The 57671-nt window shown below is 69.7% G+C and carries 46 protein-coding genes and 1 pseudogene (1 of these 47 running past the window's edge); 22 read left to right on the top strand and 25 right to left on the bottom strand.

Annotated elements, in window-relative coordinates; all coding sequences use genetic code 11:
• Nucleotides 1-235: 235 nt before the first annotated feature.
• Nucleotides 236-949: a winged helix-turn-helix domain-containing protein gene (locus ABZ911_RS32990; RefSeq protein ID WP_358064904.1), complete on the bottom strand. Its 714-nt coding sequence runs from the start codon at nt 947-949 to the stop codon at nt 236-238.
• 110 nt (nt 950-1059) lie between these two features.
• Between ABZ911_RS32990 and ABZ911_RS32995 the strand changes: the two genes are divergently transcribed.
• Complete coding sequence (locus ABZ911_RS32995; protein WP_358064907.1) at nt 1060-1674, top strand: GNAT family N-acetyltransferase; 615 nt, start codon at nt 1060-1062, stop codon at nt 1672-1674.
• Here ABZ911_RS32995 and ABZ911_RS33000 read toward each other — a convergent pair.
• Entirely contained in the window at nt 1611-2054 is a 444-nt protein-coding gene (locus ABZ911_RS33000) for a hypothetical protein (protein WP_358064910.1), read from the bottom strand. The two genes, ABZ911_RS32995 and ABZ911_RS33000, sit on opposite strands and share 64 nt — an antisense overlap.
• Nucleotides 2055-2208: 154 nt before the next feature.
• On the opposite strand from ABZ911_RS33000, the gene ABZ911_RS33005 reads away from it, so the two are divergent.
• From ABZ911_RS33005 to ABZ911_RS33015, 3 genes are all read left to right on the top strand, one after another.
• A complete protein-coding gene (locus ABZ911_RS33005) occupies nt 2209-2838 on the top strand; it encodes a DUF998 domain-containing protein (protein ID WP_358064913.1) in 630 nt (209 codons plus the stop codon).
• A 43-nt stretch (nt 2839-2881) separates the two neighbouring features.
• Complete coding sequence (locus ABZ911_RS33010; RefSeq protein ID WP_358064915.1) at nt 2882-3253, top strand: YciI family protein; 372 nt, start codon at nt 2882-2884, stop codon at nt 3251-3253.
• Nucleotides 3254-3320: 67 nt separating this feature from the next.
• A complete protein-coding gene (locus tag ABZ911_RS33015) occupies nt 3321-4559 on the top strand; it encodes a sigma-70 family RNA polymerase sigma factor (protein ID WP_358064918.1) in 1239 nt (412 codons plus the stop codon).
• Nucleotides 4560-4715: 156 nt separating this feature from the next.
• Here ABZ911_RS33015 and ABZ911_RS33020 read toward each other — a convergent pair whose 3' ends face one another.
• From ABZ911_RS33020 to ABZ911_RS33040, 5 genes are all read right to left on the bottom strand, one after another.
• Nucleotides 4716-5768 (bottom strand): iron chelate uptake ABC transporter family permease subunit, encoded by a 1053-nt coding sequence (locus ABZ911_RS33020; RefSeq protein WP_358064921.1) that lies wholly within the window; start codon nt 5766-5768, stop codon nt 4716-4718.
• Nucleotides 5765-6832 (bottom strand): iron chelate uptake ABC transporter family permease subunit, encoded by a 1068-nt coding sequence (locus tag ABZ911_RS33025; RefSeq protein WP_358064924.1) that lies wholly within the window; start codon nt 6830-6832, stop codon nt 5765-5767. Before ABZ911_RS33025 ends, ABZ911_RS33020 begins: the two co-directional genes overlap by 4 nt.
• Nucleotides 6829-7710, bottom strand: coding sequence for a siderophore-interacting protein (locus tag ABZ911_RS33030; RefSeq protein WP_358064927.1), 882 nt, complete (start codon nt 7708-7710; stop codon nt 6829-6831). The genes ABZ911_RS33025 and ABZ911_RS33030 overlap by 4 nt, the downstream gene beginning before the upstream one ends.
• The gene (locus ABZ911_RS33035) at nt 7710-8666 is read right to left on the bottom strand and encodes an ABC transporter substrate-binding protein (RefSeq protein ID WP_358065129.1); all 957 of its coding nucleotides are present in this window, start codon (nt 8664-8666) and stop codon (nt 7710-7712) included. Before ABZ911_RS33035 ends, ABZ911_RS33030 begins: the two co-directional genes overlap by 1 nt.
• A 90-nt stretch (nt 8667-8756) precedes the next feature.
• A complete protein-coding gene (locus ABZ911_RS33040) occupies nt 8757-9596 on the bottom strand; it encodes an AraC family transcriptional regulator (protein WP_358064930.1) in 840 nt (279 codons plus the stop codon).
• A gap of 79 nt (nt 9597-9675) precedes the next feature.
• Between ABZ911_RS33040 and ABZ911_RS33045 the strand changes: the two genes are divergently transcribed.
• Both ABZ911_RS33045 and ABZ911_RS33050 read left to right on the top strand, forming a co-directional pair.
• Complete coding sequence (locus ABZ911_RS33045; protein ID WP_358064933.1) at nt 9676-11259, top strand: ABC transporter ATP-binding protein; 1584 nt, start codon at nt 9676-9678, stop codon at nt 11257-11259.
• The gene (locus tag ABZ911_RS33050; protein WP_358064936.1) at nt 11256-12998 is read left to right on the top strand and encodes an ABC transporter ATP-binding protein; all 1743 of its coding nucleotides are present in this window, start codon (nt 11256-11258) and stop codon (nt 12996-12998) included. The genes ABZ911_RS33045 and ABZ911_RS33050 overlap by 4 nt, the downstream gene beginning before the upstream one ends.
• Before the next feature lie 57 nt (nt 12999-13055).
• On the opposite strand, the gene ABZ911_RS33055 is transcribed toward ABZ911_RS33050, so the two are convergent.
• The 4 genes from ABZ911_RS33055 to ABZ911_RS33070 form a co-directional block, all read right to left on the bottom strand.
• Nucleotides 13056-13496, bottom strand: a complete 441-nt coding sequence (locus tag ABZ911_RS33055) for a carboxymuconolactone decarboxylase family protein (protein ID WP_358064939.1) — start codon at nt 13494-13496, stop codon at nt 13056-13058.
• A 330-nt stretch (nt 13497-13826) separates the two neighbouring features.
• Nucleotides 13827-21182: a LamG domain-containing protein gene (locus ABZ911_RS33060; protein ID WP_358064942.1), complete on the bottom strand. Its 7356-nt coding sequence runs from the start codon at nt 21180-21182 to the stop codon at nt 13827-13829.
• Between the two features lie 148 nt (nt 21183-21330).
• Nucleotides 21331-22182: an SDR family NAD(P)-dependent oxidoreductase gene (locus ABZ911_RS33065; RefSeq protein ID WP_358064945.1), complete on the bottom strand. Its 852-nt coding sequence runs from the start codon at nt 22180-22182 to the stop codon at nt 21331-21333.
• Nucleotides 22183-22291: 109 nt separating this feature from the next.
• Nucleotides 22292-23179 carry an SDR family NAD(P)-dependent oxidoreductase gene (locus tag ABZ911_RS33070; protein WP_358064948.1) on the bottom strand — a complete coding sequence of 296 codons (888 nt, stop codon included), beginning with the start codon at nt 23177-23179 and terminating at the stop codon, nt 22292-22294.
• 65 nt (nt 23180-23244) lie between these two features.
• On the opposite strand from ABZ911_RS33070, the gene ABZ911_RS33075 reads away from it, so the two are divergent.
• Nucleotides 23245-23838 (top strand): TetR family transcriptional regulator, encoded by a 594-nt coding sequence (locus ABZ911_RS33075; RefSeq protein ID WP_358064951.1) that lies wholly within the window; start codon nt 23245-23247, stop codon nt 23836-23838.
• Between the two features lie 17 nt (nt 23839-23855).
• Here the strand turns inward: ABZ911_RS33075 and ABZ911_RS33080 are convergent, their stop codons facing one another.
• Nucleotides 23856-24824: an alpha/beta hydrolase gene (locus ABZ911_RS33080; protein WP_358064954.1), complete on the bottom strand. Its 969-nt coding sequence runs from the start codon at nt 24822-24824 to the stop codon at nt 23856-23858.
• Between the two features lie 22 nt (nt 24825-24846).
• On the bottom strand, nt 24847-25626 hold the full coding sequence (locus ABZ911_RS33085) for a siderophore-interacting protein (protein ID WP_358064957.1): 780 nt from the start codon (nt 25624-25626) through the stop codon (nt 24847-24849).
• A gap of 361 nt (nt 25627-25987) precedes the next feature.
• Here ABZ911_RS33085 and ABZ911_RS33090 point away from each other — a divergent pair.
• Nucleotides 25988-26869: pseudogene (locus ABZ911_RS33090) on the top strand (MFS transporter); the annotation flags it as partial.
• A gap of 34 nt (nt 26870-26903) precedes the next feature.
• Here ABZ911_RS33090 and speB read toward each other — a convergent pair.
• From speB to ABZ911_RS33120, 6 genes are all read right to left on the bottom strand, one after another.
• Nucleotides 26904-27869 carry an agmatinase gene (speB, locus tag ABZ911_RS33095; RefSeq protein ID WP_358064960.1) on the bottom strand — a complete coding sequence of 322 codons (966 nt, stop codon included), beginning with the start codon at nt 27867-27869 and terminating at the stop codon, nt 26904-26906.
• A gap of 85 nt (nt 27870-27954) precedes the next feature.
• Nucleotides 27955-28860, bottom strand: coding sequence for a DUF1028 domain-containing protein (locus ABZ911_RS33100; RefSeq protein WP_358064963.1), 906 nt, complete (start codon nt 28858-28860; stop codon nt 27955-27957).
• The gene (locus ABZ911_RS33105; protein WP_358064966.1) at nt 28857-29867 is read right to left on the bottom strand and encodes an LLM class flavin-dependent oxidoreductase; all 1011 of its coding nucleotides are present in this window, start codon (nt 29865-29867) and stop codon (nt 28857-28859) included. Before ABZ911_RS33105 ends, ABZ911_RS33100 begins: the two co-directional genes overlap by 4 nt.
• Nucleotides 29868-30419 (bottom strand): nuclear transport factor 2 family protein, encoded by a 552-nt coding sequence (locus ABZ911_RS33110; protein ID WP_358064969.1) that lies wholly within the window; start codon nt 30417-30419, stop codon nt 29868-29870.
• 14 nt (nt 30420-30433) lie between these two features.
• Nucleotides 30434-31666 carry an amidohydrolase family protein gene (locus tag ABZ911_RS33115; protein ID WP_358064972.1) on the bottom strand — a complete coding sequence of 411 codons (1233 nt, stop codon included), beginning with the start codon at nt 31664-31666 and terminating at the stop codon, nt 30434-30436.
• Nucleotides 31663-33894 (bottom strand): alpha/beta fold hydrolase, encoded by a 2232-nt coding sequence (locus ABZ911_RS33120; protein ID WP_358064974.1) that lies wholly within the window; start codon nt 33892-33894, stop codon nt 31663-31665. Before ABZ911_RS33120 ends, ABZ911_RS33115 begins: the two co-directional genes overlap by 4 nt.
• Before the next feature lie 104 nt (nt 33895-33998).
• Between ABZ911_RS33120 and ABZ911_RS33125 the strand changes: the two genes are divergently transcribed.
• On the top strand, nt 33999-34853 hold the full coding sequence (locus tag ABZ911_RS33125) for a MerR family transcriptional regulator (RefSeq protein WP_358064977.1): 855 nt from the start codon (nt 33999-34001) through the stop codon (nt 34851-34853).
• Between the two features lie 113 nt (nt 34854-34966).
• Nucleotides 34967-35998 carry a hypothetical protein gene (locus tag ABZ911_RS33130; RefSeq protein ID WP_358064980.1) on the top strand — a complete coding sequence of 344 codons (1032 nt, stop codon included), beginning with the start codon at nt 34967-34969 and terminating at the stop codon, nt 35996-35998.
• Nucleotides 35999-36066: 68 nt separating this feature from the next.
• Here the strand turns inward: ABZ911_RS33130 and ABZ911_RS33135 are convergent, their stop codons facing one another.
• On the bottom strand, nt 36067-36201 hold the full coding sequence (locus tag ABZ911_RS33135; protein ID WP_358064983.1) for a hypothetical protein: 135 nt from the start codon (nt 36199-36201) through the stop codon (nt 36067-36069).
• 171 nt (nt 36202-36372) lie between these two features.
• On the opposite strand from ABZ911_RS33135, the gene ABZ911_RS33140 reads away from it, so the two are divergent.
• The 11 genes from ABZ911_RS33140 (at nt 36373) to ABZ911_RS33190 (ending at nt 52216) form a co-directional block, all read left to right on the top strand.
• Complete coding sequence (locus ABZ911_RS33140; protein ID WP_358064986.1) at nt 36373-37527, top strand: aminotransferase class V-fold PLP-dependent enzyme; 1155 nt, start codon at nt 36373-36375, stop codon at nt 37525-37527.
• Nucleotides 37524-38831: a sugar ABC transporter substrate-binding protein gene (locus tag ABZ911_RS33145; RefSeq protein WP_358064989.1), complete on the top strand. Its 1308-nt coding sequence runs from the start codon at nt 37524-37526 to the stop codon at nt 38829-38831. The genes ABZ911_RS33140 and ABZ911_RS33145 overlap by 4 nt, the downstream gene beginning before the upstream one ends.
• Nucleotides 38828-39751 (top strand): sugar ABC transporter permease, encoded by a 924-nt coding sequence (locus ABZ911_RS33150; RefSeq protein ID WP_358064992.1) that lies wholly within the window; start codon nt 38828-38830, stop codon nt 39749-39751. The genes ABZ911_RS33145 and ABZ911_RS33150 overlap by 4 nt, the downstream gene beginning before the upstream one ends.
• Complete coding sequence (locus ABZ911_RS33155) at nt 39748-40557, top strand: carbohydrate ABC transporter permease (RefSeq protein ID WP_358064995.1); 810 nt, start codon at nt 39748-39750, stop codon at nt 40555-40557. Before ABZ911_RS33150 ends, ABZ911_RS33155 begins: the two co-directional genes overlap by 4 nt.
• A 2-nt stretch (nt 40558-40559) precedes the next feature.
• Complete coding sequence (locus ABZ911_RS33160) at nt 40560-42266, top strand: glycoside hydrolase family 36 protein (RefSeq protein WP_358064998.1); 1707 nt, start codon at nt 40560-40562, stop codon at nt 42264-42266.
• Nucleotides 42267-43295: a LacI family DNA-binding transcriptional regulator gene (locus ABZ911_RS33165; protein WP_358065001.1), complete on the top strand. Its 1029-nt coding sequence runs from the start codon at nt 42267-42269 to the stop codon at nt 43293-43295.
• Nucleotides 43296-43316: 21 nt separating this feature from the next.
• Complete coding sequence (locus ABZ911_RS33170; protein WP_358065004.1) at nt 43317-44660, top strand: hypothetical protein; 1344 nt, start codon at nt 43317-43319, stop codon at nt 44658-44660.
• 74 nt (nt 44661-44734) lie between these two features.
• Nucleotides 44735-45325 (top strand): hypothetical protein, encoded by a 591-nt coding sequence (locus ABZ911_RS33175; RefSeq protein WP_358065007.1) that lies wholly within the window; start codon nt 44735-44737, stop codon nt 45323-45325.
• Between the two features lie 130 nt (nt 45326-45455).
• Entirely contained in the window at nt 45456-47423 is a 1968-nt protein-coding gene (locus ABZ911_RS33180; protein WP_358065010.1) for an FAD-dependent oxidoreductase, read from the top strand.
• A 602-nt stretch (nt 47424-48025) separates the two neighbouring features.
• A complete protein-coding gene (locus ABZ911_RS33185; RefSeq protein WP_358065013.1) occupies nt 48026-49462 on the top strand; it encodes an alpha/beta fold hydrolase in 1437 nt (478 codons plus the stop codon).
• A gap of 357 nt (nt 49463-49819) precedes the next feature.
• Nucleotides 49820-52216, top strand: a complete 2397-nt coding sequence (locus ABZ911_RS33190; protein ID WP_358065016.1) for an excinuclease ABC subunit UvrA — start codon at nt 49820-49822, stop codon at nt 52214-52216.
• Nucleotides 52217-52388: 172 nt separating this feature from the next.
• On the opposite strand, the gene ABZ911_RS33195 is transcribed toward ABZ911_RS33190, so the two are convergent.
• The 3 genes from ABZ911_RS33195 to ABZ911_RS33205 form a co-directional block, all read right to left on the bottom strand.
• Nucleotides 52389-53324: a tetratricopeptide repeat protein gene (locus ABZ911_RS33195; protein ID WP_358065019.1), complete on the bottom strand. Its 936-nt coding sequence runs from the start codon at nt 53322-53324 to the stop codon at nt 52389-52391.
• The gene (locus ABZ911_RS33200; RefSeq protein WP_358065021.1) at nt 53317-53445 is read right to left on the bottom strand and encodes a hypothetical protein; all 129 of its coding nucleotides are present in this window, start codon (nt 53443-53445) and stop codon (nt 53317-53319) included. Before ABZ911_RS33200 ends, ABZ911_RS33195 begins: the two co-directional genes overlap by 8 nt.
• Before the next feature lie 117 nt (nt 53446-53562).
• Nucleotides 53563-53808, bottom strand: a complete 246-nt coding sequence (locus tag ABZ911_RS33205) for a hypothetical protein (protein WP_358065024.1) — start codon at nt 53806-53808, stop codon at nt 53563-53565.
• Nucleotides 53809-54015: 207 nt separating this feature from the next.
• Between ABZ911_RS33205 and ABZ911_RS33210 the strand changes: the two genes are divergently transcribed.
• Nucleotides 54016-54837: an NAD(P)H-binding protein gene (locus tag ABZ911_RS33210; RefSeq protein ID WP_358065027.1), complete on the top strand. Its 822-nt coding sequence runs from the start codon at nt 54016-54018 to the stop codon at nt 54835-54837.
• A gap of 63 nt (nt 54838-54900) precedes the next feature.
• Here the strand turns inward: ABZ911_RS33210 and ABZ911_RS33215 are convergent, their stop codons facing one another.
• A complete protein-coding gene (locus tag ABZ911_RS33215; protein ID WP_358065030.1) occupies nt 54901-57099 on the bottom strand; it encodes a glycoside hydrolase family 3 C-terminal domain-containing protein in 2199 nt (732 codons plus the stop codon).
• Nucleotides 57096-57671: the 3' portion of a TetR/AcrR family transcriptional regulator gene (locus tag ABZ911_RS33220; protein WP_358065033.1), read on the bottom strand. Its footprint extends 18 nt past the window's final position; 576 of the gene's 594 nt are visible here — the last part of the coding sequence; its start codon lies off the right edge, out of view — the gene reads right to left on this strand; the stop codon is at nt 57096-57098. Before ABZ911_RS33220 ends, ABZ911_RS33215 begins: the two co-directional genes overlap by 4 nt.

The raw sequence follows: 57671 nt of genomic DNA on the forward strand, positions 1-57671 counted from the left end.
CCTGTCGCCATCGAGAGTGACCGATCAACCCGCCACCGCGCACCCCGGATCGGTGTCTCACCCGACCCGGTGAACGTTCGTGGTCATCCCACTAGCGACCTTCAGCGTCGGGACGGCCCCCGCCTTGAGCGTCTCCGAGGCTCTTGGATGCGGAATCTCGGGTGACGGGCACGCGCTGTTGCGGGTCTGGGTGTCGTGTCCACCAGTGTCCGCGTTGTCGACGGCTGCCCAAGGGTCAGAGATCGGCCGGCGGCAGGGCGAGGTGGTCGTGTAGTGCGCGGCGGCCGGTGGCGGTCACGGCGAGCGCGCGTGTCGTGCCAATCCGCGTGATCCAGCCGGCAGTGAGTGCGTGGCCGCACAGCGCGGCACCCACGGCGCCGGCCAGGTGGGGGCGGCGTTCGGTCCAGTCCAGGCACGTACGCACCAGCGGCCGACGCGAGCCGCTCGGCACCGTGATACCGACCTCGGCCAGCCAGGCCGTACCCCCATCGGTCAGACCCGGCTCGGTTCCCCACTCCAGCAGCCCGCGCCCGACCATCGCGTCGGTGATCGCCAGCGCCACGGCTCCGGCCAGGTGGTCGTAACACAGCCGAGCACGGGCGAGTGCCTGCTGACGGCCGGAGGCCGACAGCGAACGTGGCCGGGCGGCTTGCTGCGGGGCCAGCGCGGCGAGGCTCTCGATCAGCTCGACCACCCTGCGGTCGGCCACCCGCAGGTAGCGGTGGCGTCCGTGCCGTTCCTCGGCGAGGAGCCCGCCGCTCACGAGCAGGTTCAGATGCGACGTCGCGGTCGAGGGCGCGACCCCGGCACGACGTGCGAGTTCGGTCGCCGTCCATGCCCGGCCGTCGAGCAGCGCCAGGCAGAAGGCGGCCCGGGTCCCGTCGGCCAGCAGCCTGGCCACGGCAGCCAGGTCCACGCCCACGTCATGACTTCCGCGCTCGACGTCCATATCCCCGATTGTCGCCGACCTCGGTTCGACGTCCATCGAAGCGTCCACGCCTTAGCGTCGCCGGGTGTGCAGGGCACGCCCTGTACCTCCGCTACCGCACTGGAGGAACCATGCCCGGATCCGACACGACCCTCAGCGCGCCACCGCGTCCCGAACCCCGGACGGACCTCGTCGTCACCGACGCCCCGATGCCCGCGGACATCGCGGTGATCTCCGACGCGCTGGACCGGTTCAACATCGAGAAGACGGGAGTCGACGACCGGAGACCGCTCGCTGTCCTGGTCCGTGATCCAGAGACGCACCAGGTGATCGGCGGACTGACCGGGCGCACCTCGTTCGGGCTGTTCTTCGTCGACCTCTTCTTCCTGCCGCCCGAACTGCGTGGCAGCGGGCTGGGCGGGGAGATCCTCCGACAGGCCGAGGACGTGGCTCGCGCCCGCGGCTGCCGCGCGGCTGTGCTCTACACGATCACCTTCCAGGCCCCCGGCTTCTATCGGAAGCAAGGATGGAGGCACCTGGGAGAGGTCCCCTGCGATCCGCCGGGCACCAGCCGCGTCTTCATGACCAAAGAACTCGCCGCACGAACCGACAACAGACTCCGATCAGACGAGAGGCCGGGGAGCCAGTGTTCGGATGCTCACCGCCCCCCGGCCATTCAGGGTCAGCCTTGCGAGCCGGTGTCAGCGCGGGTCATGGTCGATGCGTATCCGCCTCCACCGGGGTAGACCCAGTCGCCGGTAACCGCGGTGTCGTCGGCGCTGAACCTGCCCTGGTAGTACGCCGGGCTGCCCTTCGCGCCGGCCCAGATGGTCAGCGTGTCGCCAGTCAGTTCGTAGACGTAGTCGAGGGTGTTGCCCTCCGAGTCGTAGAACCGCGACACCACGTCCGCGCCGACCGGCTCGCCGTACGGGCGCAGGTTTCCGATCACCTCCATGCCGGTGACCGGCTGGCCGAACTGGCTGAGCTCGACGTGCTGGAGCAGGAAGAAGCCGCCGGGCATCCACTCGTACCGCACGGTTCCTTCGGCGCCGCCGGTCACCGTCCAGGTGCCGACCAGGCGGTCCAGGGTCTTCAGCTCGGTGCTCGGCAGGGTGTTCTCGGACATCGTGTGCTCCTTCGTCGGTGAGTGTTCGTCGGTACCTCGGAGGCGCGGGCCGCGCTTTGACGCCCGATTGTTGTGACGTAGGTCACATGGCGTCCGCGTCAAGATTCCCAGTCGGGTCACGAGGTAGCGGTAGGAACCCATCAAGGAGGAAGTCATGGCCACCGTCGCCACCGTCCGCCGCTCGTCCGACCCCCTGCTGCTCGCCGGTGCCCTCGCCGGGCCGGTCTTCTTCACCTCGGCCATCACCCAGATGCTCACCCGTGAGGGCTTCGACATCACCCGGCACCCGATCAGCCAGCTCGCCACCGGCGGCCTCGGCTGGATCCAGATCACGACCTTCGTGCTCGCGGGCCTCGGCGGTGTGGCGCTGGCCGCCGGCATCAAGCGCACTCTCACCGAGGGGATCGGCCGGCGGGTCGTGCCGATCTTCGTCGGGATCTTCGGCGCCGGGATGATCGCCGCCGGCCTGTTCACCATGGATCCGGAGAAGGGCTTCCCTGTCGGCACCTCCGACGCGCCGGTCGCCGAGATGTCCTGGCACAGCGTCGTGCACGGGGCCGCGGCCGCCGTCGCCTTCACCGCGCTGGCCGTCGCCGCCATCGTCCTGACCGTCCGGTACGTCGGCCGCCGGGCCGTACTGCCGGCCGTACTGAACGGCTTCGCCGCGCTCGTCCTGCTGCTGCCCATGTCGCCGGATCACATGAGCATCCAGATCGCCGTGAACGGCGTGGTCGCCTTCACCTGGACGACCGTCCTCGCACTGTCCCTGCGGCGTATCGGCTGACCTGGCGTAATGTCATCAAAGTACGATCACAGGAGGATCCACCTTGAAGTACCTGCTGCTCAGTTACACGCCGGCCGCCTCCTGGGACGCCGCGACCGCCGACGCCCCGACCGAGGAGGCGATGGCCGCGTTCGCCGCATACCAGAAGTTCGAGCAGGAACTGTTCGAGACCGGTGAGTTCGTCGGCGCCGAGGGCCTCGGCCATCCTGCGGTCAGCACCACGGTCCGCAAGACCTCGGGCGGGGTGGTCGCGACGGACGGACCGTTCGCCGAACTCAAGGAGGTCCTGGCCAGCTTCGCGGTGATCGACGTGGCCAGCCACGAACGCGCCGTCGAGATCGTCTCACGGATGGTCGAGGTGCTGGGTGAGCCGATGGAGATTCGGCCGGTCATGGGTGAGGATTTCACGGCATGACCGGCGACACCGGGCGACGTCCGTCCCCAGCGGAGGGCCGGGCGGGCAGGCGGACGGCAGACTCGGCGTGACCACGGACGTCGAGCACCTGCTGCGCACCGAGGCGCCACAGGTACTCGGCGCGCTGGTGCGGCGCTTCGGCCGCTTCGACCTCGCCGAGGACGCGGTGCAGGAGGCGCTGCTCGCCGCGAGCCGGGCGTGGCCGGCCGACGGCGTGCCAGAGAATCCGCGTAGCTGGCTGATCCGGATCGGCTACCGGCGGATGGTCGACCTGCTCCGCTCCGACCAGGCCCGGCGCCGACGCGAGCAGGAAGCCGGTATGGCCGACATGGCCATGCAGGAACCGGCCCGCCGGGCGCACTCCCCGCAGGAGACCGACGACAGCCTCGCCCTGTTGCTGCTCTGTTGCCACCCTGCGCTGAGCATCACCTCCCAGGTGGCGCTCACGCTGCGTGCGGTGGGCGGTCTGACGACCGCTGAGATCGCGCACGCTCACGGGACGACCGAGGGCACGATGGGCGCGCGCATCAGCCGCGCCAAACAGCGACTGGCCCGCGTCGGCGGCCGCTTCACCCAGCCGACCGACGCCGACCGGGACAGCCGGATAGCCGCCGTGATGCAGGTGCTCTACCTGATCTTCAACGAGGGCTACACGGCCTCCACCGGCGACCACCTCGCCCGCATCGACCTGACCAGCGAAGCGATCCGGCTGACCCGCATGCTCCACGACTCCCTGCCGGACGACGCCGAAGTGACCGGCCTGCTCGCGCTGATGCTGCTCACCGAGTCGCGGCATACCGCCCGCACCGGCGACGACGAGCTGGTGCCACTGGACGAACAGGACCGTACACAGTGGAACTCCACCCTGATCCGTGAGGGCACCGAGCTGATCGACAGTGTCTGGAACCGGCGCGAGGTGGGCCAGTACCAGGTGCAGGCGGCGATCGCGGCCGTGCACGCCACGGCCTCGTCACCGGAGCAGACGGACTGGCCGCAGATCGCGGCACTGTACCTCTGGCTCGAACGGCTCAATCCGATCGCGCCGGTACGGCTCAGCCGGGTGGTCGCGGTGGCCCAAGCCTACGGGCCGACCAGAGGGCTGGCGCTGCTCGACGATCTCAACCGCCGCTACCGGCTGGACCAGGAACCACTGACCCGGCAACGAGAACACGCGGTGCGCGCCCACCTACTCCAGTTGACCGGCGACGCGGCAGGTGCGGCGACCCTGTACCGCCAGGCAGCCGCCTTGACGGCCAACCAGGCCGAACGGCGCTACCTCCTCGGCAGATCCGACCGCCTCGGCTGACGCGGCGGGAGTCCTTTTTGCCAGGCGACCGGTGCGGGGGCCGTCACATCAGCCAGGTCACCGACATCAGGGTGTGCGTCGATGACCGGCTGTGGGGGTGAGAAGCCGCACGAGCGGGCGGGGTCGGGCGGGTCTGCCCAGCTGGCTCGGCCTTCCCTAGATTCTGCTTGAGGCGCGGACCAGCAGCCAGATGAAGTAGAGGCCGCCGAGGGAGACCGTCATGATGCCGACGGGGAGCTGCTCCGGAGCGAAGGCCCGCTGTGCGGCGAAGTCGGCCAGCGCGAGCAGGACGGCGCCGAGCGCCGCCGACGGCAGCAGGCCCACCCCGGAGGTGCCGGTGAGCCGGCGGGCGATCTGCGGTGCCACCAGCGACACGAACGCGATCGGCCCCGCCGCGGCCGTGGCCAGCGCGGTCAGCGCCACACCCAGGACGACGAGCGTCAGCCGTACGGCGTTGCCCGGCACCCCGGTGGCCATCGCGACGTCGTCGCCGAGTTCGAGCTGACGCATCGCCGAGCCGTGCGCGAGCGTGAGCGGCAGGAGCACCGCCATGATCGCCAGCACCGGCCAGAGCTGCTCCGGCTCCAGCCCGCTCAGCGACCCGGCTCCCCACACCGCGGCCTGCAGCGCCTCGTCCAGATTGGCCTTGAGCACCAGCCAGGTGTTGACGGCCCCCAGCATGGCCGACACGCCGATGCCCACGACGATCAGCCGGAAGCCCTGTACGCCGCGCCGGTAGGCCAGCAGGTACACCAGCGCCGCCGTCGCCACCCCGCCGGCCAGGGCTCCGGCCGCGGTCGCGTAGTAGCCGCCGCCCGCCAGCAGCATCACCAGCAGCGCGCCGGTGTAGGAGCCGGCGGAGAAGCCCACGACGTCCGGTGAACCGAGCGGGTTGCGGGTCAGCGACTGGAAGATCGCCCCGCTGAGCGCGAGCGCCGCGCCGAGCAGCACGGCCAGGACCGCCCTGGGCAGGCGCCATTGCACGACGACCGTGTACTCCTGCGGCGTACCGTCGCCCATCAGTGTGCCGACTACGCGGTCGACCGGCACCGCGAAGTCGCCGGAGCCCAGCGTGAGCAGCATCATCACGACGGCGAGCAGCAGCAGGACCGTCGTCGTGAGGAGGGTTCTGACCTCGACCCGCAGCGACAGTAGGCGATGACGCAGCACCCAGGTGCCGCGCCCGAAGTCGACGGCCGCGGGCTTCACAGGCTGCTCACCTTCCTCCTGCGCGCGAGCAGGATCAGCACGGGGGCGCCCAGGAACGCGGTCACCACGCTCACCCGGAGTTCCTGCGGCGACAGCACCACCCGCCCCACGACATCGGCGGCCAGCAGCAGGATCGGCGAGCACACGATCGTGTACGGGATGATCCAGCGCTGGTCGGGACCGACGAGCCAGCGGACCGCGTGCGGCACCATCAGCCCCACGAACCCGACCGGGCCGACGGCGGCCGTGGCCGCCCCCGCCAGCAGGGTCACCGCGACGATCACCACCGTCCTGGCACGGCCGACACGCGCGCCGAGGGAGCGCGCCAGGTCGTCGCCGAGCGCGATCGTGTTCAGCGGCCGGGCGGCGGCGAGCGCGAGCAGCAGGCCGGCGGCGATGAACGGCAGCACCGCCCAGAACACCGCCCAGTTCCGCCCGGCGAGTGATCCCGCGCTCCAGCTGCGCATGCTGTCGAACAGCTCGGGGCGCAGCAGCGTCACTCCGGACGCGATCCCGCCCAGCAGCGCGCCCAGCGCCACCCCGACGAGCGTGAGCCGGATCGGGGTGGCCCCGGACCGGCCGATCGAGCCGAGCGTGTAGACCGCCACCGTCACCGCCACGGCTCCGCCGAAGGAGAACCAGAGGTACCCGCCGATCGAGCCGACCCCGAAGAACGCCACCCCCATCGTCACCGCGAACCCGGCGCCGGCGTTGACCCCGAGGATCCCGGGGTCGGCGAGCGGATTGCGGGTCAGGGCCTGGATCAGCGCCCCGGCCACGCCGAGCGCGGCCCCGGCCAGCAGGCCGAGGACGGTGCGGGGCAGGCGGAACTGCCGCACGATCAGGTGGTCGTTGGAGGAGTCCGGCTGGAGCACGGCCTGCATGACCGTGTCCATGGCGATGTGCTTCGAACCCACGGTGACGCTGGCCAGGACGACCAGGCCGAGCAGCAGGGAGCAGGCGACCAGCCACATCCCGCGCTGTGCGCGCGTGCGCGCCAGACCGGCCCTCGCCTGCCGCGGGGATGCGGGCGCGCGGGGACCGCGGTCGGTCAGAGCGGTCACAACCCCACGTGCTCCAGCATCCGCTCGACCTCGTCGAGGACCTCCTGCTCGTCGCGCTCGCCGTCCCAGGCGGACTCCAGCCTGGCCTTCAGCGTGTCGTCCAGGGCGTCGAAGCGGGCCTGCCACTCCTCGGCCCGGTGCGTCCAGTAGCCGGTCACCTTGTAGCGCTCGCCGGGCAGGCCCAGTTCGTGGCGGAGGTAGGCGCGGATGCCGCGCAGCATCAGGCTCTCACCGGCGACCCAGATGTAGCCGGGTCCTCCGGGCAGCGCCAGCCGTCTCACGGCCTCGGGCAGGCGGCTCGGCGCGATGCCGTTGCCGCTGCCGTACAGCCAGACGAACTCCACGTCGGCCGCCGAGGCGATCTCCTGTACGTGGGACTCCTCGGCCACCTCGACGATGGCCTTCGCCCTGGTTCCGGCGGGGAGCGCCTCCACCAGCCGCCCCAGCGCGGGCAGCCCGGTCGCGTCGGACACCAGGACCTGCCATCGAGTGTCCGCGGGAGGTGCGTACAGGCCGCGCGACTCCCCGATGTACAGCTCGTCGCCGGGCTTCGCGCGCTGCGCCCAGTCGCTGGCCACGCCGCCCTCGTGCACGACGAAGTCGATGGTCATCCGCCCGGCGCCCGGCTCGAAGCGGCGGACGGTGTACGGCTGGCACGGCGACGGCGTCTCACCCGCGGGGTAGGTCCACCGCCGCCCGCTCTCCACCGGCAACACGAACTTCCCCGTCCCGGGCACGGGGAAGTGCAGCCGCAGGTACTCGTCGCCGACTCCGGCGCTGACGAACCCGCTCAGGTCGTCGCCGCCGAACACGACCCTGATCATGCCGGGCGTCAGCGCCACGGCTTCCTGGACGATCCCGCGCAGGAGCGTGGACATCAGGCCTCCTTGAGCTTGGTGAAGAGGGCGTCCCAGCCTTCGATGGCCTTGCGGACGGTGTAGCAGCCGCCGTGGTAGATATCGCCCTCGAGCAGAGTCACCTTCCCGGCCTTGACCGCGGGCAGCTTCAGCCAGAGCGGATTGGCCATGAGGGCGTCGTAGGCGTCCTTGCTACCGGTGATCATGAAGCCCTGGCAGTCGGCGATGCGGTCGAGCTGCTCGCTGCTCAGGCCGTTCTCCGCCATGCTGAACAACTTGCCGTCGGGTGAGGAGCCGCCCAGGTCGGTGAGAGTCGTCTCGGCGGGCAGCAGGCCCTGGTCGGACCTGCGCGTGCTGGTGACGTACACGGTGGCCTCGTCCGCGAGATAGGAGATCGCGGCCACCTTGGCGGTCGAGATCAGGTCGCCGTGGCGCTGCCTGACCTGCGCCAGCAGCGCGTCGTAGTCGGCCTCGGCGGTCGCCAGGCGATCGGGTACGGCGAGCCAGGTGGCCAGGCGGGTGAGGTTCTCCCGCCAGGTCACCGCAGAGTCGGTGGGCAGCACGGGGGCGATCTTCCGCAGCTTCGCGACCGGCCAGAACTCGCTCTCGTGGTTGAGGCAGACGATCAGGTCGGGGCGCAGGGACATGATCTGCTCGACGTTGGGCTTGGCGCTCAGCCACGGGACCTCGGCGCCGACCGGGACCCAGGGCTTGGCCCGGTCGTAGGTGTAGCCGATCAGCGGCAGGCCGAGCGCGACGGCGGGCTCCAGGTCCAGGCGGGCGTCGATGGCCACGACCCGCTGGGGGGCGGCGGGGATGTCGTAGGTGCCGAGTGGTGTGGTCACCTTGCGGGTGGCGGCCGCGCGGGCGGCGGGCGTACCCGGGCCGCCGCCACCGCAGGCGGCCAGGAGGGCGGCACCCGCCATGCCGGTCGCGCCGGCGAGCAGCCGCCGCCTGGTCAGTGAGTCGGCCAACATCCGTGTCACCGCTTCTCCTCGAATCTTTCTTAGGCAAGGCTAACCTTATCGAGGAGCCGCGGCAGGGTCATTGCGGTGTCTGGACGATCGCTACCGCTTTTTGGACACCGACTGGTGGACGGCGGTGAAACTGTGGAAGTAGGCCGCCGGCGTGTGCCCGGTGATCTGACGGAACAGATCGATGAAGGTGCTCGGATTGGCGTAGCCGAGCCGCGCGGCCACCGTCGTGACCGGCCTGCCGACGGCGATCTCGATCAGCGCCGCGCGGACGCGCACCAGGATGCGCCACTGGGTGAGGCTGAGTCCGGTCTCCCTGGTGAAGCTCCGCGTCAGCGTACGGGCGCTGACCCCGAGCCAGGCCGCCCAGTCGCCGGTCGTCCTGTCGTCGGCCGGGTCGGCGACGATCTGCGTGGCGATACGCCGCAGCCGTACGTCGACCGGCATCCGGATGTCCAGCGAGGCGGCCTGGACAGGCCGCAGCAGGTCGACCGCGAGCCGCTGCAGCCGTATCCGCACGTCGCTGGGCAGTTCCTCGTCCATGTTGTACAGCAGGAGTTCCCGCAGCACTCCGGTGAGCGTGATGCCGACGATGCCGTCCCAGGGCACACTGACACGCTCGGGCGTGAAGTACGTGGCGCACATCACCGCGCCCGAGTCGGCGCGCACATGATGCGGCGTCCCCGCGGGTATCCAGATCCCCAGCACCGGCGGCACCATCCAGAGCTGCCCCTCGGCCTCGACCGTCACCGCACCGCCGCCCGACCAGATGAGCTGGTGCTCGTGGTGCGTGTGCGTGTCCCACACGCTGGGATCGGTGACGGTGAACCGGGTGGAGGTGAGCAGCCACGGCTCGGCCACCATCCGGCCGGGCGGCGAGACCGGCTCCCGCCAGGTGAGCGGCTCCAGGACAGGAGCACCCCACAGCCGCACGAACTTTTGGCCATTTACCGGCATAATTTGTCAACCTACCGCATTGTCGTTCAACGTCCCGGGTCCCTAGCTTCTTAGGGTGACCTTACTTCGAGCTCCGGGCGAGCTGATCCGGCACGCCTCGCTCGCCAACGGCCGCGGACGGCGGCTCGGCGTCGCCGTCGCCGGGCTGGCCGGGCACCAGGTCGCCGAGGCGCTCGTCCCCGTCCTCATCGGCGTCGTCATCGACCGCGCCATCGGCCGCGCCGACCTGCCCGCCCTGTTCCGCTGGCTGGGCGTGCTCGCCGCCGTGTTCGCCCTCCTCGTCCTCGCCTGGCGGATCGCCACCCGCCTCAACAGCGGAGTCTTCCTGTACGGCGAGCACGACCTGCGCCTGCTCGCCGCCCGCAGGATCCTGCACCCCCGCGGAATGGCCGGGCGCCGGGCCCCCGGCGAGACGCTCACGATCTCCACCTCCGACGCCGCCAGCGTCTCGGGCTTCTCCTGGGTCATCGCCGAGCAGAGCGCCTCGTTCGCGGCGCTGGCCACGGCCACGGTCTCGATGCTGGTGATCTCGTGGCCGCTCGCCGTGTGCGTCGTGATCGCGACCGCGCTCCAGCTCCTGCTGATCCACCGGCTCAGCCGACCGCTGGAGCAGCGCGCCTACGCCGAGGCCGCCCAAGCCGCCAGGGCGAGCGTGCTGGCCACCGACTTCGCCGCCGGACTGCGCGTGCTCAAGGGGTTCGGGGCCGAGCGGGAGGCCGCCGCCCGCCACGCCGAGGCGGCTGAGGCCTCCCGGCGCGCGGCGGTGGCCAACGTGAACGCGCAGGCGCGGGTGTCCGCGGTCAACACCGTCGTGGCAGGGGTGTTCCTGGCGTTGATCGCGCTGGCCGCCTCGTGGGCGGCGGCGAGCGGCGCCATCACCGTGGGCAGCCTGGTGGCCGTCGTCGGGCTGGCGCAGTTCGTCAGGGGACCCATGGAGCAGCTCGGCTACCTCGGCGCCGACCTCGCGGCCAAGCGCGGCTCCGCGCGACGCCTGTCGGAACTGCTGGCCATGCCGTACCAGGCTCCCGAGGCCGAGACCGAGGCCGTCGAGCCCGACCCCGCCACGCCGGTCGTCGTCCTGGGAGAGCTCCGGGTACGGCAGGGCGAGATCGTCGGCGTCGACGCCTCCGAGGACGCCACCCTGCTCGATCTCCTGTCCTGCAGAAGGGCCGCCCCGCCGGGGCACTACCTCGTCCACGGGGTCGACGCCCGCAGGCTGGGGCCGGACCGGGTGCGGGAGGTCGTCTTCGCACCGCCGCACGACGCGACCGTGTTCACCGGCAGCGTCGCGGACAACCTGGCGGCCGACGCCGTTCAGCCCTGGGCCGTCGCCGCCTCCGCGCTGGACGACGTGCTCACCCACCTGCCCGACGGGCTCGGCTCCTCGGTCGGCGAGCAGGGCCGGCTGCTCTCGGGCGGCCAGCGGCAACGGCTTCTGCTGGCCCGCGCACTGCACCAGCCCCAGCCCGTTCTGGTCCTGCACGAGCCGACCAGTTCGGTGGACAGCGTCACCGAGCAGCGCATCGCCCGGGCGCTGCGCGACGTCGAAGGGAAGACGATCATCCTGATCACCTCCAGTCCCGGCCTGCTCCGAGCCTGCTCCCGCGTGGTTCGCTCACCCGGTCGCGAGCCGCGATGAACGGCTCCGCACTGCCGGTCGCCTCCACTCGGGACACGGCCCGCGCCTCACTTCGCCTGCTGGGCCGCCACCGGATGTCGCTGCTGGGCACCGTACTCATCCTGCTGGCCGGCGTCAGCGCGGGCCTGGCCACGCCGGCGCTCCTGGGGGCGATGGTCGACACGGTCGCCCGAGGGCAGAGCACGGCACTCGGCCCACTCGGGCTCGCCCTGCTGGCGGCGACGGCCACCAGCGCGGCCCTCACCTGGTGGGGCAGGATTCTGCTGGCCAAGCTGGCCCAGGGCGCGCTCACCGACCTGCGCGTCCGCGTCTTCACCGCCGCCACGGCCCAACCGGCCGCGATCATCGAGCGGGCAGGCACCGGCGACCTCGTCTCCCGCGTCTCCGGCGACGTCGAGGCCGTCAACACCGCCATCGGCCGGGTGCTGCCCGCCTTCGTCTCGGCGCTGTTCACGATCGCGCTCACGCTGGTCGGCATCGGTCTGCTGGACTGGCGGCTCGTGCTCGCCGTACTGCTGGCGGCCCCGGTCCAGTACGGGGCGCTGCGCTGGTTTCTGTCCAGGTCGGGGCCGGTCTACCGGGAGTCGCGGGCGGCCGAGGCCCGGCGTGGCCAGCAGCTCATCGAAACCCTGTCCGGGGCCGACACGGTCGCCGCCCTGCGCCACGGTGACCGTCACCTCGCGGCGGTCGCCCGAACCTCCGAGGAGGCGATCGGCGTGGACCTGACCACCGTACGGCTGCGCACGATCTTCTTCGGGCGGCTGAACCTCGCCGAGCTCATCGGCCTGGCGTCGGTCCTGGGGGCCGCCTACTGGCTGGTGACCCGGGGCGAGGTGACGCTCGGCGCGGCCACCGCGGCGGCCCTGTACTTCCACAACCTCTTCGCCCCGATCGGGGTCCTGCTCTCCAGCGTCGACGAGCTCCAGAGCGCGGCCGCCGGGCTCGCCCGGCTCTTCGGCGTCACCGCGCTGGAATCCGGCGCGGAAGTCAGGCCGGAGCGGGACCGAAGCCACGGGTGCGTCTCCGCCGAAATGGATGCCGTCTCCTACTCCTACACCCCCGGCCGCCCCGCGCTGCACGAGGTGTCGCTCAAGCTCGGCGCGGGCGAGCGGGTGGCGGTCGTCGGGGCGAGCGGCGCCGGGAAGTCCACCCTGGCCAAGCTCATCACCGGCATCCACCAGCCGGACTCGGGGACGGTCCGCGTCGACGGCACCCCACTCGCGGACCTGTCACCCGCCGCCCTCCGCGCCCGGGTCGGCCTGCTCAGCCAGGAGATCCACGTCTTCACCGGAACCCTCGCGGAGGACCTGTGGCTCTTCGCGCCCGAGGCGACCGTGGCGCGGATCGAGGAGATCCTGGACAGGTTGGACGCCTCGTGGGTACGCGCGCTCCCCCTGGGGCTGGACACCGTGGTCGGCGCGGGCGGACACCCCTTGACCGCGGCCCAGGCCCACCACCTGGCCCTGGCCCGGCTGGTCCTGGCTGACCCTCCGCTCGCCGTACTGGACGAGGCCACGGCGGAGGCGGGCACCACCGACGCGGCCGTGCTCGACGCGGCGGCCGAAGCCGCCCTGGCCGGGCGCACCGCCGTGGTCATCGCCCACCGCCTCAGCCAGGCCCGGCACGCCGACCGCATCCTGGTCTTGGACGGCGGGCGCGTGGTGGAGGAGGGCACCCACGAACAGCTACTGGAGCAGGGCGGCCAGTACGCCCGACTGTGGGCCGCCAGCGACGGTTGACCTTTGCCACCTGGCCCGGCCCGCCGGGCTGGACACCCCCCACCGCCCGCCCGCTCGTCAGCTCCGCTTCGGTGGGCCCTTGTGGACGGGTGCCGCGACGCGGTTCCACAGGTTGATCTGCGCCACCTGGGTGACGAGGTACGCGGCCTCCTCCGGCTTGAACGCGGCGGCCACCGCGTCCCAGACCTCATCCGACACGTCATCGGGCTGGCGCGTGGCGGCCTCGGCATAGGCCAGTGCGGCTCGCTCCGCCTCGGTGTACAGCTCCGACTCCCGCCAGGCGCACAGCTGGTAGATCCGATCCGGCTTCTCCCCCAGTCGCAGCGCCTCGTGGGTGTGCAAGTCGATGCAGTAGAGGCAGCCGTTTAGCTGCGAGCTACGGATCTTGACGAGCTCCCGGATCGTGGCGCCCAGCGGCCCCTTCCGGATCAGCTGATCCGCCTGGTGGAACGCCGCGTACACCTCGGGCGCCAGCTCAGCGATGTTCAAGCGTGTCATTGTCTTCCCTTCTTGTCGTTCATCATGGAGACGAGATGACACCTGCGGATGTGACGGCTTTCGCCGGAAAGTTCTCGCAAGCAGCGGGCTGAGGTGCGGGAGCTTGCCCGGACTGAGCACCCACCGGATCGCCAGGCTCCGGCCGTCGAAGGTGTCGACCAGCCCGGCGCCATGCTTTCTCGCGCCCTGCGGTGAGCGCTCAGCCCCGCTGGCGGGGACGCTCCACGATCGGCGCGAGTTCACGGTATGGAGCGTGACTTACATCACAACGGATGCGCCCGGCGTGATCATGTCATCGCCGGGCGCACCCGTTGAGTGTCGGAAGGTGGGTCAGATCTCGACGCCGTAGTACAGGGCCAGGTAGTCGATGACGTCGACGGCGTGGGGCAGCAGTTCGGGCAGGTGCTTGGCGAGCGCGGCCCGGGTGGCGGTGGCGAGTATCGCCTTGCTCGCCGTGGCGGTGCGGGTGTAGGGGGCCAGTCGCTGGATCAGTTCGTAGTTGCTGGCGATGTTCTCGACCCGCATCGCCCGTTCGATCGGCGGCGCGCCCGGCGCTGGGATGGGCGGGAGCACCCGGCTGATGAAGGTGACCCGGTGCATGACCCGCCAGCAGGGCGGTTTGGCGGCGGACTGGCGGGTCTGGCGCAGGGCGGAGGCGTCGGGGGCATCGCTGTTCGACAGCCAGATCGGGTCGACGACCTTGTTGAAGAAGTCGTCGAAGTTGGCGCTGCTCTCACCGAGGTAGAAGGTGAGGAAGCGGTAGGCGTCCACCTTCCCGGGCACGAGGACGGGCTTGCCCTGCGGGGTGAAGACGGGTTTGCCGTTGTCGTAGCGTTGCAGGTCTCCGGAGGGCGCGCAGTCGACGGTGAGGCCGAAGGTGCGGCTGACGTCCTTGGCACGGGAGCGGGTCACGGAGGTGCTGCCTCCGAAGGAGGCGTCCATCTGGCCGACCATGCCGGCGCCCTCGACCTTGAGTTCGGCCTCGATGCCTAGCGCAAGCTTCCCCTTGAAGGCGTAGGAGCCGTTGTGGGTCTGTGTGACGGCGTCGGTGGCCTGGGTGGTCTCGGCGAAGAAGCCGCCCCGGGCCGTCCAGACGTAGGTGTTGACCAGGTCGCGGTGGGAGAACCCGCCGGGGACGGAGCTGCCGCTGGCGTCGCGGTCGCCTCCTGAGGGAAGGTCGGCGGTCATGCCCATGTTCCGCAGGATCTTGTGGGCCTGCGCCTGCGTCGGATCGGGGACATGGGTCTCGGTGGAGATGGACTCGTAGTAGGCGCGCAGCCGCTGCTGGTCGCGGATGATGCGGCGTTTGAGCGAGTACGCCTCAAGGGGTTTGTAGAAGCTGTGGTAGCCGTAGTTGCCGGCGGCGGGATAGTCGGGATCGCGGACCTTGCCGCTGCTGTCGAAGCCGACCGCGCCGTCCAGGGTGCCCTGCTTGGTGTAGCGGGGATTGACCGGGAAGGAGATGATGTTCCAGTCTTTGGGGATGTCGGGGTTGGCCACCATCCGGTAGGCGACCAGGGCGCCGGTGTGGGCCAGTCGCAGTGAGAAGATGTCGGCCGTCTCCGACTGCACCAGCGCGAAGCCCATGTTGGCGGGCACGTAGCGGCGGCCGATGGCGGAGTTGAGCAGCTGGGTGGGGTCTTCCAGGTGGCCGGTCAGCCTCAGCTTGGCGGCGCGGGTGGTGTTCTGGCCCTGGGAGAGTTTGGTCTCGTCCGACCAGGCGTTGGAGAACTCCAGGTTCAGCGAGTACGAGTTCTTGTAAATCACCTCCATCATCGGCCTGGCGACCCCGGCGCCCATCGGTGCGGTGATCAGCATCACTTTCGCGTTCAGTTCGCCGACGAACTTCGCCATGAAGGAGGCGTCGACGCTGCTGTTGCGGTTGGACGACATGCTGTAGGAGACCTGGTCGGCCTCGGTGAACTCCACGGTGGAGGCGCCGGCGAAGGAGTCGGCGCCGGTCAGGTTCTCCGACGGCACCGGCGGGGCGCTCTCGATGTAGCCGATGAGCTGCGGGTCGAACTGGGCCTGACCCACCCACTCCGAGACGAGGTTGCCGACCTTGTAGCCGGTCACCAGGTGCCAGCGGCCCTGGCGCAGGTAGCTGTAGCAGCGTTTGAGCACGCCGAACGGCTCGCCCTTGGCCGTGTGCTGCATGTCGGCGTACTCGCCGACGGCCGGGGCGGCGCCGATCGTGTCGTGGAAGGGGGTGCGGATGGCGGCCAGCGCGGAGCGCACCTGGGCGGTGTCGGTGGCGATGGGGGCGTTGGACAGCATCGGGCGCGGGCGTGCCGAGGGAAATTCGAGGTGGTTGCCCCGCAGTCCTTCGTCGTGTACCTGCGTGGCGGTGGGGGCGGTGGAGTCGCGGTCGAAGGGCCAGTAGGCGATGAGGTCCTTCTTGTCGCCCTTGAGGCGGGTGAAGAGGTTGTCGAGGATCTGTTCCGTGGTGCGTGCCGTACGCCAGACGCGAACCTCTTCCAGCATGCCGCTGAACGGCTCGGTCACCCCGCCGGAGACCAGCCGGGCGGCCAGGGTGAGCTGGCGGTCGCCGTAGTCGGCCGAGCCCGGGTCCGGGATGGGTTCGGTGACGAGCGGCACGCCGTTGCGGAGCAGGCGGAACGGGCTGGCGATCGGATCGGGGTCGCGCACCCACTTGGTGGCGCGCAGGCGCGCCGGGTAGGAGCCGTCGACGGCGAGGGTGACGTTGCCGGTGTTCTCCTCGAAGGGCCAGCGGGCCACCAGTCCCTTTTCGCGCCTGCTGACCGGCTGGCCGATCTGGGCCGCCTCGCGGGCCACGTTCCAGAGGCGCACCTCGGCCAGCACCCCGGAGAACGCGGAGCCGGACGACACCTTGCCCATGGTCAGGCCGCTGCTGTTGCCTTGGGCTCCGGGACCGGTGTAGCGTTCGGCGCCGGCCGCCTGCCCGTCGATGTAGAAGCGGATGTCCTGCCAGGGTTCGTTGTTCGACGAGGTCTGGGCGGAGGTGGAGACCTCCGGCTGGCGGCCCTTGCGCACGACGGCCATCCGATGGAAGGTCTGCGCGGTGATGGCGCGGGTGGAGGTGTAGCGCACGACCTTGCCGCCGGGCTCCTCGAAGGCGAACTCCAGCTTGCCGTCGGCCCGCACACTGATCTGGTACGGCACGCCGCCGGAGAGGTGCAGATCGCCCTTGGAGATCAGTCCCATGGCACTGCCCAGCCGATCGGCCTGGAGGAACACCTCGAGGGTCATGTCCTCGGTCACGTTCAGCGCCTCCTCCTTGGCCACCTCCAGGTAGGCGCCGTCGTCCAGCCGTACGGCCCAGGACTGCTGGAAGGAGGCGGCCAGGTGCGTCCACTCGCCGCAGGAGAACGCCTCCTTGCTGCGGAAGAAGCGGTTGCCGACCCCGGCCACCAGTTGGTAGCCCTTGAACGGGGAGGTCTCGGCCGCTGGGCCGGGGAAGGTCCAGTAGCCCAGCAGGCCGGGCTCGCGGCCCGACAGCCGCTGGTTGCGCTCGCTGCTGATCTCGTAGGGGGTGCGTACGCGGCCGAAGACGCGTACCTCGTCGATCTGGCCGGTCAGGTATTGGGCGGAGAAGGGCTTGACGCCCAGGCGCAGCGGCCCGCGCCCGGTGTAGGGGGCGTTGGAGGTGCGGCGGCCGACCTCGGCGCCGTCGAGGTAGAGGATCTGGGTGCGGGTGGCGTGCTCGTACACCGCCGCCCAGTGGTGCCATCCCAGATCCGGGGCACTCTGGAGGACGTTGAGGTCATCGCCGTAGAGGCTGAAGCCGAAGTTGTTGTTGTTGGGGAAGAGCTGCAGGTGCAGCGTCTGGTTCTGCCGTCCGCCCATGTCGCCGTGGATCAGCAACGGCTGGGTGGTGGTCCCTCCGGCGTCACGCCGTGCCCACAGCTCGATCGTGAAGTCCCGCTGGGCCAGCTCGATGTCCTTGCTCAGCTCGAGGCCTTCGGAGCCGTTGAACAGCTTCGCGGTTTTCAACGGCGCATCCGCGAGCGCCAGCGTGTACTGCGACTGGCCGCTGTTGGCCTGCAGGATCCTGGCCTTGCCCGCCACGGATGAGGCGTGCACCCAGGCTTCCATCGTCAGATCGCCGGGGGCCGTGACGTGCTCCAGTTGGGCGGCGGGCAGTCTCAGGTGCTGCTGGCGGCCGTCGAAGGAGTAGGCGCGGCCCGGCATCTCGCCACGCCAGCGGCAGCCGTGCCCGCTGACCAGGCGTTTGGCAGTCCCGTTCGCGATGGAGGTGACAGTGCCCGCGGACAGGCCGACCAGGCGCGAACCCGCCGACAGCGGCACTCCGGGACGGGCGCACGTGGCCCGCTTGTAGTCGTAGACGGCCAGGGTGACCAGCGCGCCGGGCGTGATCGTCTGGTTGACGGCGGTCAAGGTGAGGCTCTTGGCTCCCACCGCGTGGTCCGCGCCTGCGCTGTAGCCGTTCGTGCCGATCATGATGTGGGCGGCCTTCGGCACGGCGGTCGCCAGGGGCTCGGTCAGCTCCACCTGCGTGCCGTTCACCCCGGCCACCGTACCGAGCCTGACGGGCTCGCCCAGGGCTCCGGCCAGCACCGCGGCCAGCCGCCCGGTGTCGCGCGGCAGCGAGCGCCAGGTCTCGCCTTCCCTGCCTCCGGAGATGGTCAGGTCGCACCGGCCCGGCGCGTCGCCATCGCTCACCGTGATCGTGAGCGCGCCCAGGTCGAGGCCCGCGTCGCGGGCCGTGAACAGGACCGCGCTGCGGTCGACGGGTAGTTCCTGGGTCGAGGGGATCACGAAGGTGTCGAGGTAGGCGGCGAAGAACTGGTCGTTGACGCCGTGGAAGTACAGCACCACGTTGCCGGTGGCGCTGTCCAGCAGGACGGGCGCGTCGGTGCATCGGGCGAAGGCCAGCAGGGCGCCGGCGCAGCTCAGCCCGGTACGATCCAGGACGAGCAGCGGCATGGCCACTGTCAGATCGGTCGCGCCCTGGGCGGCGCCGGTCTTCAGGGCGAGGTCGTTGCGCGCCGTATCCAGCTCGACCTGCTTGGTGGCCAGATCGCGTTGCAGCACCGACGCCTTGTTACGCCCCGCGCGCGCGTCCTCCAGATCGATGCCGGCCTTGTGGAACGCGGCCTTCGCGTCCCTCAGGTTGGTGTCGGCGCTGCCGAACATTTTGACGGGCACCATCTTGATCAGCCCGGAATCCCGCGTCAGCGCCGCCTTCGTCTGGACCACGGTGTTGTCGGCGCCCGCCGAGGAGACGGCGAGCTTGCTCTTGAAGTTGATGAGCCTGATGTACTCGCCTTTCTTCTCCATGGAGAAATACGAGCGGATGCTGCCCCTGCCTACAATGATCTGCGCCATTTCGGCGGCGGGCTCGTCGGCCGCGCTCATGACGTAGCCCGTCAGGGTGTTGATGAACTGGTAACAGGGGTTGCCGCTGTACGTCTCGCCGGTCACGAGGTTGTACGACTGGCCGGCCAGGACGTAGATTCGCCACAGGCTTGAGGGTGAGTTGGGATCGGGGTTTCTCACCAGCTCCGCGCCCGGGTTGAGGTCGTCGCCCCTGACCGCGATGGTCGGCCGACCGGGCGACTCCTGCATATCCAGCCGCCACATCCAGGCCTCTATCTTGTCCTTCTGCGCGTCGTAGTCCTGCTGGCAGTAGGTGACCTGCTTGGCGAGCTCGTCGTAGGAGGTCTGGAGCGCGGGCACGTTCGCGGCGAGCTTGGTCAACCGGTCGATCTCCCGGGGCAGGTCCAGCACCTCGCCCTCAAGCTTCTTGATCTTCTGCTCCAGCGCGGCGATCGCATCCAGGTCATTGCTCTGCGTCGGGCGGTCGAGCACCGGCAGGTCCAGGATGTCGGGCACCTGGGCCAACCGTCCGTCCCTGCCCACACCGAACTCCACGGTCGCCACCTGCCCGTCCTTGTCGGCAGGTGCCTTGGTGGTGAAGGCGAGCAGCAACCGTGCCTGGCGCTTGGCCGGTTTGGCGGTCGTGCCGTACCCGACGGAGGCGGACTGCTGCTGGTGGTAGAGCACGGAGGACATTCCGGAGATCACGCTCCGGCCCGCGATGGAGAAGCTGTCGCGGCGCACGCCGGGGTGGTCGCCCACCGGGGCCTGCGAGCCCACCCACTGCACACCGCCGCGGAGCGTGCCGTTGACGGCGCGGTCGCTCTGGTCGTAGGCGGTCGTGCCAGACCCCTCGTCGAAGCGGTAGTACGACACCAGCCCCGACTCGTTGCCGATCAGGCGATGGCCCAGTTCCCGCCTCAGCTCCTCAGCCGTGCGGACGCGGTCCCAGACACGCACCTCGTCGATCTCGCCGTTGAAGAACTTGCCCGGTTGCCCCGCGGTGTTCACCGCGCCGATCAGGACCGGTGCGGCCTGGTCCGCCTGGTACGACAGGCTTACGCTCTGGCCCGCCCTGCCGTTGACGAAGACGGTCGCCGTTTCCCCGTTGTAGACCCCGGCCACATGGGTGTACTCGTTCAACGGGATCGGCTCGACCGAGATCACCGACGAGGGCGCGCTGTTGTGGGCGAGGAACACCGTGCCGTTCGGGTGCACCCCGAGCCGGCAGGCCGTGCCCTTGGCCAGGACGGTCCCGTCGAAGGCCGACGGCTTGATCCACGCCTCGATCGTGTACGGCCCGGCGCCGAATTTGAACGCTCCAGGATTGCCCAGGTCCACATGCCCGGCCGTACCGTCCAGCAGCAGCGCGGTCTCCGCGTGCCCTGCGACACCCGCCACCGGCACCAGATCCAGGTTGGTGAACGGGCACTTACCCGGGCTGCGCTCGAAGACGGAGTCGCGGTATTTGGGGTCGGGGCTGGTGTAGAAGCGCGTGCCCTGGGTGTTGAACCCGCCGTCGGCGTCCCGCTCGATGTTGAAACAGTCGACGCGGCCGGTGGCGTCGTTCTGCGCGAAGATCTGCCACCGCCACATGTCGTTGATCGCGGTCGGCACCATCACCGCCGTGAACCGCCCGCCGCTCAAGTTGCGGATGAACGACAGCTCCTTCGTCGGCTCGTAGAACGGCCGGCTCTCCATGTCCTCGGTGCCCAGCGTGTCGTTGGCCGATTCCGGTCGCGAGGCGTGCCGGCTGCGCCGATAGCGCACTTCCAGCACCGGCTTGAGCTTGCCGTCCACCAGCAGGAACCGGTCGCACAAGAGCGTCTCCCGCACCAGCGGCACCTTGTCGCCGCCGCTGAGCACGTAGTCTTTCCTGGCCGCGTCGCCGGAACAGCCGCCGCCGGTCAGCTTGTGCACCGCGTCGGCGTGGGCGGCCCCGATGGACTGCCGCAGCACCACCACGTAGGTGCCGTCCGAGATCACCTGGAACGGGGCCGCCGCCGACAGGCGCGCGGTCGTGGACAGGAACGTGTCGATCTCGTCGGGTTCCAGTTGTTCGGCCGCCCCGGCCTCGATCCGGCCGCCCCGCTTGACCGTCGGCATCGCCGTCGCGCCCGCGATGCTGTAGCCGACCTCGACGATCTCCCGTGAGAACGGCAGCTCGGCGGGGTTGTCGGCCCAGTACGCGGCGTCCAGTTCACCCTTGGCGGCATTCTGCCTGGCCAGGTCCAGGACGTTGTAGACGATCCGTCGCGCCGCGTCCATCGCGAACGCCACCGTGATGCCCTGGTGCCGGACCATCGCCACATGCGCGTACGTCCGGTCGCCGTAGACCTTGAGCAGGGAATCCTGCGCCGCCATAACCACCTCCGTGGACTGAAGTCAACTTACGCTGACTCCGATGGCGCCCCAGGTCAATACGGTCACAGCGACCACATCCGGCCATTTCATCACCTTGCCTCCGCCACTCAGCGGGCGTCCACGACGGCGCACCGTCGCCCCAGACCCCTTATCGGCGTTCTGACAATGTGGCGTCGATGAGACTCTGCGTGAGGTGGTGCAGCCGCAGCGCGTCGGCCCGGTCGAATGTGCGGCCGCTGAGCGGTAGCCGGCGTTTGGTGAAATATGCGGCGAAGGGCTCGCCGGGTGGGTCGTCCAGCAGGGCGGTCATGGGTGTGATGGCCTTGGTCACGGAGGTGCCGAACAGGGGAAGGGAGGCCTTTGCCGCAGCGCGGAGGGGTTGTGGGAGATGTGCGGGCATTCCGGTGGACACGACGCCGGGGTTGTAGCCGATGTAGCCGATCGGCGTGCCGGCGTACAGTTCGGCGAAGGCCACGCCCAGCAGGTCGTTGGCCCGGAAGGACTGCAGGGTGGCCTTGGTGCCGCTGTAGCGGCTGGTCAGTTGCAGGTCGTCCCAGTGGATACGGCCCAGCGGGACGCCGGGGGTACCGACGTTCATGATGACCGGTCGCGGCGCGGACTCCAGGGCCCTGCGCAGGCCGTGGCCAAGGATGAACCGGCTGAGGTAGGCAAGAGCGAAACTGTGCTCGTACCCCTCGGGGGTGGCGGTGCGGCGGCCGAAGAGCCGGTAGCGCTGGGCGCACAGGACGAGGGCGTCCAGCGAGGGGTAGGCGCCTTCGAGGGTCGAGACGAGATGCTTGGTCGCCTGTACCGAGGTCAGGTCGGCACGCAGGAAGGAGGCGCGCTTGGCGGCCGAGATGGCCGAGGCCTCAGCGAGGAAGGCCTCCCCTTTGGCCGCTGTACTGCCGATGGCGACGACCCGCGCCCCCTGCCGCAGGTAGTGCAGGGCGATCCCCCTGCCGATCCCGTCCGTTCCTCCGGTGATGACCACGGTGCGCATGCCCGATTCTCCGTTTCTGTGGGGGCGAATGTCTGTGCGGTGATAGGGCCGGGCGGGCACGCGAAGTGGTCCTGCGCCGCCGCGCCACGGCCGACCTCGGATCTGGCGTTCAGGCGTTTTGCAGCGTGTCCGCGCTCAGCCTGGTGCACAGCTCCCAGAGGGCGTTTCGGTTGCGTTCGTCCAGCACACTTGCGGGCCACGGCCGGTGACGGCCCTTGTGGTCGAAGTAGGCGCCGCTGATGCCCTCCACTTCATGACTGGAGGCCAGGTAGACGCTGGGGCGGGCGGATCTGGTCAGGTCGGAGAGGAAGAGCGGCGCGATGACCTTCAAGACCAGGGGTGCGATGGGGCGATAGACCATCGGAAACGCCTTGATCGCCGTCGACTTGTTCATGGGCGTGTAGCCGTGTCCGGGGTAGGCCACGTTGGCGGTTACGCCGGTGCCGGCGAGTTCCTGGGCGAGGCGGTAGGTCATCGCCATCGTCATCGTCTTGGTGTGGTTGTACTGGCTGAATGTCCAGCCCATGAAGCGCCGTTCGGCTTGCAGATTGTCGCGTTCGATGGGGCCGCCGGGGATGCCGCCGGTGATGTTGATGACCCTGGCCGCCCCGGCGCGACGCAGTTGCGGCAGCAAGAGGTGCGTGAGGGTGAAGGGGGCCAGGACATGGGCGGCGAACATCCTCTCGACGCCGTCGGCCGTGAGCTGCCTGGCCGGGAGGTTCAGGCCGACGTTGTTGATCAGCACATCGAGCGAGTCGGAACACTCGGCCACCTGTGACGCCAGCTGAGCCAGGCCATCCCGGCTGGTGATATCCGCGACGAGGGCCTGGACACGGTCATGCCCCGCGTCCCGGCTGATCTCGTGTACGGCTTGGCGGGCTTCGATCGTGTCCAGGCCGACGAGGATGACGGAGGCTCCCCGGATGGCCAGGCCGCGGGCGGTTTCCTTGCCGATCCCCGCGGTGCTTCCGGTGATCAGGACTGTCTTTCCTTGCATGGCAGCTCCTTCTTGTCACTCGGTGCCACACTATACATCTGATGCCTTGATGTACACTCGGGTGCATGACGGGGTTGAGAGAGCGGACCCGGCGAGCGGTCCGAAGCCAGCTCGCCGAAGTGGCCATGAAGCTGTTCATCGAGCGCGGATTCGACGAGACCACGGTGGACGACATCGCCGGGGCCGCCGGCATCTCCAAACGAAGCTTCTTCCGGTACTTCCCGGCCAAGGAGGATGTGGTCTTCGAAGGGGTTCAGGCCCTCGGCGATGACATCGCCGAGGAGTTCCGGAACCGTCCCGCGACCGAGGGGCCCTGGGAGTCGCTGCATGCCGTACTGCGCGAATGGAACCAGGAGATCGAGGACGAACGCCGCGCTCTCGAGCGCCAGCGACTCATCGAGACAACCCCCGTGCTACGGGCTCGTTTTCACCACAAGCGCGATGAGATACGGAGACAGCTCGCCGACGCGGTCCGCACCAGGTCCGGCCTCGATGCCTTCGCCGCCGAACTCATCACAGCCTGCGCGGCGGCCGCTCTCGACTGCGCTTCCGATGAGTGGTTCCGGCTGGGCGCCAAGACCGACCGGGCCGAACTCATCGACCGGGCATTCGGCCTCGCCCGCCCGGCCTGTTGCCCTCCGGCCGAACCATCCTCCTGATCGGGGACGCGCGAGCTTCAGAGGTGGCCGCGAAGCACGTACCTGCTGATCTCGTCGGTGATGACGCCGGGTTCGGTGAGCGGAATGTAGTGACCGGAGTGTTCGGCGATGACGTGGCGTCCATTCACGGACTGCCCGGCACGGTGGGCGTGGGAGGCGTTGGCCTGGGCGCGAAGCCGGGTGGGCATGCCGTCCCCGGCGCGGCCGCCGGAGATGACGGTGATGGGGATGTCGCCGAGGCCGGGTGGGCTGGTGCGCCAGGCGGCGAGTTCGTCGAGGAAGGTGCGGGCTTGGGCGGCGTGGGTGTGGATGGTGCCGACGGTGAAGCCTTCGCGCCGCATGTCTCGTTGGGCGTCATCGGGCAGGGCCGAGATCGAGAACCGGTAGGCCCATGCGAGCAGGCGTGTACGCGCCAGGAGCATGTTGACGCGGATGGCGGTGCGCTCCAGGCGACGGAAGGCCGGGGTGAACAGTACGTCGGCGGCTTCGTCGGTGGGGTCGACGATTACGAGGCCGGCGACTCGATCGGCCCGGCCGGCGGCGGCGAGGCGGGTGATCGGGCCTCCGGCGCTGTGGCCGACGAGGATGAAGGGCCCTTGTCCGTAGTGGTCGAGGAGGTCGACCAGGTCGTCGGCCATGCGCTGCAGCGTCCGGGAGTCGGGGTCGGGGGCGGAGCGGCCGAGACCGGAGCGGTCGTAGACGATCGCCCGGGCGAACGCCCCCACAGCCGGTTGGACGAGCGCCCAGGACGAGCGGGTGGTGGCGGCGCCGGCTTCGAACACGACAGTCGGGGCGTGGGGGCCGGGCCCGGGCAGGACCATGGCGTGCAGGCGCCGCCCGTCACGGGTGGCCACCCACTCCGACCGGCCCTGGAGGTGGCCGAACTCCTCACGGTCGGCATGCATTCCTGTGATCACCTCACCAGGTACGGCGCCGGGCGACTGGTCGGCGCCGATGGCCTTCGTGCGGCGGCGGTGACGCGCCACCAGGTCTCTTTCGCGGCCTGACTCATCCCCGCCCAGCCCGCCAGTAGCCGCAGAACACGATCCGGTCTTTCGGTAGACCCGCCGCGATCCAGTGGCGGCGAAGCGCGACCGGCAGGGCCTGCTCACCCACCACCCAGCCGAAGGTGGGCTCGTCAGGCAGGGCCACTTGCTCGGCGGCGGCGAGCACCGCACGCCCGGGGAGGGCGTGCGGATCGTCACGGATCACCCAATCCACCGTCACGCCGGGTGGCGGATCCAATTCCTGGACATCGGCGGGAGAGGGCACCTCGACCAAGGCGCGACCGCTGACGTCACGCGGCAGCGAGGCCAGGATCCCCCCAATGGCCGGCAGACCGCTCTCGTCAGCCACGAGCAGCACATTGGTCGTGTCGGCAGGTGGGTTGAAGGTCACCCCTTCGTCGAGGATCGCCACCTGATCCCCCGGCCGGCAGGTCTGCGCCCAGGAGGCGGCCGATCCCGGCGTACCACCCGCGGGCGGGTCGTGCAGGACGAAGTCCACGTCGATCTCGGGACCTTCGGCGCGGTAGGCGCGCACGCTGTAGCTGCGCAGGATCGGGCGGTCCTGTTTGGAGATCGTCAGGTATCTCAGGTAGGACGCCATGGTCAGCTTGTCGGGAAGGCGTGGCAGCGGCTTGCCGGGGACGGGGATGAACAGCCGGAACCACTGGTCGTACCCCATGGGAGTGAACCGCGCGATGTCCCCGTCACCGAGGGTGACCCGCACGAAGTGCGGAGCGATCTGCGCCGTACGCCGCACCCGCAGGACGAGCGGTTCGGACATCTCTGGCTTGATACGGACAGCCCTGATGTTGGTCTTGACCACGATCCGTTCCTTTCGCCGCACCGGTGAGAGCAGGCATCCAAAGGAGGCTGTCGAAGCGCCGCCGACCATCCGACGCACGTAGCAAGGTTAGGCTAGCCTAAGTTAGGGATCTTTCGGCAATACCCCTCGGAACGAAGCGGGTGGTCGTCGGATTCGGGGCCAACTCGGCCGCGAGACCCCCGGGTGTGGTGGTGATCTCCAGGAAGCCGTCGGCCTCGCTGACGTCGCAGGTGGCGATCGGCATGACATAGCGGCCCAGGTAGGGGCTGAGGTCGATGCGGGCGGGCGACTAAAATGAGCTTCTGACAGCTATCCGGTCACGCTCGTCGCCCGCGCCGCCGGTGGGCTGCTCGCGGGCGTGTTCTGGTCGATGGCGGCGGCGTACGCGGCCCGCATGGTCGCTCCCGAGCGTGTCGGCCGCGCGGTCGCGATCGTGTTCGCGGGCCAGGCCGCGGCGCTGACGATCGGCGTGCCACTCGGCACGGCGGCCGGTACGGTGACCGGCTGGCGGGCCGCGTTCGCCGGCCTGACCGTGATCGCCCTGCTGCTCGCCATACTCATGGCGCGCGTGCTGCCCGCGCTGCCCGGCGATCGGTCGCACGCGCGGGTGCGGGTGCCGGATGTGCTGCGCACGCCCGGAGTGGTGGTCGTCGCGGGCACCACGCTGGTCGTGATGCTCGGCCACTTTGCCGTATACACCTACATCGCGCCGCTGCTGGAGCGCGCCGGCCTCGCCGAGTCCGCGATCGGCTGGGCGCTGCTCGCGTACGGCGCGGCCGGCGCGGTAGGTGTCGGAGCCGCCGCGGCCCTGGTCGACCGCCGCCCGCGCGGCGCCGTACTCGCGGGCTTGGCCCTGATGACCGCCGCCGTCCTCGTGCTCGCCGTCGCCGGGCAGCACACGGCGATCGCGATCGCGGCCGTCGCCGCGTGGGGCCTCGCCTTCGGCGCACTACCCACGCTCCTGCACGCGGCGGTGGTACGGGCGTCGCCCGCCGCGCCCGAGGTCGCCGACTCCGTACTGAACTCCGGCTTCAACATCGGCATCGGCACGGGCGCTGTCCTCGGCGGTCAGATCCTGGCGATGCTCGGGATCGGGGCGGTGCCTTGGACCGCTCTCGCGCTACTCGCGGCAGGCTTGGGCGCGGCAGCGGCGGCCCGCCGTACCGGCTTCCCCGAACTGCACACGACACCTGCGGACTGACCCCAGCAAGGCAGACCACGCGCGCCGCCGCAGATCAAGGGCTATCCGGCGCTGCGATCTGGCGGGCCATGATGGTGGTCAGTTCGTAGGCGAGGTGGGCGGCGGCGACTGAGGTGATCTCGGCGTGGTCGTAGGCGGGGGCGACCTCGACGAGGTCGGCCGAGACCAGCTCGCAGGAGGCGAGGCCGCGCAGGATCTCCAGCAGTTCGCGGGAGGTCAGCCCACCGGCCTCCGGGGTGCCCGTGCCGGGGGCGTGGGCCGGGTCCAGGACGTCGATGTCGATGGAGATGTACAGCGGGCGATCGCCGACGCGCTCGCGCAGTCGCTGGGCGACCTCGTCGACGCCGGCCCGCATCACGTCGGCGGAGGTGAGGATGCCGAAGCCCATCCTCTCGTCGTCGGTGAGGTCCCGCCTGCCGTACAGGGGGCCGCGGGTGCCGACGTGGCAGAGGGCGGAGGTGTCGAGGATGCCTTCCTCCACCGCGCGGCGGAAGGGGGTGCCGTGGGTGTATTCGGCGCCGAAGTAGGTGTCCCAGGTGTCCAGGTGGGCGTCGAAGTGCAGCAGCGCGACGGGGCCGTGCTTGGCGGCCACCGCGCGCAGCAGGGGCAGCGCGATGGTGTGGTCGCCGCCCAGCGTCATCAGGCGGGCGCCGGTGTCGAGCAGGCCGGTGGCGGCGGCCTGGACGGTGTCGATGGCCTCGCCGATGTTGAACGGGTTGGCCGCGACGTCACCCGCGTCGGCCACCTGGGCCAGTGCGAAGGGGGAGGCATCCTGCGCGGGGTTGTACGGGCGCAGCAGGCGGGAGGCTTCACGGATGGCGTTGCCGCCGAAGCGGGCGCCGGGGCGGTAGGAGACGCCGCTGTCGAACGGGACGCCGAGCACGGCCACCTCGGCGGTGCCGACCTCGTCCAGGCGGGGCAGCCGGGCGAAGGTCGCCGGTCCGGCGTAGCGCGGGACGCGGGAGGAGTCGACGGGCCCGCGCGGGGTGGTGCTGTTCATGAGATCGCCTTCTTTCCTGCTCGCCAGACCGCGGAGGGAGGACCGCACGCCGCGCCCGGATGAGCACGGCGTGCGGGCGCGCGGCCTAACCGAGCGCGGTATCGGTGACGGGGATGACGCCCTGATCCCTGAGCCGGTCGAAGAAGGGGACCAGCTCGGGGTTGACGGACAGGGTGTGGGTGATGGCCTGCTGAGCCTCCGAAAGGCGACCCGCACGGGCGAGCACGATGGCCTTCCACATGAGCGGCTCGGCGTTGCCCGGCAGCAGGACGGCGGCGCGTTCCAGGGCGGCGACGGCTGTGGCGACCTGGCCGTGCGCGGGTGCCCGGTACCCGCTGACCATGCCGGGGGTGAAGATGACGCCGATGTCGCCGTAGGCGCGGTGCAGGGCGGTGAGCCGGTGCAGCTCGGCGAGCGGGTCGTCGTGGTCGTCGACCCGCAGGTCGACGACCACCCCGTCGCTTGCCCACTGTCCCCGTTCGGCGGCCACGATGTGCAGGCTGGCCGACTGCCGCCCCCGGGCGTCCCCGCCGCGCCGCTGTGCCGCCCGCAGGGCGGCGAGCAGGCGGGCGGCGAAGTCTCCCGGCGCCTCGAGGTATGCCTCCACCATGGCATCGGGGATGTCGGGAGCGCTGAGCATGTTGCCCTGCGCGCACACACCGGGCCGGCTCGCGTGCCCGGCGTGCGCGTAGCAATACCGGCCGGTGTACGCGACGACCTCACCAGTGGCGTCCACCAGCGCCACCTGGCGCTGACGGTGGTCGGGGTCGGCCGCCAGCATCCGGTCGAGGGCATCCTGCGGGGTACGGCCCTCGGCCAGCAGGTCGAGCCCGTGCGGGCCATAGGCCGGGTTGACGAACGCCTGGGTGGCGACCGCGCCCACGCCCGCCCGCGCCCACGGCGCGAGCCCGCCGACGCCGAGATAGTGCGAGGCGACGGCGACGCCGAGCCTTCCCGTGTCCTCGTCGCGGGCCAGGATGGAGTAGGTCATCGCGCGGCCCCGGCGGTTGCCAGGAGCGGGATCACGCCCTTGGCCAGGCGCTCGACCATCAGCTCGGCCGGCTGGTCCGGCGGGAAGGCCACCGCCACCGCGTCGGCTCCGGCCTCGGTGAGGGCGTCGATCTGCGCCGCGCAGTCGCTGGGGGTGCCCACGACGGCCAGCCGGTCGAGCCACTCGTCGGGGATGTGCGGGATGGCGGCCTCGATTCCCCGCGCGGCGAGCGCTTCGGCCTCGTCGGCGATGCCCTGGACCTCGGTCATCGGGTTGCGCGGGCCGCTGAGCAGGTAGAGCCCGAACAGTTCGCGCAGCGCGGCCCGGGCGGCGTCGCGGTCGTCGTCGATGGCGCACAGGGCGTACACCACGAGCCGGTGGTCGTCGCCCGCTCCCGCCTCGGTCAGCTGCCGGCGGGCCCAGCGCACGTAGTCCGCGCCTGCCAGCACCGACAGGACGGTGCCGTCGGCCTCACCCGCGGACAGTCGCAGTGCCTTGGGCCCGCCCACTCCGGCGTACAGCGGCGGCGGCGTGGCGGGGGGATGTTCGAGGGTGATCTCGTCCGCGGTGAAGGTGGCGAACTCGCCGGTGAGCGTGTCGCCCCGCAGCAGGGTGCGCAGTCCCCGCAGGGTGTCGCCGACGGCGCCGAGGGGAGAGCGGGGCCGTACCTGCATGGCGTTGAGCCATTCGGGCACGCCGAGGCCGACCCCGGCGCGTACCCGTCCCGGATGCAGGCCGGCCAGGGTGGCGATCTCCATCGCGGTCACCGCGGGGTGGCGGGTGGTGGCGGGGACGATGCCGATGCCGACCGGCAGCCGGGTGGCGGCCAGGAGCGTGGCGGCGGTGGCGAAAGCGCCGGTGAAGAAGTAGTCCTCGCCGAGCCAGAGCTCGTCGAGACCGGCGCGTTCGGCCGCCGCCGCGGCCGTCAGGATGTCGTGCGGGGCCTGGGAACTGCCCAGCAGCAGGCCGATGGCCGGGCGGCGCGGAGAGCTGGAGTGGGTGGTCATCTACGCCTCCCGCTCGGGCAGCGGCTGCCACGGCACCCAGCCGAGCCCGCGGTCGTCGGTGGTGTCGCCGAAGCCCGGCCTGGGCTCGTCGGCCGGAGGCAGGGGGCTGATGTGGGTGTGCCACATCCGCCACTGCGGCGCTCCCTCTCCGTTGTCGCGGTGGTAGATCTCGGTGGCGCGCACCAGCAGCGTGTTGCGGGTGTCGTCGTCGTGCGCGCCGTCGGCCAGCGCGACTTCGTCAATCCTCACCTCGCAGGCCAGCCAAGCGGTGTCGCCGCGCACCTCCAACCGCATGACCCGCACCTCGGGCGTACCGACGAGGTCCTCGCTCTGGCGGTAGTACTCCCACAGGGCGACCTTCTCGCGCATGTTGAAGTAGGGGTGGCCGTTGAAGTTGAACATCAGGTACTCCTCCCCCGGTGAAGGAAAGACCTGCACCATGCGGGGAATGACGTAGCCGATGTTGGACTCCCACCATTCACGGCTCAACCGCAGAATCTCGTCGATGTCCTCGGCCGGGGCACTGCGCTGGATGTACTGGATATCGCTCATGTCCTGTTCCTGTTCTAGTGATGGTCGTCGCTGGTGAAGGCCGGGCCGCCGGCCAGGACACCGTCCTGATAGACCGCCTCGATGCGGTCCGCCAGGCCGGCGAAGTCGAGGGGGTCGCCGGCCACGATGGAGAAGTCGGCGCGCAGTCCTGGCCGCAGCGTGCCGATCTCGTCGGCCGCGCCGAGCAGTTCGGCCGCGGCCGACGTCGCGCCGCGCAGCACCTCGGCGCGCTCCAGACCGGCCTGTGCCAGGGCCTCCAACTCCTGGAGGTTCTGGCCGTGCGGGGAGAACCCGGCGTCCGAGCCCATCACGATCCGTACGCCCGCCTGGATCGCCCGGCGCAGGTTGCTCTCGTGCACCGAGGTCGCCTCTCTGAGCTGGGCCAGGGTGCCCGGCTCGGCCATGGGGTCGGCCTCAGTGGCTGCCAGGAAGGCGCGGGCGGCGGCGAGGGTGGGCACCAGGAAGGTGCCGTGCTCGAGCATCAAAGCGATGTTCTCCTCGTCGAGGAACACGCCGTGCTCGATCGAGGCGACTCCCGCCAGGACGGCCGCGGTGATGGCCGCCGAGCCGTGCGCGTGCGCCATCACCCGCAGGCCCGCCGCGCCGGCCTCCTCGACCAGGGCGGCGAGTTCGTCCTGGCGGACTTGGCAGTGTCTGGGGTCGTCCAACGGTGAGCTGAGCCCGCCGGAAACCGCCACTTTGATGACGTCGGCGCCCGCCCTGACGAGTTCGCGCACCACCCGGCGCATCCCGATCGGGCCGTCGGCCACCGTGTCCGGCATGCCGGGGTAGAGCGGGAACTGCCAGCGTGGAGCGTTCCCGGAGCGTCGCCACGGATCGGCGTGCCCGCCGGTCGGGGAGATCATGCCGATCGCCGTACGCACCCGCGGGCCGCGCACCAGCCCGTCGGCGACCGCCTGCGCGATGCCGCTGTCCGCCCCGCCCGCGTCGCGCACGGTGGTGATCCCGAGGTCCAGGGTCTGGGCCAGTACGCGGCCGGTCCGCAGGAACCGGTAGGACAGCGGCGTGTTCACCAGCCGCGGCATGTCCAGGTGCGGCAGCGTCAAGTGGGTGTGGCAGTCGATCAGACCGGGGATGATGCTGCGCCCCGACACGTCCACCACCCGCGCGCCCGCGTCGGCGGGCCCGGCGGCCTCGATGCGCCCATCCGCGACCACCAGGTCACCCACGGCCGGTGGTGCCGCGGTGCCGTCATAGAGGGTGGCTCCACGGTAAATCGTTCTCACGGGGTCCTCCGCAGGTGTTCGATCAGCAGCACGGCCAGCTCCGCCGGGGCCTCGTACATCGGCAGGTGGCCGATTCCCGGCATGACCTCCAGCCGGGCGCCGGTGCTCCGCACGAACCCGGCCGACTCCTCCGGCGGGCAGCCGCCGTCCCGCTCGCCCACCACGACCAGCGCCGGGCAGCCCACCAGGGCCGCCGTCGATGTGGTGTCGGCGGCCGCGGCGGCGCGCCAGATCGCGATCGTGGTGGCGGCGTCGTTGCGGCTCTGGCCGGCGATCGCGTCTTCGACGACCTCCCCGACACTCACCGCCTCCTCAGTGGTACGGCGCAGCGCCAACTCGGGGCCGACCGCGAGGATGTCCTCGATCAGGCCGCCCTCGTCGGGGTCCACGGGCAGGAAGGCGCCTCCCACCGTGGTGATCGAAGCCGCCAGGTCCGGGTGACGCGCCGCCAGCTCGACCACGACGGTGCCGCCTACCGAGCCGCCGACCAGGTGCGCTCTCGGCACGCCGAGCGCGGCGAGAACCTGGACGCAGTCCGCGCTCCAGCTCTCCACGCTGTAGTCGCCCGATCGGGTCGACTCCCCGTGGCCGCGCAGGTCGACCGCGATCCAGCCTTGCTCGGCCGGCAACCGGGCGGCCAGGGCGCGCCAGCAACGGGCCGACATGTTGGCCGGATGCACGAACAAGATCGGCGTCGCCTCGAGCGACCCACGCCGTACCAGCGCCGACAGGGGGCCGGTGGCGGTGTCGACCGTGCGGCGTTCGAGACCGTCGGCCGCCTCGGCGAGCTGCCGCCGGCTGGCCAGGATGGCGGGCTCCTCGTCGGCGGCGTCGTAGTGGCGGTTGCCCACCAGGTACGCGCCGCCGGCGACGAGCAGCCCCACCACGAAGGCGACGTCCGCGCCGCCCAGCGCCACGGCCGCCGGGCCGGTGAAGAGGCCGGTGGACATGAAGGGGATCATCGCCGCGAAACCGAGCCCGTAGGCGATCAGTCCGCTGGCGCCCCATCGCCGGTAGATGCCGTTCTGGTCGAAGAGCGCGGTGACCGCGTACCGGCCGCGCCGTACCCAGTAGTAGTCGGCGAGGTTCACCGCCGACCAGGGCACCAGCAGGTACAGCACGATCGTGACGAAGTCATTGAAGCTGCCCAGGTAGGCGACCGGCATGGCGAGCGCGACCAGGTAGGCGCAGACGCCGCCCGCCACGATCCCGATCACCCGCGCCGACACCGACGGGCGCAGCGGCCGAAAGCCCGCTACGATGCTCACCCCCGACAGCATCGCGCCGTAGAGGTTGACGCCCATCAGGGCGATGGCGCTGGGCACCAGGGTGACCACCACCGCGAACGTGCCGAAGCCGGGAACCAGCCGGTCGCCGATGTCCTGCAGGTTCGGCAGCGCGTCGACGACCGGGACCGAGGAGGCGATGTACGAGCCGAGCGCCATCAGCCAGATCGCCGAGGCCGCCGCGCCCAGGTAGGTCCAGCCGACGACCGCCCGGGTGGAGATCGAGGCCGGGAGATAGCGCGAGTAGTCCGAGACGAAGACCGCGTACCCCAGCTGGTATCCCGCGGCGGCGACGAACTGGATGAGCAGCGCCGCCACCGAGAAGCCCGCCGCGTGAGGCTGAGGCTCCAGGTGCACCAGCGCCAGTACGGTCAACACCCCGAACACCGGCACCACCAGGTACGACAACCACCGCAGCACACCGTGCAGCAGGTCATGGCCGATGATCGCCAGCAGGACGGCCACCACGACGATGAGCGCCCCCCACAGCAGCGGCGACCCCGGCAGCACCAGCGCGAGCGCCTGGCCGCCGAGGATCACGCCGAACACGCTCAGCCCGACATAGAGGAAGATCGCGGCGAGCATCGGCAGGGCGGCGCCCCTGACGCCGAACTGCGCCCTGGACTGGACCATCTGCGGCAGGCCCATGGTCGGGCCCTGATTGGCGTGGAAGGCCATGAAGAACGCGCCGGTCAACGCCCCCAGCGAACTGGCCGCGATCGACCAGCCCACCGACAGGCCCTGGGCGGGCCCGAGGAACCCGACGATCATGGTGGAGATCACCAGCTGACCGGTGAACCAGAACGGCGCCTGGTGCCACGCCTTACCCCGGCGCTCCGACGGCGGTACGTAGTCGATGGATCGGACCTCGATCACGCCACGGCGGCGTACGGGACTGTGATCGAGGTCGGCGGGGGGAGATTCTGTAACGTCGCTGATCATGGCGGGCTCCACCTGGGGACGTCTGAAGAACGGTGGGTGAAAGCTACAAAAGAAATGTAGGTTTGTCGAGGGTTGTCCCGAACTTCTCGTTACACTTGCCACCCATGACGAACCGCACGATCGGGCAGGTCGCTGCGGCGATCGGTGTGAGCCCGCAGACTCTGCGGGTCTGGGAATCCCAGGGGCTGCTGGTTCCCGACCGCAGCAGCGGCGGGCAGCGGCGCTACACCGACGAACACCTGGCGCGCGCGCAGCAGATCGCCGACCTGCGCCGCCGCCACGGCTGGAATCCCGCGGCGATCCGCACCTCCCTGGCCCACGAAGCCTCGGCGGAAGGCGGCCAGCGCCGATCGGACAACAACGCGATCCGTACCGCCAGGCGGGCTCGCGGACTCACCCTGAAAGAGCTCGCGGGCATGCTCGGGCTGTCGCCGGCCTACCTCGGCGCGATCGAGCGAGGCGACAGCGGCGTCTCCACCCAGCTCATCATGCGCATCGCCGACGCCCTGCTGGTGCCGCCGAGCGCCCTGGCCGCCTTCCGCGCCCACGGACCGATGGTGGTACGGCGAGACGAGCGGGCGCGCGGCGTGTTCGAGGGCGGCGTGGTCTGGGAGGAGCTCACCCTGCCCGGATACCGGCTGGAGTCCTCACTGCTCACCGTGCCCCCCGGCGAGGGCAGCGGCGGCGCCTACGCCCGCCCCGGCGAATCGTTCGCCTTCACCCTGGCCGGACGGCTGCGCTTCACCCTGCCCGACCAGCAGGAACTCCTGGTGACCGAGGGCGATTCGATCATCCTGCCGCCGCACACCCCCTTCGCCTGGGACAACCCCGACTCCGAACCTGCCCGCCTGCTGTGGGTGGAACCCCTGGAAGTCGGCGCCTGGGAACAGGCCAAAGCCGCCAACCTCATCCAGACCGCACCCACCACCGGCCCCGACGACAGCGAACCGCCCACCTGACACCGTCGTCGATCACCTTGGCAACCACGCGTGAGCCGTACAAGCTGCTGGGCTTTCCCGTATGCGCCTTGCCGCCCGGTTTCTTCTTATGTGTACAGAGAGGGGCAGCGTAAATGGGCTTCCGAGACATCGTGGCGCGCTACGAGTGGATGCTTCGGGCCGATTCCGCATGGCTGTCGGAAGGATTGGCCTGGACCGTTGTCCTACCTCGGTCAGAGAACCTCTCGTTGATCGAGGTGGGGCGGCGCCTGACCGGTGGCGGCCGGCCGGTCATGAGTGAACTCGAAGAAGTCGATGATCGGGACCTGATCTATCTGGGGCGGTCGGACACGGCCACGGCGCTCGTCGAGCCCGATGGATTCAGTTACGCAGGACATCCCCCGGTTCTCGAATGGCTCAGCAGAAATGCACAGGCGTGGCATATATCGTGGAACCTCACCGGCACCTCCAGACTGTGTTACGCCACAGACGGAAACGTGCTGGCCGAGGTTCATAGGCTGGAATCGGCCGTGGCGGTCGGTGTGGACGCCGATTCGATCTCGGCAGAAGTGGCGATGCTGCGCGAAGCGGTCGACTCTCCGTGGCCAGCGATGCAGGCAACGGCCATGGCCATCGTGGAGTCACGCACCGGAGCACGCCTTGACCAGCAATGGTTCGAGGAGCCCAGGGTCGTCGTACACATCGATCAGCCGATCTCGCCCGATATTCCTCCGCTCGGATTCTCACATCACGAACCGGACCTTGATTCGAAAATACAACACGCATCACAAGCGACAAGAAACACGGTTTTCATATACACGATCGAAGAACTGATCAACCGCTTCACTCTCGGCTTGCCCAGTGTTTCCGAAGTATTGCAAGCGGCTCGAGAGGGGCGTCCGCTTAGCGAATCGCAATGGCATGAAGTGGACGCTGTTCACGAGGAACTTGGACACCAGTGGGCAGGGCAGCCCACCGCTGAGAGGGAGCAGGACACAGGGGGGTGGCGACGATGGGTTGCCGCTAATGCGATCCGCCACAGCCTTCGATCGCTCAGTGAGAATTCCAGCTACCTTGACGGCCTCACCTTCGCCCGGTTCGCGTTTTCAGAGGAGTGGCCCGTGTTCAGAGAACAGATTCGCGAGCTGGCACGCGACATCGACTGAATTAAGCTGCGGGGCCAGTTTGAGGTTGATGGGTGTCCACATACAGGAAGCCGACAGCGACGATGTGCTCAGCTTGGGCGGTCGGCGCCCTCCCCCCTTTCCGTCCCACCGGGCGCAGGGCTCGGCAGTGCCAGCGCGCCGGCCACGATCAGGCCGAGGATGACGGCCTGAACCAGGTCCTCCTCGAAGGCCAGATACCGCACCCGCTGGCGTCTACCTCTTGCGGGCATGTGGGTGGTTCGTGATATGAACGCTCAAACAGTTTTGAACTGGCCCTTATCCGGCCCCTCTCTCCTCCAAGATCTCTAACCCATCTCTGACCTGCCAGACTCGTGCGTGGAGTGGATTTGAACGTTCATATCCCTGGGTCCTACGTGCGGCAGTTCCGTGAACCCCCCGGATACCTCGACTTCGCCAGGGTCGGGCCGACCTCCGAGGCGGTCACGCGGGCCGTCGTCGAGGCCGCCGAACTGCTCACCCGCGACCCGTGCGCCGCGCTGGACGGGCTCCAGGCCCAGGCGGCCAAGACCCAGGCCGCCGCGGCGGACCTGCTGCGGAGCGCGGTGCACGAGGTGGCCTTCGTCTCGTCCACCAGCCACGCGCTCTTCGCCGCCGCCGCGGCGATGGGCGGTCGCGGCGGCGTCGTGCTGGTGCCGCGCGGTGAGTTCCCCTCCAACATCTACCCCTGGCTGCGGTTCGAGGAGCGCGGCGGGCTCCGCGTCCGCTGGATCGACGCGCCCAGGATCACGCCGGAAACCGTGCGCGCCCACCTCGACCAGGACGTGCGCGCACTCACGATCAGCGCCGTGGACGCCTTCACCGGCTACCGCGCGCCGCTCGGGGCGCTGAAGGAGACGCTCGGCGAGGGACGGACGCTGATCGTGGACGCCATCCAGGGCCTGGGCGCGGTCCCGCTGGAGGTCGAGGCGGCCGACGTCCTCGCCTGCGGTGGCCAGAAGTGGCTCAGGGCCGGCTGGGGCGCCGCCATCCTCCTCGTCCGTGACCGGGTCGCCGACCGGCTCACGCCCGGCCTCGGCGGATGGTCCGGCGTCCACGAACCCCTGACCTCCGGCGTCCGCGTGCCGGGTGTGCGCGAGCCTCTCGCGGTCAGGCATCCGAAGCCGCCCCTCACCGGTGCGGTCGCGCATACGCCGACCAATCCCGACTACCCCGCGGTCGCCGCCCTGGGAGCCGCCATCGACCTGGCGCTCTCCGTCGGCGTGCCGAACCTCGGCCGGCAGCTCACCCAGACGCTGGCCACCCTGCTCGACGCCGCCATGAGCGCGGGCGCGGAGATCCTCATGGACGGGCGGGACCCGGAGACGCGCTCCGGCATCGCCTGCCTCCGCCTGCCCGGCCGTGACCCCGCGCACGTCCACGCGGCACTCGGCGCGGCCGGGCTCACCACCACCCTGCGCGGCGGCTGGATCCGGCTGTCCCCTCACGCCACCACCCCTGGCGAGGCCGTCGACCGGCTGGCACATGGTCTGCGTACAGCCCTCACCCCCCGAAAGGAAGCATTAAGATGATCAACCGTCGCGCCGCTCTCGCGCTGGCTCTCACCGGCGCGCTCGCCCTGGCCGCCTGCGGTGGCAACAGCGAGCCCGAGCAGCAGGGTCCCGTCAAGATCACCGTCTGGAGCTGGAAGCCCGCGTCGGACGGCCTGGCCGCGGTCGCCAAGGACTTCGAGAAGGCGAACCCGAACATCAAGGTCGACGTCCTGGTGATCGGCAACCCGACCATCTGGGAGAAGATCACCATCGGCATGGCGGCGGGCGGCAAGGGCCTGGGCGACGTCCTGCACATCGGCATCGACTACCTGCCCAGCTACGTGGACAAGTTCCCCGGCGGCCTGGCCGACCTGAACAAGCTGGGCGCCGGCACCTACAAGGACGCCTTCGCCAAGGGGCTGTGGCCCACGGTCACCGGCAAGGACGGCGGCGTCTACGCGATGCCGTGGGAGGTCAACCCGGTCGGCTTCTTCTACCGCTCCGACCTCTTCGAGAAGGCCGGGATCGATCCGGCGGCGATCCAGACCTGGGACGACGCCATCGAGGCGGGCAAGAAGCTCAAGGAGAAGACCGGGGCGTCCCTCATCGGCCTGAACAAGCCGGCCGCCGGCCGCATGGACATGGACTTGTACCAGTCGCTGCTGCAGCAGCAGGGCGCGTTCTACTTCAACCAGCAGGGTGACGTCACGCTCGGCTCGGCGCCCGCCGTACAGGCGATGACCCTGATCAAGAAGATGAACGAGGCCGGGATCATCGCCGACACCTCCGGCGAGGGCAGCGAGAAGAAGCTGATCGCCGGCGGCAAGCTGGCCGTGCTGCCGTGGGCGGCCTGGGCGGCGAACTACATCCCGGAGATGCGCCCTGAACAGAAGGGCCTGTGGCGGGTCATGCAGCCGCCGGCGGTCACCGCGGGCGGAAAGCGGACCGCGATCGTCAACTCCACCCACCTGGCGATCTCCGGCACCAGCAAGCACCAGGCCGAGGCGTACAAGTTCATCGAATACGCGCTGACCAAGCCCGAGGTCATCAACAAGGTCTTCAAGGAGGGCGGCGTCTTCCCCGCGCTGACCGCGGCGTACTCCGACCCGATGTACTCCGCCCCGACGGAGTACTACGGCGGGCAGCCCACGCTCAAGACTTTCGTGGACTCCCTGACCGAGGGCGCCGACGCCACCTACTACTCCAGTGACTACGCCAGGGCGCTGAAGATCGCCAGCGACGCCCAGACGCAGGTTCTGACCAAGGGCGCCGACCCGGCCGCGACCCTGACCACGGCGGCCCAGCAGCTCGCCCAGCAGACCGGCAGGAAGCTCGCGGGATGACGCTCACGATGACGCGGGAGGCCGCCACCGAGCGTGGCGGCTCTCCCCGCTTCCGCCGCCCGCTGGTCACCAGGAGGAACATCCCCTACCTGCTGATCCTGCCCGCGCTGCTCGGTTTCCTGTGCTTCAAGGCGTATCCGATCCTCGCCGCGATGTACATCAGCCTGACCACCGGCGCGGGGGCGGCCCGCAGCTTCGTCGGGCTGGACAACTACGTCCGGCTGGTGAACGACCCGCTGTTCTGGACCGCGCTGTGGAACACCACGCTGATCCTGGTCGTCCAGGTGCCGATCATGCTGCTGCTCGCGCTGCTGCTCGCACTCGGGCTCAACTCCTCGTTCGTACGGCTGCGCGGCCTGTGGCGGCTGGGCGTCTTCATGCCGTCGCTGACCGGCCTGGTCGCCTACGGCGTGATGTTCTCGGTGATCCTGAGCAAGGACTCCGGTCTGCTCAACTGGCTGCTCGGCTTCGTCGGCATCGACGCGATCAACTGGCTGGGCACCCCCTTCTGGGCCCGCATCGCCATCGTCATCGCGCTCACCTGGCACTACACCGGCTACACCGCGGTGATCTACCTCGCCGGGCTGCAGAGCATCGCCAAGGAGCTCTACGAGGCGGCGATGGTCGACGGCGCCGGGGCGATCCGCCGGTTCTGGTCGATCACCGTCCCGCAGCTGCGGCCGATCCTGCTGCTGACGGTCGTGCTGTCCACGATCGGCACGCTGCAACTGTTCGACGAACCGTTCGTGCTCACCGGCGGCGGTCCGGACAACTCCACCCTCACCATCTCGCTGTACCTCTACCAGAACGGATTCCAATACTTCGACTTCGGCTACGCCGCGGCGATCGCCTACGCGCTCACGCTGATCGTCGCCGGGTTCGGACTGGTCCAGCTCAAGCTCACCGGAGGCAAGAAGTGAAGGGCTGGCCACTGACGTTCGCGCTGGCCGCGGTGTTCGCGCTGTGCGTCGGGCCGTTCTACTGGCTGGCGATGGCCGCCACCCACGGCAACTCCGAGATCTTCGCCGAGACGCCGAAGTTCTATCCGGGCGACCAGCTCGGGGCGAACACCGCCAAACTCGAGGAGTCGATCGGCCTGGTCAATGTGCTGGGCAACACGCTGTTCGTCGCGGTCGTGCAGACCCTGATCGCGATCGTCGTGGCGCTGCTGGCCGGGTACGCCTTCGCCAAGTTCGAGTTCCGCGGCCGGAACGCGTTCTTCGTGCTGCTGCTGTCCACGCTGGTGATCCCAGGCGGCGTCACGATCATCCCGATCTTCGAGATGATGAACGACCTCGGACTGATCGACACCTTCCCGGCGCTGATATTGCCCAATCTGACGGTCCCGTTCGGCATCTTCCTCATGCGGCAGTCGCTGCTCGCCGTACCGGATGAGCTCCTGGACGCCGCGCGGGTGGACGGCGCGGGCGAGTTGCGGGTGCTGTGGCGGGTCGTGGTCCCGGTCATGCGCCCGGTGCTGGCTGCGCTGGGCGTCTTCCTCTTCCTCGGGGCGTGGAACGACTTCCTGTGGCCGCTGATCGCGATGCGGACCCCCGAGATGTTCACCCTGCCGGTCGCCCTGGCCACTCTGCAGGCCCAGGCCAGGACCGACTTCGGCCAGGTGATGGTGGGTACCGCGATCTCCTCGCTGCCCATGATGATCCTTTTCCTCATCCTCCAGAAACAGTTCATCTCCGGCCTGCTGGCCGGTGCCACGAAGGGATAGGCATGCAGGTTTGGGAGCCCTACGCTCTCGGCGAGACGGCGACGGTACGTGCCGGCGAGGTCGAGATGGCCGTCGCCGGCACCGCGGACGCGGCGGTGACGCGGGTCGCCGACGGCGTCTGGCTGATCGACGCGCCGACGGCGACGGCGGCGCAGTGGCGGATTCCGTGCGTGGACGTCACCGCCTTCTGGACGCCCGGCAGCGGGACCTTCTGGGTGCCGCCGATCTGGAGCGCGCCGCAGGAGTCCAGGCTGACCAAGGGCTCACCCGTGGTGTCGCTGGTCGGCACGGGCAGCGCGAACGTGTGCACGGTGGCGCTGGCCGAGTCGGTGTCGCCGGTGAGCTTCACCGCAGGGGTGATCGAGGAGACGGGCGAGTTCGTCTTCACCCTGCGCGGCCAGGGGCTGCGGATCCGCCTGGACCTGTCGAAGCGGCCGTTCTCCGCGGCGATCGCGGATGTGACGGCCTGGTGGCAGGTGGGCCGCCACCTGCCGCCGACGCCGACGGCCGCCCGGCTGCCGGTCTACTCGACCTGGTACAGCATGCATCAGGAGGTCAGCGCGGAGTCCGTGGAACTGCAGGCGGGGCTGGCGAAGGAGCTCGGCTGCGAGACGATCATCGTGGACGACGGCTGGCAGACGGCCGACCGGGCGCGCGGCTACGCGTTCTGCGGCGACTGGGAGCCGAACACCACCGCCTTCCCCGATATTTCAGGGCATGTGGCTAGAGTCCGTGAGCTCGGCATGGCCTACCTGCTCTGGTACGCCATCCCCTTCGTCGGCAAGCACAATGCCGCCTTCGAGCGCTTCGAGGGCAAGTTCCTGCGCTACCTCGACCACATGGACGCCGCGGTGCTCGACCCCCGGTATCCGGAGGTCAGGCGGTTCCTCATCGACAAGCTGGCCCAGCCGGTCGAGGCGTGGGGCGTGGACGGCCTGAAGATCGATTTCGTCGACCGGTTCGCGACGCCGGGCGGCGACCCCGCTCCCGGCGAGGGGACCGACTGCGCGGAGGTGGACGAGGGGGTGCGGCGGCTGCTCCACGACCTCGACGTACGGCTTCGCCGTACCGCGCCCGAGGTGCTGGTCGAGCATCGCCAGCCGTACACCAGCCCCGGCCTGTGGCCGTACGCGAACATGATCAGGGCGACGGACTGCCCGCTCAGCCCGCAGGAGAACCGGCAGCGGACGCTGGACCTGCGGCTGGTCGCCGGCCCCATCGCCGTGCACTCCGACATGATCCTGTGGCATCCGGACGAGCCCGCCGAGCAGGTCGCGGTGCATCTGATCAACGCGCTGTTCTCCGTGCCGCAGATCTCGGTCGACCTGTCGGCTCAGCGGCCGGACCAGCTCGCCGCGATCGGGTTCTGGCTGGAGATCTTCCGCAGGCACCTCGGCACGCTGCAACTAGGCGTGCTGGAGCCGGTGCAGCCGGAGCACGGCTACCCGCTCGTGCGGGCCTACGATGGGCAGACGACGATCATCGCCCGTTACGCACCGCTGCCGGTGGACGTGCCGGAGTCAGGCGAGCTGCTCGTCGCCAACGCCGACCCCGACCCCCGCGTGGTGCTCTTCGGCGAAGGCGAGGCGCGGGCCGAGGTCTACGACTGCGGCGGCACGCTGGTCCAGGCGACCGACCTGCGGCTGGAGACCGGGCCAGCCCTGATCGACGTGCCCTTGGGCGGCCTGCTGAAGCTGAGGAGAGGCTGAGTGACGACACGCCGGCCGCGCGAGCGCGGGGTCACCATCGAGGATGTCGCCCGGGCGGCCGGCGTGTCCCGGCAGACGATCTCCAACGCGCTCAACGCACCGCACCGGCTGAAGGCCGAGACGCTGGAGCGGGTCACCGCCGTCATCGAGGAGCTCGGCTACCGGCCCGACCAGTCGGCGCGCAGCCTCAAGTCGGGCACCCGGCGGATCATCGCGTACCCGACTCCGGTCGACGATCCGGCCAATCCCAACCCGCTGATGGGCGGCTTCCTGGAGGCGGTCGTCGCGGCCGCGGGCGAGGCCGGCTACCGGATCCTGCTGGTACGGCCGCGGCCTGGCCAGAGCCAGGAGCAGGCGCTCGACGAGCTGATCGCCGCGCGTACCGTGGACGGCTTCCTGCTGTCGGACATACTGCGTGACGATCCGCGCGTGGCCCACCTGTCCGGCGCGGGCTTCCCGTTCGCGGCCTTCGGCAGGACCACGCCCGAGCATCCGCAGTCCTGGGTCGACGTCGACAGCGTGCAGGGTGTGATCGACCTGGTCGGCCTGCTGGCGGCCAGAGGTCACCGGCGGGTGGCCTTCCTGGCCTCCGCCGCCGGGCAGCCGTGGATGGACGACCGCCGCGACGGCTTCCTGGCAGGCGTGCGCCGCCATGGCCTGGCCGGGCACGAGTACTCGGTGCCGGGCGACGACCCAGGCGAGATCGTCGCCGCCACGCGGGAGCTGCTGAGCGGGCGCGTCCGCCCGACCGCGATCGTGGCCGGCGGCGACTGGCTCGCGCTGGGCGTCTACGCCGCGGCCCGGGCGGAGGGCCTGGAGATCGGCGCCGACCTGGCCCTGGTCGCCTTCGACGACCTGCCGATCACCGCGTTCCTCCAGCCCGCCCTGACCACGGTACGGCTACCGCTGCGCCGCATCGCGGAAGCCCTGGTCAGCCGCCTTCTCCAGATCATCGAGGACGGCGTCACCCCGCAGGCGGGCCTTCTGCTCCCCGGCGAGCTGGTGATCCGTCCCAGTGTCGGCCCTTGAGGGCCGTGATGGGAACGTTCAATGCAGATCGGCTCCAGCAGCCACGAGCTCGTGGCGATGTTCGAATGGGCGCGCGAGCGGGCGCTGCGCTGGGCGCACCCCGCCGGGTCGCGCGGCCCCGTCAACGTCGACGAGCGGCAGCCGTACGGCACCGGGCAGGGTGTCTACCTGCCCTCCTACTGGGCGGGATACGCGCACCGAAGCGGCTTCTACGCCCGTGACTTCGCCCACCAGGCGGCTGGCGCCCACCTGCTCGGCCTGGCGGAGGCGAACCTGGCGATGCTGCGATGCTTCGCGGCCTCCGCCACCGAGGAGCACGGCTACCACCCCGTGTGGGCGTTCAACTTCGACGGCTCCTACCTGTCGATCGACTACCGCGGTCCCGACGACTTCGTCAGTGAGGTGCCGGCGGTGTTCGAGCTGGTGGAGACCGCGGCGGCGGTCCACCGCTGGACGGGCGACCGCGCGTACGTGGACGACCCGGTGCTCTGGCGCTACTACCAGAACGCGACCGGCGAGTTCGTCGCCAGGAACGCGGGCGGCGGCCTGGTGGCGCGCGGCTCTGGCGGCGGCATCTTCCAGGGCACGGCCACCTACAACGAGCTCGGCGGCGAGCCGCTGGCGGAGGCCGGGGACGGGATCGCCGCGCAGTACGCGGCCTACCTGGCCATGGCGGAGCTGGCGCGCGCCAGAGGCGCGGACGGCGACGACTACACGCGGCTCGCCCACGGGCTGCGACGGCACTTCAACGAGACGTGGCGGCTGGACGGCGAGCAGGTGCGCGGCTGGACCGTGGACGGGCTGCCGGTCACCGGGTGGGGCGCGGAGAACAGCTGGTTCATGCCGTTGAAGGACATCATGGACGACGGCTCCGGCTATCTCGACTACGTCGACGCGCAGGCCGCCGGTCCGGGCCGGCCGGAGAACGTCGAGGCGCTCACCTACCTGCCCGACACCTTCTTCCGCCACGGCAGGAACGAGACCGCCTGGCGGTGGATGCGGGAGATCTTCGCCGCCCGCTCCGCCGCGCACGTCGCGGGCGGGCTCAACGGCGACTACCCGGAGGTGTCCTTCACGCTGGTCAGCCAGACCGTCGAGGGCCTGCTCGGAGTCCGGCCCGACGCGCCGTCAAACGCGCTGACCACCTGTTCCGGGCTGCCGGACGACGTCACGTGGCTGGCCGTCTCGGGCATTCCGATCGGCGCGGGCGCCGTGACGGTCCGGCACGAGGGCGCGACCGCCACCACGCTGACGAACCTGTCGGACCGGCTGACCTACCAGTGGACGGCGCGGTTCCCGTGCGGTTCCGAACTGACTCAGACGGTGCCACCGGGCACCACGGTCACCGCGCGCCCGGTGAAATAGTGATCCAGTCTCCTTTCGTAACAGCAGGCGCCGGTGCTCTGGCGGGGCTGAACGGGCGCATCTATGTTCAAGGCATGGGAGCGCAGCTATGGGGGACGTACGCGGTCAATGACCACTGTCAGCCCGGCGTATTGGCACGCGGTGTCCTGCTTTTTGATCGACTTGTTCTGCCTGTCCCCGAGACGAGCGAGGAACGCGCCCGCTGGCGTCACCCGGATCAGTCGTGGGATCCCGATGGACTCGACCGTGCTCTGGCCGTCCTCGGCACCCAGCAGGCAAAACCCAACAATGGGGGTGCATCGCTCGCCTGGAAGGTGCCCTGGACCAAGGAAAAGTGGATACTTGAGCGCAGCCGGACCGAAACGGTGCGGATCATGACGAGCGCCGACGCCTTCGACAGCACCCGGGACATCCTCTCCTGGCAGGACAACCTTCCCCGTGCGATCGAGGCGGTGGCGGCGTTTCCGTCGGCGCGAGCGTGCAAGCAAGAGCTTCAGCCCGCGGCGCAGCCGCCGCACGACCAGTCCGCCGCGGAGGCACTCATAGCGCTGGCCCGCCCGCTGCTGGTACCGAAGGACGGTGATCTGCGGCTGGCCGCCGAACTCGCGCGCGAAGGGGCCTCGATGTTCGTCATGGCCGAGAAGCGGATCGACTGGACACGCTGAATCCAGGTGCGACCAGAGTCGTGTCGGCGTACCCCTTGGTCGTATCAGGCTGTCTTCTTACCCTAGAAATACTACTGAATGTTAATGTCGACTACATAGAGTGTCGGTTGAGGTAAAGAGGAGTGTCACGGTGGACAATCTCATCCCCCCTCGGGTTCCCGCTGACGACCTGGAGCGCCGCGATCATCCCGGCGAGCGCGTGCTGATCATCGGCGCGGGGATGGCTGGATTGGCAGCGGGGCGTGCCCTTCAGCAGTCCGGTCATGCGGTCATGATCCTGGAAGGCCGTGATCGGATCGGGGGTCGGATCTGGACCGACGACGACGGGGTCGACCTGGGGGCGCACTGGATTCACGGCACCGAGGGCAATCCGATCACGGGTCTGGTGGAACGACTGGAGATTCCGTACAGCTATGTGGGTGGCAGCAGCTCGTACACAGGTGGGTTCGACAGTCTGCAGTTGTTCGGCCCGGACGGGAAGCTCACCAGCCAGACGGTGAAGAGCCGCACGCTGGAGCTGGCCGATGAGGTGCTGTACGAGCTGGAGCAGCGTGCCGGGCTCGCGCGCCGGTTGGGTCATGCCGACCTGCCACTGGGCGAGGCGATCGGCCAGATCCTGGCCGCCCGCAGCTACAGCCCCCAGGAGCAGCAGGCGATCCGCTATCACCTGAATGTCATTCTGCGTGAAGACGTCGCCGAGGACTCGGCCAACCTGTCCTTCAAGTTCTGGGAGGAGGGGTATCTGATCTACGGCCATGGTGACTGCGTCCTGCAGCGCGGCTACGGGGCGGTCGCGGATGCCCTCGCCGACGGCCTGGACATCAAACTGGGTCACGTCGTGACCGGCATCGATGTCGGCGACGGCTCCCGCCCCGTGCGCGTCACGACCGGCCGGGGCGATTTCGAGGCCGACAAGATACTGATGACGGTGCCGCTCGGTGTGCTCAAGGCTGGAACGGTGGCCTTTGAGCCACCCCTGCCGACGGAGAAGCGGACGGCGATCACCCGGCTGGGTTTCGGCACCCTCAACAAGATCGCGCTGCACTACAGTGAACGATTCTGGCCCGACGACCAGTATGTTTTCGGCTACCTCTGCCGCGACACCGACAGCTATCCCACTGTGATCATCAACATGTGGAAGTCGCACGGCAAGCCGATTCTGGTCATGCTGATGGGTGCTTCACTGGGCCGGGACATGGAGAACTGGCCGGATGACCGGGTCGCCGAGTACGCGGCGACGGTCATCGGGGACATGTTCGGCGCCGAAGTTCCCGCGCCCGATCACATCACCCGTACGGCCTGGTCTGCGGATCCGTTCTCCCGGGGTTCCTACACCTGCATCGGGATCGACGCCTCACCCAAGGACATCGACGCGCTGGCTGAGCCTGTCGCCGGGCGCCTGTTCTTCGCCGGTGAGGCGACCAACAGCTACCACTGGGGCTGTGTGCACAGCGCCTACGACTCCGGGCTTCGCGAGGCCGCCCGCATCAGCGGCGACGCCTCCCTCTACAGCCCGCCCTCGACGGAGACTTCACGTCGGCAACTGCGTGACATCGACCGGATGAAACGGTTCGCGCGGATGCGCATGAGCCATCTCAACGAGGACGAACTCAAGCGGCGCGCCGAATGCCTGCGAACCAGTAGCGACCCGTACGGGGTGCGGTTGTTCGAGTTGCTGGTCAACGCGGAACTGGAGACGCTGGCGTCGATGTTCGACGAGTTGACCTTTACCGCCGGAGAGAGCGTCTGCCGGGAAGACGACACCGCCCACGGTGTCTTCCTGGTGGCCGACGGCGAGGTGGAGGTCGATTTCGGTGGCATCTACGAACGCGTCGTCATGGGCCGTGGGGTGGTGCTGGGCAGCCATGACCTGTTCTTCAAGGCCCGGACGGCGACCGTGACGGCGGTCAGCGATGTCACGCTCTACCATCTGGACCACCACCGGTACCGTACGTTCCTGAGCGCCTTTCCCGATGTCATGATGACGATGCTCTCCGATCTCGTCACCCGCTGGGAGCAACTGGAAAGCGCCCTGGGAGCACAGATCCTCACCAGCGCGCAGCGAATAGGCGTTCAACGGCCGAACACCGACTCTTAGCCTTGCTCCGATCTTCACCGGATGCCCGCGCATCGCCTGGTAGTCGTCCACCGGCACGAGTGGAACAGATCCAGGCCGTCGCGCCAGATCCGCCAACTGTGCTGCTGCGCTTGGCGTGACACCTCATCGGCCCGCTGGCAAACGGGCTGGTCAGTGATGCTTCACGATCATTGTCATGATCTTCTGAATGCTCCTGTTGTATCGTGCTTTCCGTCGATTTGTCGCGGTCACGGGGGCCGCGTTGCGCCGCCGCCAGCTTTGGGGCCGTGCGGCTGTCGACCGAGTGGATCAGGCCGGGCGAGTGCCGCACGAGTGAGCCGACCGGGCCGATCCAGGAATGGAGCACCGTGCGAGGAAGATCTTCTCTGCTTGCCGCCGCCTTTGTCGCGGTAGCGACGCTTTTACCCGTATCGGCGGCCATCGCGGCGGCCCCTGGAGACGGAGCCACGGCTACGCCGACAGCCTCGTCAACCCCCACAGCATCGGGAACCCCCACAGCTTCGCCAACTCCGACGGCCTCGGCCACACCCACTCCCGGGAAGGGCCGCATCGCCTGGGCGCCTTGTGCGGAGGAGCCCTCCGCCGAGTGCGGCAAGCTGGCGGTGCCGATCAACTGGTCCCGCCCGGACGGGGCGACCATCGACCTGGCCATCGCCCGCCGCAAGGCCACCGACCCCGCGGGCCGCGTCGGCTCCCTGGTGATCAACCCGGGTGGTCCTGGTGGATCGGGTGTGGAGGCCGTGTACGGTGCCCCCGGCTCCTACACCGAGGAACTGCAGAAGCGGTTCGACATCGTCGGCTTCGACCCCCGGGGTGTGGGCCGCAGCCACCCGGTGATCTGCTCGGCGTCGGTGTACAACCAGATGCCGCACGCCGTCATGAAGAGCCAGGCCGACTTCGTCAAGTGGACCGCGTACGCCAAGAAACTGCGCGCGGACTGCCGAACCCGTACCGGCCCGCTGTACGACCACGTCGACTCGGTCAACGTCGCGCGCGACCTGGACGCCCTGCGCGCCGCGCTGGGTGAGGAGAAGCTCACCTACTACGGGATCTCGTACGGCACGCTGATCGGCCAGATGTACGCCGAGCTGTTCCCGAACCGGATCCGGGCCATGGCCCTGGACAGCAACATGGACCACAGCCTCGGCGTCAAGGCCTTCCTCGACAGTGAGGCCGCCGCCGTCGAGGACGCCTTCGACCAGTTCGTCGGCTGGTGTGACCAGGAGCCCGGCTGCGCTCTGCACGGCAAGGACGTCCGGGCGGTGTGGGAGAGAATCCTGGCCAAGGCGCGCAGCGGCCAGCTGTACTACCCGGGCGTCAAGGATCGCCCGATGACCGAGATCCAGGTCCTGTGGCAGGGCGTGCTGGGCAACGAAGGGCCCGCATGGCAGTTGCTCAGCGAGATGCTTCGCGCCCTGGACGGCGGGGAGCCGCCGGAGTGGGTGCCCCCGCTGCCCGGCCGTGGGCCCGTGTCGGGTGAAGTCGCCCAGCTTCCCACCGCGATCCTCTGCCAGGACTACAAGCTGCGGGTACGCAGCTACAAGGAATACGCCTGGCTGCTGCGCAGCTCCAAGCGCCAAGCCCCGGACATGCGCTTCAACCCGATGCCGATCGAGGACCTGCCCGTCTGCCTCAACCACCCCACCACCAACCCGCAGCACCGGCTGCGCTACACGGGCAGCGCTCCGATCCTGCTGGGCAACTCCTTGCACGACCCCTCCACCCCGTACTCCTGGTCCGTCAACGTGGCCCGGCAGCTCGGCTCCAAGGCACGCCTGATCACGTACGAGGGCTGGGGCCACCGCATCTACGGCAAGGACGAGTGCAGCACGGTACCGATCGACAACTACCTGATCTCGCTGACCCTGCCTCCGGAAGGCTTCCGCTGCGCCGTCGGCGGTCGAGCCAAGAGCATGCTCAAGGGGCAACAGCGTGAGCTGTGGCCGACGGACAAGCTCCCCTGGGGCGCTCCGTCCCTGACCTCCTCCCGCCAGCAGCCGACCACGGCCGCCACCGGCACGCTCAGGACGTCCAACTGAGCTCCTGGCGGCTTTGACCGACGCCGACCTTGGGCCATCCCGGCCCTGATCAACGCGCCCCGACTCGTAGTCGAGTCGGGGCGCGTTGCTGTACCAGCGCCTTCTACGTGGGGAAGGCGCTGGGCGACCGAACCGATCAGGAATCGAGAAGCGCAGGTCACCGAGCTGCGCCTAGCGTGACCGTAAGGAGCCCGCGGTGGCGGACGCCTGGTGGCCACCGTCACCGATCCCGGTGGTAACGTCCTCGGGCTGCTTCAGGACCGATGTGAACCAGACGTACCCTCTTGGCTGGTCAGATCGGCCAGGCGACGCCAGCGGAGACCGCGAAGGCGGCCCCGACCAACAGATGGAGACAGGATGAGCATGGCCACGAGGACGGACACGCAGTCGCCTGCGCCGCACATTGCCGACGTCCACGATCTGATCCGCGTGCAGGGTGCGCGCGTGAACAATCTCATGGACGTCAGCATCGAGATCCCGAAGCGCCGGCTGACGGTGTTCACCGGAGTCTCCGGCTCGGGCAAGAGCTCGCTGGTGTTCAGCACGATCGCCGCGGAGTCGCAGCGGCTGATCAACGAGACCTACAGCACCTTCGTGCAGGGCTTCATGCCGACGCTGGCGCGGCCCGAGGTCGACGTACTCGACGGGCTGACGACCGCGATCATCGTCGACCAGCAGCGGATGGGCGCCGACCCCCGCTCCACCGTCGGCACCGCCACCGACGCCAACGCGATGCTGCGCATCCTCTTCAGCCGGCTCGGGCAGCCGCACATCGGCTCACCCCAGGCTTTCTCCTTCAATGTCCCCACGGTCCGGGCGAGCGGTGCGATCACGGTCGAACGCGGCGCCCGCAAGACCGAAAGGGCGACCTTCACCCGCATCGGCGGCATGTGCACGGGCTGCGAAGGCCGGGGCACGGTCTCCGATATCGACCTCAGCCAGCTCTACGACGACTCCAAGTCGCTCGCCGAGGGCGCGTTCACCATCCCCGGCTGGAAGTCCGACAGCTTCTGGACGGTGCGGGTCTACGCCGAGTCAGGCTTCGTCGACCCGAACAGGCCGATCCGCGAGTACACCAAGAAGGAACTCCAGGACTTCCTCTACAAGGAGCCGACCAAGGTGAAGGTCGACGGCGTCAACCTCACCTACGAGGGGCTGATCCCCAAGATCCAGAAGTCGTTCCTCGCCAAGGACCGGGAGGGGATGCAGCCGCACATCCGGGAGTTCGTCGACCGGGCGGTCACCTTCACCACCTGTCCCGAGTGCGGCGGCAGCCGGCTCAGCGAGGAGGCCCGCTCCTCGCGGATCAAGGGCGTCAACATCGCCGACGCCTGCTCGATGCAGATCAGCGACCTCGCCGATTGGGTCCGTGGCCTCGACGAGCCGTCGGTCGCACCGCTGCTCGGCAAGCTGCTGCACACCCTGGACTCGTTCGTGGAGATCGGGCTGGGCTACCTCTCGCTCGAACGGCCGGCGGGCACGCTGTCGGGCGGCGAGGCGCAGCGTACCAAGATGATCCGCCACCTCGGCTCCGCGCTCACCGACGTCACCTACGTCTTCGACGAGCCCACCATCGGTCTGCACCCCCACGACATCCAGCGGATGAACAACCTGCTGCTGCGGCTGCGGGACAAGGGCAACACCGTGCTCGTCGTCGAGCACAAGCCGGAGGCGATCGCGATCGCCGACCACGTCGTCGACCTCGGCCCCGGCGCCGGTACGGCGGGCGGCACCATCTGCTACGAGGGGACCCTCGAGGGCCTGCGGGCCAGCGGCACCATCACCGGCCGCCACCTCGACGACCGGGCCGCCCTCAAGAAGACGGTGCGGACGCCCAAGGGCGCGCTGGAGATCCGCGGCGCCAACCGCCACAACCTCCAGGACGTCGACGTCGACATCCCGCTCGGCGTGCTCTGCGTCGTCACCGGCGTCGCCGGCTCCGGCAAGAGCTCGCTGATCCACGGCTCCATCCCCGCCCCCGCGGGCGTCGTGTCGGTCGACCAGGCGCCCATCCGCGGCTCGCGGCGGAGCAACCCGGCGACGTACACCGGACTGCTCGACCCGATCCGCAAGGCGTTCGCGAAGGCCAACGGCGTGAAGCCGGCGCTGTTCAGCGCAAACTCCGAGGGCGCCTGCCCCAACTGCAACGGCGCCGGCGTCATCTACACCGACCTGGCGATGATGGCCGGCGTCGCCACCACCTGCGAGGAGTGCGAGGGGAAGCGGTTCCATGCCTCGGTGCTGGAGCACCACCTCGGCGGACGCGACATCAGCGAGGTGCTCGCGATGTCGGTGACCGAGGCCGAGGCGTTCTTCGGCGCCGGCGAGGCGCGTACGCCGGCCGCGCACGCCATCCTCGAGCGGCTCGCCGACGTCGGGCTCGGCTACCTCAGCCTCGGCCAGCCGCTCACCACGCTGTCCGGCGGCGAGCGGCAGCGGCTCAAGCTGGCCACCCACATGGGCGAGAAGGGCGGCGTCTACATCCTCGACGAGCCGACCACCGGCCTGCACCTCGCCGACGTCGAGCAGTTGCTCGGCCTGCTCGACCGACTGGTCGACTCCGGCAAGTCGGTCATCGTCATCGAGCACCACCAGGCGGTCATGGCGCACGCCGACTGGATCATCGACCTCGGGCCCGGCGCCGGCCACGACGGCGGCCGGATCGTCTTCGAGGGCACACCCGCCGACCTCGTCGCCACCCGCTCCACCCTCACCGGCGAGCACCTCGCGGCCTACGTGGATGCCGCTCTCTAGCATGAGTTGATGTCGCCGACCTGGGCTCGCCGGTACGGCTGAGCTTGGCCCCGCTTCCGAGGATCGGCAAATCTCGGAAGTGGGGCTCCAGGACGGACTTCCGAGATCGGCCAATCTCGGAAGGGAGGCTCCAGGACGGACTTCCGGGGATTGCGTTGTTCACGCCCTCCGCCTACCTCGCATTCACGGTCGCGGACAGGTGCTTCACTTCGGGATGGCTGGGACCGAGGGCAAGGCGCTTGATGCGCAGGGCGTCCCCGTAGCGCCACGCAGCCTGCTCGGCACGGCCCTGGAGATCGTCCAGGTGTGCCAGGTTCACCTGACACACCGCCACCTCGTAATGATCGGCTCCCAGGCGCTCGCGGAAGATGCCCAGGGCCCGATGCAGTGCCTGCTCCGCCTCGACGAATCTGCCCTGGTTCGTGAGCACCGCGCCGAGCACGGCCAAGTCCCCGGCGACCTGGTCGTGCTCGGGGCCGAGCACTGACTGCCGCACCTTGATCGCGGCCCGCGCATGCTGCTCCCCTTCGGGGGTGCCCCGGGCGTGTGCGAGTCCCGCGAGATTGTGCAGGGCATCGGCGCGCATCAGCAGCTGACCCCCGTGCCGTTCCAGATGGGCCAGCGCCTCGTGGTAGCACGTCTCGGCCTCGCCGTACCGGCCGGTCTCCTTGCACAACACGCCCAGAGCCAGTTGTACGGCCGTGCCTCGGACGTGGTCGGCCTCGTTCACCAGGTCGGCCGCGCGGCGCAGGTGAGTCTCGGCCTCGGAATGCCGAGCCTGCCTGCGCTCGACATCGCCCATCCGGAGCAGTGCGTCAGCGAGCAGTCCTTCACGGTCGTGCCCGTCAGGTGCCGCAGTGAGCAACTCCGCCGCCAGTCGGGCACACTCGTGCGCCTCCGGGTAGCAGGTGAGCCCGTGCCATAGCGACGCCAGATCTACCAGGAGCGTCGTTTGTCCCTCTAGGTCCGCCTTACCGGCGGCCTCGCTTGCCCGCTGCGCCCACCGCTTGGCACTGGCATACCAGCCGCGCCTGCGACAGTAAACACCCCGGAGAAGGCGTCGCCGGATCACCTTGATCCGGCGACGCCGGACGAACCGATCAATCACCGTCAGGCGACGGCTCGCAGTGGTTGGCGATGCGGATGGCCTCCGCAGTGCCGGTCATCACCATGAACATCGGGACGGCTGCCACGGTGGCCAGCACCCACATACGCTTGATCATTCGCATGCCTGCTCCTTGTCCGGGGAATCGGGGCGTCCTCATCGTGCTCCCGGCGCCTTGTGGCTCACTTGGGAGCGACTGATACATGACCGCCTGGACCGGGGACGACGAGCGGGGCACCCCCTATCGGCGCTGCACGTACAGGTAGACGGTGAAGAAGCCGTCCTCTTCGCACTTGTAGGTGCGGTAGACGCCGTTCTGCACACCGATCCTGCCGGTGCTGTCGCAGACGGCATAGGCGCGCTCGATGGGCCACCTGGTCCAGGAATCGATCGGACCTTCCCACCCGTCGGCGTGCGCGGCACTCCCTACCGCAAGCCCTCCAGCCACTGCGAGGACAGCAGCGGCGATGGCGATGGTCTTTCGCATGTCGGTTCCCCTTACTGTCGCTCCCTCAAGAGCGACGCGCCCACCTGTTCAACTACTTAGAGTGTTCGCGCCGTCACAAAGTTGCGTTCAGTTGCCGAATTCGACAGTCGGGCATGGCCTATGAGCGGGGCGGGATGGAATGAATCGTTCCGTTCTGATAGAGTGGAACCAATCGTTCCGTTCCAAACATAACTGGGGTATATCACTATGACTTTTCTCGTCACTGGAGCCACTGGAACCGTCGGCCGCCTCGTCGTCGCCGAGTTGCTCGACGCCGGTCAGCAGGTGCGTGCGCTCACCCGGAACCCGGCCAAGGCCGACCTGCCCGCGGGCGTCGAGGTGGTCGGCGGCGACCTGGGCGACCCCGGCACCCTGGGCCAGGCGTTCGACGGCGTCACCGGCGTCCACCTGATCAACTTCGCCGGTGACGACTACGCGCCCCTGCAGTATGGCGAGCAGATCGTGGAGTTGCTCGCCGAGTCGGGTGTCAAGCGGGTCGTCGTGCTCGGCGGGCGGGTGGACGGTCCGCTGGAGACCGCGCTGGCGTCGAGCGAGCTGGAGTGGACGCTGCTCAACCCGGTGGAGTTCATGTCCAACACGCTCAAGTGGTGGGCTGACGGCGTGCGCTACCAGGGCGTCATCCGCGAGCCGTTCGGCGGGCGGCTCAGCGCGATGGTCCACGAGCGCGACATCGCGGCCGTGGCTGCCAAGGTGCTCGTCGACGGTGGACACGGTGGACGCACCTACACGCTGACCGGCCCCGAGGCGCTGCGCACCACCGAGAAGATCGAGCGGCTCGGCGCGGCGATCGGCAAGGAGATCGTCTTCGAGGAGCTGACCGAGGCGCAGGCTCGTGAGATGTGGGCCGGGTTCGGTATGGGTCAGGCGACGATCGAGTTCCTGATCGACGCGCTCGGCAACACCCCGGAGGTCGGCTACACCGTGGTGCCGACCGTCGAGGAGGTCACCGGGCGTCCGGCTCGGTCCTTCGCCGAGTGGGCACGCGAGAACGCCGAGTCGTTCCGCTGAAGCCAAGGCCAAGTGTCCAGTGGCCGTGCGCCGCTCTCGGGGCAGACCGAGGTCGTCGCCGGTCTAGCCGTTCGCCTCTGCGGCTAACGCGTCGAGGCGGGTGGAGTCGAGGTAGGCGCCGGGGATGCGGGCCAGGCGGCGTAGCGGGACCGAGCCGACCGTCCTGACGTAGTGGTCTTCCAGGAAACGTGAGGCGGGCAGCCCCGATCCGGTCGGCGGCCGCATTTCGCGCGTGAGTACGGCTCGCCCTTCCGGCACCGACATCCACTCGGCCAGCGTCGAGTCGGGGGTGAGCTTGGACTGCGGCTCGTTCCCGGCCAGTCGTACCTCGCCCGACAGCCGGAGGTCCCGGGACGAGGCGCCGAGCTGGACCAGGGCGGTGCCGCGTTCGACCGTCCAGCGCCGGTGTCCGGGGTGGAAGTAGGCGAAGTCGCGGGTGCCGAGGGTGAAGGCGACGGGCGCGCTCTCGCCGGGTTCGAGTGTCACCTTGGCGAAGCCGCGCAGTTCCCTGACGGGCCGCCGGACGTCGGCGCTCGGCGCCGACACGTAGAGCTGCGCGACCTCGGCGCCCGTGCGCGTCCCGGTGTTGGTGATCGTCGCGCTCACCTCCACGGCCTCGCCGCGCGTGGTCACGGTCAGGTCCGAGTAGGCGAAGGTGGTGTACGACAGGCCGTGCCCGAACGGGTAGGCCACCGGTCCGTCCACCGCGTCGTGGTAGCGGTAGCCGACGAAGACGCCCTCGCCGTACCGCACGTGGTCCGCTTCGCCGGGGAAGTTGAGGTAGGAGGGGGTGTCCTCGAGCCGCAGCGGCACGGTCTCGGTCAGTCGCCCCGAGGGGTTGACCACGCCGAGGAGGATGTCGGCGACGGCGCCCCCGCCCGCCTGGCCGAGCAGCCAGCCTTCGAGGATCGCGGCGGCTTGGTCGTCGAAGGCGGAGGTCTTGACCACGCCGCCGTTGGACAGCACCACGACCACGCGGGTGCCGGTTTCCGCCACGGCGGTGAGCACCGCGAGCTGGCCGGCCGGCAGGTCTAGGTGGTCGCGGTCGTAGCCTTCCGACTCCTCGCCGTCAGGCAGGCCGAGGAAGACCACGGTGACCTCGGCGGCAGAGGCCACCGCGCGGGCCTCGGCCACCAGCGCCGGGTCGTGCCCCGTGGCATCGAGACGGTAGCCGGCGGCGAAGGGGATCTCCGCGCCGGACATCGCCCGCAGTTCGGTCAGCGCGTCGTCGAGCCGGGTGGGCACCAGCTGGGAGCTGCCTGCGCCCTGGTAGCGCGGCGTGCGCGCCAGCTCGCCCACCACGGCGACGGACGCGGCGGGGTCCAGGGGCAGTACACCGTCGTTCTTCAGCAGGACCGCGCACTGCCCGGCGACCTCGCGGGCCAGCCGGTGGTGCTCCTCGGGGTCGTAGGGCTCGGCGGCCGGGCGGTCCGCGACGCGGCCGATGAGCGTGAGGACGCGCCGGGCGGCCTGGTCCACGACCTCCTGCTCCAGCTCGCCCTGCCGTACGGCTGCCGCCACCAGTTCGTCGGTGACCTTGTTGGGGGCGGGCATCTCCAGGTCGAGCCCGGCGCGCAGCGCCGCGACCCGGTCGTTCACCGCTCCCCAGTCGGACACGACCAGGCCGTCGAACCCCCACTCCTCGCGCAGGACCTCGGTGAGCAGCCAGCGGTGCTGCGAGGCGTACTCCCCGTTGATCCGGTTGTAGGAGCACATGACCGTCCACGGGCGGGCCGCCTTCACCGCGTGCTCGAACCCGGCCAGGTAGATCTCCCGCAGGGTGCGCTCGTCGAGGTCGGCGCTGACCCGCATCCGGTTGGTCTCCTGGTTGTTGACCGCGAAGTGCTTCAGCGAGGCCGCCACTCCCCTGGACTGGATCCCCTCGATGAGCGCGGCGCCCAGCACGCCGCTGAGCAGCGGGTCCTCGGAGAGGTACTCGAAGTTCCTGCCGCACAGCGGCGAGCGCTTGATGTTGATGCCGGGGCCGAGCAGGACGTGCACGCCGAGTGCCGCGGCCTCGGCGCCCAGGGCGTCGCCGACCCGGCGCAGCAGACGGGGGTCCCAGGACGAGCCGAGCGCCACGGCGGGCGGGAAGCAGGTGGCGGGGACCTTCTCCCAGCGCACCCCGTGCGGGCCGTCGGAGAGCCTGATCTCGGGTAAGCCGGCCCGCTCGATCGCCTTGGTGGTCCACAGGCCGCCGCCCGAGGTGAGCGAGGCGCGTTCGTCCAGCGTGAGCCGGTCGAGGTCAGGAAGCTGGGTCATGGGGCTCCACTTCTGCGAGGGGTGATGGTGTCGAGATGCCGGTCGAGGCGGCCGAGCAGGTCGAAGCCGGGCTCCAGGAGCCATTGGATCTGCAGGCCGTCAAGGACCGCGATGAGCAGGGGGCCGTCCGCCTCGGCGGTGAGCTCGCCCCGTTCCCGCGCCGTGGCGACGGTGCGGGTGAACAGTTCACGGCTGGTGCGGTAGCGCTCCTGGAAGTAGTCGTGGGCGGGGTGGGCGGGGTCGGTCGCCTCGGCGGAGAGCGTCACGAACAGCCGGACGATCTCGGGTTGGGCCATGTTGCGGACGGCGAGCTCGCGCATCGCCTCCCGGAAGCTGCCGATCTCCGCCCACTTCTCCTCGAACCAGGGGATGTCCGTGTCGTCCCGGTGCTGCAGGACGGCCTCCAGCAGATCCTCCTTGGAGGGGAAGTAGTGCAGCAGCCCGGCCATGCTGAGGCCGACCTGGGCGGCGACGTCGCGCATCGACGCGCCCCGGTAGCCCCGGAGGCTGAACAGTTCGTGCGCGGCGTCGAGGATCTGCTGCCTGCGGGCGACGCCGACGGCGTAGGGCTT

The organism is Nonomuraea sp. NPDC046570, assembly GCF_040645915.1.
Taxonomy (GTDB): domain Bacteria; phylum Actinomycetota; class Actinomycetes; order Streptosporangiales; family Streptosporangiaceae; genus Nonomuraea.

Excerpts from the sequence above, each read along its gene's own strand:
- ABZ911_RS32990 (WP_358064904.1), bottom strand. The coding sequence starts at position 949 with ATGGACGTCGAGCGCGGAAGTCATGACGTGGGCGTGGACCTGGCTGCC.
- ABZ911_RS32995 (WP_358064907.1), top strand. The coding sequence starts at position 1,060 with ATGCCCGGATCCGACACGACCCTCAGCGCGCCACCGCGTCCCGAACCC.
- ABZ911_RS33000 (WP_358064910.1), bottom strand. The coding sequence starts at position 2,054 with ATGTCCGAGAACACCCTGCCGAGCACCGAGCTGAAGACCCTGGACCGC.
- ABZ911_RS33005 (WP_358064913.1), top strand. The coding sequence starts at position 2,209 with ATGGCCACCGTCGCCACCGTCCGCCGCTCGTCCGACCCCCTGCTGCTC.
- ABZ911_RS33030 (WP_358064927.1), bottom strand. The coding sequence starts at position 7,710 with ATGTCCACGCTCCTGCGCGGGATCGTCCAGGAAGCCGTGGCGCTGACG.
- ABZ911_RS33035 (WP_358065129.1), bottom strand. The coding sequence starts at position 8,666 with ATGTTGGCCGACTCACTGACCAGGCGGCGGCTGCTCGCCGGCGCGACC.
- ABZ911_RS33050 (WP_358064936.1), top strand. The coding sequence starts at position 11,256 with ATGAACGGCTCCGCACTGCCGGTCGCCTCCACTCGGGACACGGCCCGC.
- ABZ911_RS33055 (WP_358064939.1), bottom strand. The coding sequence starts at position 13,496 with ATGACACGCTTGAACATCGCTGAGCTGGCGCCCGAGGTGTACGCGGCG.
- ABZ911_RS33060 (WP_358064942.1), bottom strand. The coding sequence starts at position 21,182 with ATGGCGGCGCAGGATTCCCTGCTCAAGGTCTACGGCGACCGGACGTAC.
- ABZ911_RS33065 (WP_358064945.1), bottom strand. The coding sequence starts at position 22,182 with ATGCGCACCGTGGTCATCACCGGAGGAACGGACGGGATCGGCAGGGGG.
- ABZ911_RS33070 (WP_358064948.1), bottom strand. The coding sequence starts at position 23,179 with ATGCAAGGAAAGACAGTCCTGATCACCGGAAGCACCGCGGGGATCGGC.
- ABZ911_RS33075 (WP_358064951.1), top strand. The coding sequence starts at position 23,245 with ATGACGGGGTTGAGAGAGCGGACCCGGCGAGCGGTCCGAAGCCAGCTC.
- ABZ911_RS33085 (WP_358064957.1), bottom strand. The coding sequence starts at position 25,626 with ATGTCCGAACCGCTCGTCCTGCGGGTGCGGCGTACGGCGCAGATCGCT.
- speB (WP_358064960.1), bottom strand. The coding sequence starts at position 27,869 with ATGAACAGCACCACCCCGCGCGGGCCCGTCGACTCCTCCCGCGTCCCG.
- ABZ911_RS33100 (WP_358064963.1), bottom strand. The coding sequence starts at position 28,860 with ATGACCTACTCCATCCTGGCCCGCGACGAGGACACGGGAAGGCTCGGC.
- ABZ911_RS33105 (WP_358064966.1), bottom strand. The coding sequence starts at position 29,867 with ATGACCACCCACTCCAGCTCTCCGCGCCGCCCGGCCATCGGCCTGCTG.
- ABZ911_RS33110 (WP_358064969.1), bottom strand. The coding sequence starts at position 30,419 with ATGAGCGATATCCAGTACATCCAGCGCAGTGCCCCGGCCGAGGACATC.
- ABZ911_RS33120 (WP_358064974.1), bottom strand. The coding sequence starts at position 33,894 with ATGATCAGCGACGTTACAGAATCTCCCCCCGCCGACCTCGATCACAGT.
- ABZ911_RS33125 (WP_358064977.1), top strand. The coding sequence starts at position 33,999 with ATGACGAACCGCACGATCGGGCAGGTCGCTGCGGCGATCGGTGTGAGC.
- ABZ911_RS33130 (WP_358064980.1), top strand. The coding sequence starts at position 34,967 with ATGGGCTTCCGAGACATCGTGGCGCGCTACGAGTGGATGCTTCGGGCC.
- ABZ911_RS33145 (WP_358064989.1), top strand. The coding sequence starts at position 37,524 with ATGATCAACCGTCGCGCCGCTCTCGCGCTGGCTCTCACCGGCGCGCTC.
- ABZ911_RS33150 (WP_358064992.1), top strand. The coding sequence starts at position 38,828 with ATGACGCTCACGATGACGCGGGAGGCCGCCACCGAGCGTGGCGGCTCT.
- ABZ911_RS33160 (WP_358064998.1), top strand. The coding sequence starts at position 40,560 with ATGCAGGTTTGGGAGCCCTACGCTCTCGGCGAGACGGCGACGGTACGT.
- ABZ911_RS33170 (WP_358065004.1), top strand. The coding sequence starts at position 43,317 with ATGCAGATCGGCTCCAGCAGCCACGAGCTCGTGGCGATGTTCGAATGG.
- ABZ911_RS33175 (WP_358065007.1), top strand. The coding sequence starts at position 44,735 with ATGGGAGCGCAGCTATGGGGGACGTACGCGGTCAATGACCACTGTCAG.
- ABZ911_RS33190 (WP_358065016.1), top strand. The coding sequence starts at position 49,820 with ATGAGCATGGCCACGAGGACGGACACGCAGTCGCCTGCGCCGCACATT.
- ABZ911_RS33200 (WP_358065021.1), bottom strand. The coding sequence starts at position 53,445 with ATGCGAATGATCAAGCGTATGTGGGTGCTGGCCACCGTGGCAGCCGTC.
- ABZ911_RS33205 (WP_358065024.1), bottom strand. The coding sequence starts at position 53,808 with ATGCGAAAGACCATCGCCATCGCCGCTGCTGTCCTCGCAGTGGCTGGA.
- ABZ911_RS33210 (WP_358065027.1), top strand. The coding sequence starts at position 54,016 with ATGACTTTTCTCGTCACTGGAGCCACTGGAACCGTCGGCCGCCTCGTC.
- ABZ911_RS33215 (WP_358065030.1), bottom strand. The coding sequence starts at position 57,099 with ATGACCCAGCTTCCTGACCTCGACCGGCTCACGCTGGACGAACGCGCC.